This window comes from Cupriavidus sp. D384 (genome assembly GCF_001652915.1).
Taxonomy (GTDB): Bacteria; Pseudomonadota; Gammaproteobacteria; order Burkholderiales; family Burkholderiaceae; genus Cupriavidus.
In genome coordinates this window covers 1-49,374 of sequence record NZ_BBQI01000029.1, presented here as the reverse complement: position 1 = coordinate 49,374, position 49,374 = coordinate 1, and the positions used below count along the sequence as shown (strand labels likewise).

The 49,374-nt window shown below is 66.0% G+C and carries 41 protein-coding genes; 12 read left to right on the top strand and 29 right to left on the bottom strand.

Annotated elements, in window-relative coordinates; all coding sequences use genetic code 11:
• Positions 1–27: 27 nt before the first annotated feature.
• The 3 genes from A9J21_RS30865 to A9J21_RS10950 all read right to left on the bottom strand — a co-directional run bounded on the left by A9J21_RS30865 (position 28) and on the right by A9J21_RS10950 (position 2,889).
• Positions 28–633, bottom strand: coding sequence for a DUF3304 domain-containing protein (locus tag A9J21_RS30865; protein WP_231906880.1), 606 nt, complete (start codon positions 631–633; stop codon positions 28–30).
• Positions 634–931: 298 nt separating this feature from the next.
• On the bottom strand, positions 932–1,888 hold the full coding sequence (locus A9J21_RS10955) for a LysR family transcriptional regulator (RefSeq protein ID WP_066735403.1): 957 nt from the start codon (positions 1,886–1,888) through the stop codon (positions 932–934).
• Positions 1,885–2,889, bottom strand: coding sequence for an AraC family transcriptional regulator (locus A9J21_RS10950; protein ID WP_066735401.1), 1,005 nt, complete (start codon positions 2,887–2,889; stop codon positions 1,885–1,887). The genes A9J21_RS10955 and A9J21_RS10950 overlap by 4 nt, the downstream gene beginning before the upstream one ends.
• 183 nt (positions 2,890–3,072) lie before the next feature.
• Between A9J21_RS10950 and A9J21_RS10945 the strand changes: the two genes are divergently transcribed.
• Positions 3,073–3,615 carry a carboxymuconolactone decarboxylase family protein gene (locus A9J21_RS10945; protein WP_066735393.1) on the top strand — a complete coding sequence of 181 codons (543 nt, stop codon included), beginning with the start codon at positions 3,073–3,075 and terminating at the stop codon, positions 3,613–3,615.
• Positions 3,616–3,645: 30 nt separating this feature from the next.
• Here the strand turns inward: A9J21_RS10945 and A9J21_RS10940 are convergent, their stop codons facing one another.
• Together A9J21_RS10940 and A9J21_RS10935 are read right to left on the bottom strand one after the other, a co-directional pair.
• Positions 3,646–4,695 (bottom strand): BamA/TamA family outer membrane protein, encoded by a 1,050-nt coding sequence (locus A9J21_RS10940; protein WP_404851367.1) that lies wholly within the window; start codon positions 4,693–4,695, stop codon positions 3,646–3,648.
• Positions 4,696–4,850: 155 nt separating this feature from the next.
• Complete coding sequence (locus tag A9J21_RS10935; RefSeq protein ID WP_066735390.1) at positions 4,851–5,594, bottom strand: hypothetical protein; 744 nt, start codon at positions 5,592–5,594, stop codon at positions 4,851–4,853.
• A 542-nt stretch (positions 5,595–6,136) separates the two neighbouring features.
• Here A9J21_RS10935 and A9J21_RS10930 point away from each other — a divergent pair.
• Positions 6,137–6,577, top strand: coding sequence for a MarR family winged helix-turn-helix transcriptional regulator (locus A9J21_RS10930; protein WP_066735427.1), 441 nt, complete (start codon positions 6,137–6,139; stop codon positions 6,575–6,577).
• A gap of 37 nt (positions 6,578–6,614) precedes the next feature.
• Here A9J21_RS10930 and A9J21_RS10925 read toward each other — a convergent pair whose 3' ends face one another.
• From A9J21_RS10925 to A9J21_RS10890, 8 genes are all read right to left on the bottom strand, one after another.
• Positions 6,615–8,462 (bottom strand): NAD(P)/FAD-dependent oxidoreductase, encoded by a 1,848-nt coding sequence (locus A9J21_RS10925; protein WP_066735388.1) that lies wholly within the window; start codon positions 8,460–8,462, stop codon positions 6,615–6,617.
• 4 nt (positions 8,463–8,466) lie between these two features.
• Positions 8,467–9,771 carry a cytochrome c gene (locus A9J21_RS10920; protein ID WP_156545786.1) on the bottom strand — a complete coding sequence of 435 codons (1,305 nt, stop codon included), beginning with the start codon at positions 9,769–9,771 and terminating at the stop codon, positions 8,467–8,469.
• 22 nt (positions 9,772–9,793) lie between these two features.
• On the bottom strand, positions 9,794–11,317 hold the full coding sequence (locus A9J21_RS10915; protein ID WP_066735386.1) for a glycine betaine ABC transporter substrate-binding protein: 1,524 nt from the start codon (positions 11,315–11,317) through the stop codon (positions 9,794–9,796).
• 150 nt (positions 11,318–11,467) lie between these two features.
• The gene (locus A9J21_RS10910) at positions 11,468–11,824 is read right to left on the bottom strand and encodes a cupin domain-containing protein (RefSeq protein WP_066735382.1); all 357 of its coding nucleotides are present in this window, start codon (positions 11,822–11,824) and stop codon (positions 11,468–11,470) included.
• Positions 11,825–11,851: 27 nt separating this feature from the next.
• Positions 11,852–15,283: a DNA translocase FtsK gene (locus A9J21_RS10905; protein ID WP_066735376.1), complete on the bottom strand. Its 3,432-nt coding sequence runs from the start codon at positions 15,281–15,283 to the stop codon at positions 11,852–11,854.
• Between the two features lie 98 nt (positions 15,284–15,381).
• Positions 15,382–15,984 (bottom strand): DUF4136 domain-containing protein, encoded by a 603-nt coding sequence (locus A9J21_RS10900; RefSeq protein WP_066735374.1) that lies wholly within the window; start codon positions 15,982–15,984, stop codon positions 15,382–15,384.
• Between the two features lie 60 nt (positions 15,985–16,044).
• Positions 16,045–16,458 (bottom strand): DoxX family protein, encoded by a 414-nt coding sequence (locus A9J21_RS10895; RefSeq protein ID WP_066735372.1) that lies wholly within the window; start codon positions 16,456–16,458, stop codon positions 16,045–16,047.
• Positions 16,459–16,570: 112 nt separating this feature from the next.
• Positions 16,571–17,566, bottom strand: a complete 996-nt coding sequence (locus tag A9J21_RS10890) for a LysR substrate-binding domain-containing protein (protein ID WP_066735412.1) — start codon at positions 17,564–17,566, stop codon at positions 16,571–16,573.
• 114 nt (positions 17,567–17,680) lie between these two features.
• Between A9J21_RS10890 and A9J21_RS10885 the strand changes: the two genes are divergently transcribed.
• Positions 17,681–18,301, top strand: coding sequence for an FMN-dependent NADH-azoreductase (locus A9J21_RS10885; RefSeq protein ID WP_066735370.1), 621 nt, complete (start codon positions 17,681–17,683; stop codon positions 18,299–18,301).
• Positions 18,302–18,591: 290 nt separating this feature from the next.
• Positions 18,592–19,890, top strand: coding sequence for an ergothioneine biosynthesis protein EgtB (egtB, locus tag A9J21_RS10880; protein ID WP_066735368.1), 1,299 nt, complete (start codon positions 18,592–18,594; stop codon positions 19,888–19,890).
• A 36-nt stretch (positions 19,891–19,926) separates the two neighbouring features.
• On the opposite strand, the gene A9J21_RS10875 is transcribed toward egtB, so the two are convergent.
• Positions 19,927–21,075 (bottom strand): Fic family protein, encoded by a 1,149-nt coding sequence (locus tag A9J21_RS10875; protein ID WP_066735365.1) that lies wholly within the window; start codon positions 21,073–21,075, stop codon positions 19,927–19,929.
• A gap of 255 nt (positions 21,076–21,330) precedes the next feature.
• Entirely contained in the window at positions 21,331–23,271 is a 1,941-nt protein-coding gene (gene prpR / locus A9J21_RS10870) for a propionate catabolism operon regulatory protein PrpR (protein WP_066735410.1), read from the bottom strand.
• 379 nt (positions 23,272–23,650) lie between these two features.
• Here prpR and prpB point away from each other — a divergent pair, with 379 nt between their 5' ends.
• The 5 genes from prpB (at position 23,651) to A9J21_RS10845 (ending at position 31,176) form a co-directional block, all read left to right on the top strand.
• Positions 23,651–24,559 carry a methylisocitrate lyase gene (prpB, locus tag A9J21_RS10865; protein ID WP_066735362.1) on the top strand — a complete coding sequence of 303 codons (909 nt, stop codon included), beginning with the start codon at positions 23,651–23,653 and terminating at the stop codon, positions 24,557–24,559.
• 115 nt (positions 24,560–24,674) lie between these two features.
• Positions 24,675–25,832, top strand: a complete 1,158-nt coding sequence (prpC, locus tag A9J21_RS10860) for a 2-methylcitrate synthase (RefSeq protein WP_066735360.1) — start codon at positions 24,675–24,677, stop codon at positions 25,830–25,832.
• An 81-nt stretch (positions 25,833–25,913) separates the two neighbouring features.
• The gene (acnD, locus tag A9J21_RS10855; protein ID WP_066735358.1) at positions 25,914–28,511 is read left to right on the top strand and encodes a Fe/S-dependent 2-methylisocitrate dehydratase AcnD; all 2,598 of its coding nucleotides are present in this window, start codon (positions 25,914–25,916) and stop codon (positions 28,509–28,511) included.
• 21 nt (positions 28,512–28,532) lie between these two features.
• On the top strand, positions 28,533–29,726 hold the full coding sequence (prpF, locus tag A9J21_RS10850) for a 2-methylaconitate cis-trans isomerase PrpF (protein ID WP_066735356.1): 1,194 nt from the start codon (positions 28,533–28,535) through the stop codon (positions 29,724–29,726).
• A gap of 328 nt (positions 29,727–30,054) precedes the next feature.
• On the top strand, positions 30,055–31,176 hold the full coding sequence (locus A9J21_RS10845) for an asparaginase (RefSeq protein ID WP_066735354.1): 1,122 nt from the start codon (positions 30,055–30,057) through the stop codon (positions 31,174–31,176).
• Between the two features lie 60 nt (positions 31,177–31,236).
• On the opposite strand, the gene A9J21_RS10840 is transcribed toward A9J21_RS10845, so the two are convergent.
• Positions 31,237–31,671: a PaaI family thioesterase gene (locus A9J21_RS10840; protein WP_156545784.1), complete on the bottom strand. Its 435-nt coding sequence runs from the start codon at positions 31,669–31,671 to the stop codon at positions 31,237–31,239.
• A 174-nt stretch (positions 31,672–31,845) separates the two neighbouring features.
• Between A9J21_RS10840 and A9J21_RS10835 the strand changes: the two genes are divergently transcribed.
• Positions 31,846–32,100, top strand: a complete 255-nt coding sequence (locus A9J21_RS10835) for a DUF1289 domain-containing protein (protein WP_066735350.1) — start codon at positions 31,846–31,848, stop codon at positions 32,098–32,100.
• Positions 32,101–32,112: 12 nt separating this feature from the next.
• On the opposite strand, the gene A9J21_RS10830 is transcribed toward A9J21_RS10835, so the two are convergent.
• The 4 genes from A9J21_RS10830 to A9J21_RS10815 form a co-directional block, all read right to left on the bottom strand.
• A complete protein-coding gene (locus A9J21_RS10830) occupies positions 32,113–32,817 on the bottom strand; it encodes an MOSC domain-containing protein (RefSeq protein ID WP_066735407.1) in 705 nt (234 codons plus the stop codon).
• An 11-nt stretch (positions 32,818–32,828) separates the two neighbouring features.
• The gene (locus tag A9J21_RS10825) at positions 32,829–33,548 is read right to left on the bottom strand and encodes a glutamine amidotransferase (RefSeq protein WP_066735347.1); all 720 of its coding nucleotides are present in this window, start codon (positions 33,546–33,548) and stop codon (positions 32,829–32,831) included.
• Positions 33,549–33,618: 70 nt separating this feature from the next.
• Positions 33,619–36,081, bottom strand: a complete 2,463-nt coding sequence (locus A9J21_RS10820; protein ID WP_066735346.1) for a penicillin acylase family protein — start codon at positions 36,079–36,081, stop codon at positions 33,619–33,621.
• A 103-nt stretch (positions 36,082–36,184) separates the two neighbouring features.
• Complete coding sequence (locus A9J21_RS10815; RefSeq protein ID WP_066735345.1) at positions 36,185–37,615, bottom strand: aldehyde dehydrogenase family protein; 1,431 nt, start codon at positions 37,613–37,615, stop codon at positions 36,185–36,187.
• Positions 37,616–37,817: 202 nt separating this feature from the next.
• Here A9J21_RS10815 and A9J21_RS10810 point away from each other — a divergent pair, with 202 nt between their 5' ends.
• Entirely contained in the window at positions 37,818–38,480 is a 663-nt protein-coding gene (locus A9J21_RS10810; RefSeq protein ID WP_066735344.1) for a hypothetical protein, read from the top strand.
• A 303-nt stretch (positions 38,481–38,783) separates the two neighbouring features.
• Here the strand turns inward: A9J21_RS10810 and creD are convergent, their stop codons facing one another.
• The 8 genes from creD to queE form a co-directional block, all read right to left on the bottom strand.
• Positions 38,784–40,154, bottom strand: coding sequence for a cell envelope integrity protein CreD (creD, locus tag A9J21_RS10805; protein ID WP_066735342.1), 1,371 nt, complete (start codon positions 40,152–40,154; stop codon positions 38,784–38,786).
• 140 nt (positions 40,155–40,294) lie between these two features.
• The gene (creC, locus tag A9J21_RS10800; protein ID WP_066735340.1) at positions 40,295–41,734 is read right to left on the bottom strand and encodes a two-component system sensor histidine kinase CreC; all 1,440 of its coding nucleotides are present in this window, start codon (positions 41,732–41,734) and stop codon (positions 40,295–40,297) included.
• A gap of 18 nt (positions 41,735–41,752) precedes the next feature.
• Entirely contained in the window at positions 41,753–42,508 is a 756-nt protein-coding gene (gene creB / locus A9J21_RS10795) for a two-component system response regulator CreB (RefSeq protein WP_066735338.1), read from the bottom strand.
• Positions 42,509–42,827: 319 nt separating this feature from the next.
• Positions 42,828–44,450 (bottom strand): ABC-F family ATPase, encoded by a 1,623-nt coding sequence (locus A9J21_RS10790; RefSeq protein ID WP_066735336.1) that lies wholly within the window; start codon positions 44,448–44,450, stop codon positions 42,828–42,830.
• 184 nt (positions 44,451–44,634) lie between these two features.
• Entirely contained in the window at positions 44,635–45,555 is a 921-nt protein-coding gene (ldcA, locus tag A9J21_RS10785) for a muramoyltetrapeptide carboxypeptidase (RefSeq protein WP_066735334.1), read from the bottom strand.
• Positions 45,556–45,600: 45 nt separating this feature from the next.
• Positions 45,601–46,194, bottom strand: a complete 594-nt coding sequence (gene tadA / locus A9J21_RS10780; protein ID WP_066735332.1) for a tRNA adenosine(34) deaminase TadA — start codon at positions 46,192–46,194, stop codon at positions 45,601–45,603.
• A gap of 7 nt (positions 46,195–46,201) precedes the next feature.
• Positions 46,202–46,678 carry a 6-carboxytetrahydropterin synthase gene (locus A9J21_RS10775; protein ID WP_066735329.1) on the bottom strand — a complete coding sequence of 159 codons (477 nt, stop codon included), beginning with the start codon at positions 46,676–46,678 and terminating at the stop codon, positions 46,202–46,204.
• A 3-nt stretch (positions 46,679–46,681) separates the two neighbouring features.
• A complete protein-coding gene (gene queE, locus A9J21_RS10770; protein ID WP_066735324.1) occupies positions 46,682–47,317 on the bottom strand; it encodes a 7-carboxy-7-deazaguanine synthase in 636 nt (211 codons plus the stop codon).
• Positions 47,318–47,563: 246 nt separating this feature from the next.
• Here queE and A9J21_RS10765 point away from each other — a divergent pair, with 246 nt between their 5' ends.
• Positions 47,564–48,772, top strand: coding sequence for an MFS transporter (locus A9J21_RS10765; protein WP_066735322.1), 1,209 nt, complete (start codon positions 47,564–47,566; stop codon positions 48,770–48,772).
• 76 nt (positions 48,773–48,848) lie between these two features.
• Here the strand turns inward: A9J21_RS10765 and A9J21_RS10760 are convergent, their stop codons facing one another.
• On the bottom strand, positions 48,849–49,358 hold the full coding sequence (locus A9J21_RS10760) for a DUF1993 family protein (RefSeq protein ID WP_066735320.1): 510 nt from the start codon (positions 49,356–49,358) through the stop codon (positions 48,849–48,851).
• Between the last annotated feature and the right edge of the window lie 16 nt (positions 49,359–49,374).

Here is a 49,374-nt window from a genome sequence, read left to right as displayed (position 1 = left end):
GCATCAGTTCCGGCCAGCGTGCGGCATTCATTGAAGGCCTCCCTTGCGATATTTGAGATTCCACTCGTCGTCGCGCACGCCTTGGAACACATCTGGGTCATCGGCGGTGTGCGTTCGGTCAACGCTGTTGCGGCCATTGGCGTTGCCGTCCGCGATCATTAACTTGACCCGGTCACCGGGCAGGAAGATAGACCAGGCGCCCCCAGTCTGGGTGCCGTCATACTGCGGGATGCTTACGTTCTCGGCCTTGTACCAATAGCCCGGGGTCTTGCCGTCTTTCACCTTCTCTACCAGCCAGCGCACCGTGACGCGCAGCTCGGGTTGCCATTGGCGCGGATAGGTCAGGCAGCAGGATTCCTTGCCTCCACCGGAGGGGCCTTTGCCCGGTTCGGCCGGCATGACATTCGGCCCGCCGCCGCGAACTGGGTCAGGCCCTTCGATATTGATCCTGTGGATGTAATAAGGCGTGTAGTTGAGTGCCATGACGCCGCCGCTGAGGTATTTGGACGGCCGCTCGTAACCGCGTCCCACACCAGTACAACCGGCCAGTGTCACTGCCAGGCCAGTCAATATGGCAGGCACGACGCCAAATCGCCGTTTCATGAAAAAAGAGGACAGTGGACGATTGCCCATGGATGCGGTTCCAGCGAAGGTCAAGGGCCCGCGCATTCCATCCAACCATCGAGCGCGGGGTAGCGCGCAAAAGCTAGCCCGGCGAAAACCAGATTCCTATGGGAGGATTCCTAAACTCGCCAATCTTTGACAAAAGTCGACGTTCTCGACGCTGACGATTGGGGTATCTGTCCGCACAACAGGATATCGGCGCTCGACAAACCAAGCGTGGGGCCGACTCGATTGCACGGTACGGGAAGGCCGAGTTTCCGGCGGCTTCGGCTTGGAACTTTCGTGGTCCCAAGCCGGGACAAGGGTCCTAGCCGCCAATACTCCCCGAATTCTGAAGCGACCCCATGAACAGCGGGACGCTGGCATCGACCTGCTCGGCAATGAAGTTCGCCACGGCACGCACGTGGGCCGCTTTCCAGTGGTCTTCGTGTACATGCATATGGAAGGTGCGGGTCACCTCCACCTGATCCGGCAGCACCGCCACCAGCTGCGGAAACGCCGCCGCGACATAGGCCGGGATGATGCACAGGCACTGCCCCGCCAGCGTGGCATGTACCTGGGTGAGCAGGTTCGTGCTGCGCACGCGGGCGTGGTAGTCCACGCCGGTCGCCCCCGCAAAGCTCAGTTCGGGCGAGAACAGGTGTTCCTCCACGTAACCGACGAACGGATGTGCCAGCAGGTCCTGCTTTGTATGGATCTTCGCCGCGCGCTTCAGGTACGACCGGGCGGCGTAGACGTACATCCGGTAGTCGGTCAGGCGGCGTGACGCCACGCGCAGGTGATCGGCACCGGAAAGGCCGATGGCGATGTCCGCTTCGCGCCGGGTCAGGCTGAACAGTCGCGCGGCGGCAAAGATTTCCACCTCCAGCCGTGGATGCTGGGCCGTCAGCGTATGAATGCGCGGCGCCAGGAACATGCTGCCGAAGCCGTCCGGCGCACCCACCCGCACAATGCCGGCGATATCCTGCTCGCCCGCCGCAGCCGCCTTTGACGCCAGCAGCGCACTCTCGATGGCCTCCGCCGTGGCGAGCAGCCGTTCGCCGGCAGCCGTCAGCGCGTAGCCGACGTGACTCTTGTGGAACAGCCGCGTATTCAGCACCCGCTCCAGCGCCTGGATGTGTCGCGCCACCGTCGTGTGCTCGGTGCCGAGCTGCGCGGCCGCCGCCGACAGCGTGCCGCCGCGCGCCACGGCCAGGAAGTATCGATAGTCGTCCCAGTTGTCTCCGGCCCGGCCGGATGTCCTTGTGGTGCCGCCCGTGCTCATGCGGCAGCCTCCGGCGGCAGGGTAGTCGCGCGAGCGCTGCGAAGTGCGCGATGCTGGCGGCGATAGGCGCCTGGGCCTACCCCGAAGTGCTGGGTGAACACCCGGCCGAATGCGGCCTGCGATGCATAGCCGCACTGCTCGGCCACTGCCGCCGCGGACAGTCCGTCCCGACGCAGCAGCCGCGCGGCCCGCTCCATGCGCAACGTGGTCACCAGTTCCAGCGGCGTGATACCAAGCTGGGCGAAGCGCCGGGCCAGCGTGGCCCGCGACACATTGCAGACCTCGGCCAGGCTGTCCACCGTCCAGGGCCGTTCGGGATGCCGGACCACCGCGTCCACGGCGCGTGCCATGCGCGCGTCGGCCATCAGCGCCATCACGCCGTGCGACACCGCCCCCTGCGCAATCAGCGTTCGCAGCAGCACCGTGAACAGCGCTGTCGACAGGTCGGCGATGATCGCCGCACTGCCCGGCCCCGGCGCGTCGGCCTCCACATGCATCATGCCGATCAGGCCGCGCAGCCAGCCCAGCCCGGCGTCGCCGTTGCCACCAATCTCACCGGTCCCACCCGTCTTGACGCACAGCATCTCGGGCAGCGCGCGCAGCAGCACATCGGCTGCGCTGCCGAGCACAAACGTGCCGCAGAGGATATCGAGAGGTTCGGCCGCGCCCGGCACCGTGACCTCGGTCACCACGCCGTTGAAGCGGCGCGATTCCGGGCCGGCTTCCTGCCGGACGCCCGCCACGCGGGTTTTGCTGCCGCCATGCACGCCCGACAGCGTGTGCGCCGCCCCGTGCGGGAACAACAACACATCGCCGGCCGCCACGCGCAGCGGCTCGGTGCCCATCGACACATCGGCCTGCCCATCCAGGATGGCGTGATACGGCACGTGCCCCGGCGCCGCCTGCGCATTGTGGGCCGACCACGCCCCCGCCACCCGGCAATGCAGGTCGACCGTGCCCGACGGCGCCAGCAGGCGCACCAGTTCGCTAAGGCTGTCCATGGCTATATGCGGGGGCGTGAGACGATCAAGCAAAAAGTTGAGTGGATTCTAATCCATCCGGATCGCAGCCGCACCTACCATTGAGTCCAAGGCAGCGCAGCAACCCGGCCGGAAGCAAGGCCGGGGCGGCGCCCGAAACCTGACACGCAACCCAATCACCACCGCAACCCAAGGAGCCACACCATGACCACTCGCCTGCACACCATCGCCGCCCAGGACGCCACGGGCCAGACCGCCGAGCTGTTCGGCGCCATCCGCAAGGCCGTCGGCAAGGTGCCGAACGCCTACGCCACCGTTGGCAGCAATGCGCCGGCCGTGCTGGCCCAGGCGCTGCAGACCAACGCCGTGCTGAAGCAAGGCAGCCTGTCGGCCAAGGAACTGGAAGCGATCAACCTGTCTGTCAGCGAGCACAGCGGTTGCGATTACTGTCTGGCCGCCCATACGCTGACAGCAACGAAGATGGCCGGTTTCAGCGTGGAACAGACGCAGCAGTTGCGCCGGGGCAGCTTCCCGGAAGACGCGAAGATCGACGCGCTGACGCGCTTTGCCGTGGAACTGGTGGGCACCAGCGGTACCGTGCCGGCCGCCAGCGTCGAGGCCGTACGCGCCGCGGGCTACAGCGACGCGCAGATCGTGGAAGCCATCCAGGCCATCAGTGCGATCCTGTTCACCAACATGATCAACCGCGTCAACGACACCACGCTGGACTTCCCGGCCGTGGTCTGACGCGGCCATGCACTGAAGGGACGGCGGCGCCTAGTGCCAGGCGCTGCCCACCTGGAGGTAGAACGCGTTCTGGTTCTTGCTGTGGGCCACGTCGATCCCCATCGACAGGCCCAGCTTGCGCGCGATCATGTAGCGGAAGCCGCCGCCGACGCTGACGACGGTGGAGGCGTCCGAGAAGTCGTTCCAGCGGCCATAGGCCTTGCCGGTGCCCGAAAACGCCAGCACCGACCAGCGCGGCGTCACGTCCCAGCGTAATTCGACCTCGGCCACCAGCGCATTGCGGTCCTGGTAGCGGCCCTTCTGCACGCCGCGCAGGTCCACGTACGGCTGCGCGTAGAACGGCACATCTCCCGACGAGAATTTCGTATCGGCCCGCAGACCCAGGATCCACGTGCGCGCCAGCGGCAGCCAGGTGAAGCCGCGCGCGTTGAACATGTTGAAGTCCTGCGTACTGCCCAGGCCGCCACGCGCGAACTGGGCCTCGAATTCCGCGTAGCTGCCCTTGTTGGGAAAGAAGATGTTGTCGCGCGAATCGTAGTCGATGACCAGGCCGCCCTTGCCGATGCGCTGGCTCTTGTCGATCGGACCCAGTTCGTTGGCCGAAGCGCCAAACTTGAAGCTGGCCGTGGTATCCGCATAGACGTAGCGCGGCCCGATATACCAATGGGAATCGGCCACGCGGAACAGCAGTTGCTGCACAATTGCAAAGCCATCGAGCGAGTAGGCCCGCGGCTGGTTCTGCAAGCCGAAGTATTCAAGGTTGGCGTTGACCTTTCCGATCGCGCCAAGATAGCGGATGCGGTCGCCGCCCCATGTGTGGAAGTGCGCGGCGCCAGCCGCCCAGGTGCCGTTTTCGGTATATGCGCCACCAACGACGGTGATGTTCGGTGGCGCCGGCCCCTTGCCCGACGCCCTTGCCTCCTCCGCGGCTTCGGCCATCGACTGCGAGAAGAACGCCAGCGCCAGCCCGAAGCCATAGCCCACCGCCGGCTCGGTGATGATGGTCGGCACAGGCAGCGCGCCCTTGTGGTGGAGCAGGAAATCGCTCATGTCGAACATCCCGTCCTCGGGATCGAACATCGACAGCTTCGGTTTGGATGCGGCGGCCTTGTCAGCCGGGGCCGGGGCTGGCGATGACGCCACACCTCCCGGCGGATCGGGCTCGGCGCGCACCGGTGCCGGCGCGCCGGCTAGCCACGCCGATGCCATCACCGCGAGCACTGCGCAGGCGCGTTTCATTTGCCGAAGGTCATGTTGAGACCGGCGAATATCGTCCATTGCGGAACCCCGCTGCCGTCATGCAGCACCGAATACTGCGGTTCGACAAACGCGTTGAGAATGGTGTGACCCTCTTTCCACGCCTTGCCTGCACCCAGGCCAATCGGCACGTAGTACGTGCCGCGCTGCAGATCGAAAGTCCAGGTGCCGGTGGACCGCACATACCACCCGTGCGGCAGGTTGAAGATCATGAACGGCTGGGCCGTCAGCGACTGCACGTCCGGGCGGCTGCTCTGCCCGGCAAACGAATGCTGCCACTGCACCAGCATGCCCAGCAGCCGCGCCGGGGTCGGGTCCACCACCACGGCGGCCACCCCGGCCTGCCACTTGCCCGTGCCCAGGCTGGGGTCGGTGGCGGTCGGCATCGTCAGCAATGGCCCGGCGCCAATCTGCATCCCTTCGCTACGCAACAGGAAGATATCAAACAGGTTGATATCGCCCAGGCCGGTTTCGTACGATCCATCGCCCTTCGGGCGCGTACTGACCGGTACGGTGCCGCGAAATATCTGCGGCACGCCGATCAGGCTGCCCGGCGCCACGGGAATGGTCGGCCGCAATAGCAGGTCGTTGGTGTGGGCATTGCTGCCGTACAGGCGCGGCGAATAGAAATTCTGGATATTGAACGACGGCGCCAGATTCAGCGGGTTGTTGCTCTTGTTAGCCAGTTCGGCGCTCGATTGCGCGCTGGCGGTACCGGACAAGGCGCCAGACGCAAGGCAGAGACTCCCGAGGAAAAACCGGCCTACGAACTTCCGTAGGCATTTCGGCGCGGATTTTCTTCCAAATGGCACTCGCATCGAGTGGACTCCGGAGGCAACGTTCGACATGGGCTGATGTGGCATATCAAGCCCCTGCCGGGCAATGTACCGGAGCGTCCCGTCAGATGCGCGTCGCGCCGTGATGAACTTTCTTGTATCCCGCCTTAAGTACTTTCGGGAAACTGGCCCGCAATATTGCAGCTGCACCATTACCGGCATCACACATTGCCATAATGTCGAGTCACTCTATAACCCGTACGGGGGATTATTCAATTCCCCCAAACTGCATCGCCGAAAATCTCGACGATGCAGTTTCGCGCATTCCATTTCGTCTAATTCGAGACACAATAAAATTGAATTCCCATATCGCAGCGATTTTGCCAGACTACGATCCGGCGAATGCCTGCCAGCCAGCATTCGCCAGAGGCGTGGATCGGTTGCTGACCGATCAACTTTCGATCAGTGCAACGCAAAAGGAAACCGTCGTGAAGCACTACACACCTGACAATTTCCAGCTGACGCAAAGCATTGGCTTCCACCTGAACAAGGCCCGCAACAGCCTGCTGATGGAAATGGACTCGGCACTGCGTCCGCTGGACATCAACGGCCAGCAAATGGGCATCCTGCTTTCGCTCAACCGGGGGATGGCCAGCACGCCATTCGAGATCAGCAAACTGCTTGGCATCGATAGCGGCCTGATGACCCGCATGCTCGACAAACTCGAGGAGAAAGGCCTGCTCGAACGGAGTCGCAGCATCGACGACCGGCGCGTGGTGAATTTGACCCTGACGCCGAAAGGCAGGAGTATCGCCTCTGAAATTCCGACTATTGCACCGGAAGTATTGAATCAACGGCTGCAGGGATTTTCCGTTGAGGAATTCGATGAATTCCGCCGACTTCTGCAGAAATTCGTCACTGGCGGCTGAATAACGGTATCGATGGCGGCCGCCCGGTGCGCCTGGCTCAAGTGTCCGCCCGCAATGACAGCACCGCACGCTGCGCCTGGTCAATGGCGGCGGTAACGGACGGGCTTCCGGCCACATCGGCCCCGGCAATGCGGATATTGCCGATGCCCAGCCCTGCCTGCTCCAGCGCCGCCTGCAGACCCGCATCGTCGGGTACCAGCGAGGACGGCATATAGCTGTACCCGTGAGCCCAGCGATTGACCGTGATGCCCCGGATATCCCGCTCGGCGCGGAAACTGCCTGGCGCCAGCATGCGATCCAGTTGTGCGCGTATGTCGCGCTCAAGCACGTCGAACGGTGTGCCCAGCAGGAACGCCCGCCCCGCACGGAAGCGCTCGCGCGCCTGCATGCCGCTATCCGGCACCGTGGGTACATACAGCATGTGCAGCACTACCGGATCGTCGGGCCCTCCGGCGGCAGGCTCCAGCCAGAGATCGGAATAGGCCATTGTCGGCGCATGGATGCGCCATGCCTTCAAGGTGTCGAAGGCCCGCCAGTTGTCCAGCGCCACCTTCGTGTAGACCAGCGGCGCCTTGACATCGGAACGCAGCGCCGTTTTTGCCGCTGCCGGAAGGGTCGGCACGATGAACGGCACCATCATGCCGTATCCGGCGACGATCACGTGCTGCGCCTCCACACGCTGCAGGTTTCCCTGCCAGCCGTAGGTGACACGCGTGATGCGCACATCGGGCTCGACCGAAATGGCGGTGCTGTTCAGCCGGATGCGCACACTGCTGCCGTCCTGGTCAAGCTTGCCATAGTCGATACGGGCGTCTCCGACAGCCTTGGCACCCGCCGGCAGCACCGGGGGCACCAGCTGCGCCACCAGCGCCCGGGCCAGCGTGGCGTTGCCGTCCGCAAACCATTGGCGCGATCCCGGCGACTTGCCCAGCCTGCCGTCCACGACGGGATCGGGCATGCCCGCCCCAGCCGGCAGCCCGATGGCAATGGCCTGCGCAACCGATATCCCGTCGGCATCCAGCGCATATGCATCCTGGCTGCGGCTGCGCAGGAAGCGCAGGCCAGCCAGCCCGACGCCCGCCTTGTCGCGCAGGAACGCCGCGTATCGCGTGGATTGCAGATAGATGCGCCGGGTCTCGGCCGGCATGCCGGCAAGGAAGTCGGTCGCGCCTTGCGCCAGCCGGAGCAGCGCATCGCGGTCGGCAGCCGGTAATGGCGCTTTCGCCAGAAATCCGCGCAATGTGTCGGCGGCTTCGGTCGACACCACCGCGCCGCGCACGCGTGTATCGACAACGGCGGCATACGGATCGCCGGCCAGCCACTGATCGCGGCCGAAATGACCGGCATCGAAGAACACGGCGCGCCCCAGGCCTCGCCGTTCATAATCTTCGCCCGGCAAGGCACGCGCCTGCGCGGTAGGCGCCAGCCCCAGCCCAGCCAGCAAGGTTCGCACGGCGGCATTGTCGTTAGCCGAGGGCGGCATGTCTGCGCTGCCGCCGTAGGTGACCAGCCTGCGGCCACGCACGGTGAACTCGTTGCGCTTGGCATGGCCGCCGAAATCGTCATGATTGTCGAGGATCAGGATACGCCGCGACGCGCCAAACCTGCGCTGATAGAACCACGCCGCCGCCAGCCCGCTGATGCCGCCGCCCACCACCACCAGGTCATACGCCTCCCGCGCCAGCACGCCGGGATACGTGGCGCCTTCGCGCGCCAGGCTGTGCGCCAGCGTATAGGTGCCGGCATGATTGCCGCGCAGCCCCGTCAACGCGGGCGGGTAGCTGCCCGTGGCCGAACCGGGGGCCGCCAGCAACCGGCCCGGCGCCAGCCCCGCCGCCACGGTCAGCGCAGTGCCGTTCAGGAAGTCTCTGCGGGTAATGGTCATGGCGTCATGGAGTCTCTGGGGCGCGCACGCCCATCGCGCGGCGGCGCTCGGCCACGGCATCGGGGGACACGGGCGCGGCGCGGTTGCCCCAGCTGCCCCGGATAAACGTCAGGAGATTGGCCAGTTCCTGATCGTCCAGGGTCCAGCCATAGCCGGGCATGTGGTAGTCGGTTGGCGCCGTATCGACGCGCGCCGTCACGGCTCCGTCGAGCAGCAGGTTGACCAGCGATGCCGGATTGGGGTCCACAACGGTCGGGTTGCCGGCCAGCGGCGGAAACACCCGCGCAAAGCCCTTGCCGGTGCTCTGGTGGCAAGGCATGCAGAACGTGGCGTACTGGCGCGCGCCCGGTGTGTCGAAGCGGCCCTGCTCCAGTTGCCTGGCGGCCGATGCGTCGTAGCGGAACGGCTGCGTTTCGCCCCGCACGCCGGCAATCGACTTCAGATAGGTGGCTACCGCGTCGAGATCGGTGGCGCTCATGTATTGCGTGGAAGTGGCGATGACGGTGGACATGGGGCCGAACGACGTGGCATGCGCATTGCGGCCCGTGTGCAGGTACTCCACCAGATCCGCTTTCGACCAGGCCCCCAGGCCGGTCAAGGCATCACCGGTGAGATTGGTGGCCGACCAGCCCTCGACCATCGCACCGGACAGGAAATGGCGGCTGCGTTCGTCGATGCCCTTCTCGCCGTACAGCACGCCGCGCGGCGTATGGCAGGCGCCGCAATGGGCCACGGCCTGGACGATATAGGCGCCGCGTTGCCACGTGTCGCCCTGCTTCGCGTCGGCCCGCACCGGATCGCCACGCAGGTTCAGCCAGTTCCACGGCACCAGCAGCCAGCGCATGCTGTAGGGCCACTGCAGTCCGGTTTCGCGATTCGCCTGGCGCACGGGCTTTACTTCGCTGCGCAGCCACGCATAGAGCGCCGCCACGTCGTCGCGCGTCATCTTCGCGTATGACGTGTACGGCATGGCCGGATACAGCCGCTTGCCGTCGCGCGCCTGCCCATGGCGCACGGCCCGGTCGAAATCGTCCAGCGAATAGCGCCCCAGCCCGGTCTCGGCATCGGGCGTGATATTGGTCGAGTACACCGTGCCGACGCCGGTCTGCAATGGCAGGCCGCCAGCCATGGGGGCGCCGCCTTCGGCCGTGTGACATGCCACGCAATTGGCGATGCGGGCCAGGTAGCGCCCGCGCGCAACCTGATCGGCGGAGGCTGCCGGGGCTGGCCCAGCGCCCGGCGCGGCGCCGGCCGTCGATGCCAGCGTCATCGCCAGCAGCCAGTATCGGAACATCTTCAGTCCACGCATGGGGATCACAGACAGGTTGGCCTCAGGACGCGCGCCGGCGGCGCGTCCACCATTCCACGCCACCAAACGCCCCCTGCACCAGCAGCGCCAGCAGCGCGGCGGGAATGGCGCCAGCCAGCAGCAGCGTCGAATCATTGAGCGCAAGGCCGGTGACGATGCGCTCGCCGTAGCCGCCGGCCCCCACGAAGGCGGCAATCGTCGCCGTGCCGACGCTGATGATGGCAGCGGTCTTCACCCCGGCCAGCACCACCGGCATGGCGAGTGGAATCTCCACGTAGCGCAGCACCTGCATGGGCCGGAAACCGAGCGCGCGCGCCGCATCGCGCATGCCCTGCGAGATTTCCTGAAGACCCGTGCAGGCATTGCGCACGATCGGCAGCAGCGCATACAGGAACAGCGCGATCATCGCCGGCCAGACGCCAATACGGCCCAGCAGCGGAATCAGCATCGCCAGCAGCGCCAGCGACGGCACCGTCTGCAGCATGCCCACCAGCGCCAGCAGCACCTGCCCAAGCCGGCGACGCCGTGCCGCCACGATGCCCAGCGGCACCCCCACCAGCGTGGCCGCGCCCACCGCGCCGCCCACCAGTGCCAGATGGCGCACCGTCAGACGCCAGGTATCCGCGCCAGCCAGCACGCCGAACAGGCGCCGGCCGCCGCCGCCAGCCTGCGCACTGCCTGCACTGGCCGCACTGGCACCCTTGACCGGACGCCCCGACAGAAACCGCCGCGCGATGGCCGCGAACGATTCCCCGCCGATCTCTGCCGCAGCGTTCATGTCGATCATGTCCGCCACGGTGATGCGCCCCGCCAGTTGCCCCAGCGCCTGCCAGGCGGCCGGAAAGCGTTGTGGCACGTCCAGCCGGTAGACGACCACGGCCTCATAGCCCGGAAACACGTGGAGGTTGTCTTCCAGCACGCGCAGGTGAAACCTGTGGATCTTGGCGTCGGTCGAGTAGATGTCGGTGCCGTCGATCTGGCCGTCGCGCAGGGCCTCGTAGGCGATGCCGTGATCGATGCCAACCGGCTTCTGCGGCAGGCCATAGGCCCGCACCAGCGCCGGCCAGCCGTCGGCGCGGCCCATGAATTCGTGGGACAACCCGAGCCGGAGGCCGGGCTGGCGCGCCAGGTCAGCCAGCGTACGCAGGCTGCCCGCGCGGGCATCGGATACCGCGATGGCGTAGGTATTCTCGAAACCAAGGGGAATCGCCGCGCCCAGCCCCATTGGCGCCAGCGCAGCGTTGATCTGCGCCAGCGTGGCGTGGCCGGGCAGCTTCAGGATTTCGCTGGCGAGCGTGCCGGTGTAGTCGGGATAGGCATCGATGTTGCCGGCCTTGAGCGCCTCGAACACGATGGCCGTATTGCCCAGTCCTGGCAGGTGACGCGCCCCGGCATGGGGCGCCGCGGCCTGCGTCAGGATTTCGCCAAGGATGTACGACTCGGTGAAGCGCTTGGACCCAATGCGCAGGGCGTCCGGCTGGGCAGCATGGGCGGCCGGACCGAGCAGGCAGGCAAGCGAAAACCAGACGACGAGCAGCCGGGGCATGGGGGACAAGCCGGAGTCTCCGGGTGAGTTGTCCCGACATCATAAAGCCATACGAGCGCCATACAAGATGGGCTGTACGAAGCCTGCCCCCAGACGTTGGCACCGCCCCAGCCAGGCTATGCTCCCGCTCCCGCCCAGGGGAAAGGAAAGCTAGGAAGCCTGCGGCGGATCGGGACTCACGTGGACAGCCAGCCAGACCGTCGGCTGCGCCGCATCGGTCCAGGCCACCCGATGACGGCAATGGGCGGGCAGCTGGAGCCAGTCTCCGGCGCCCAGCATATGGCTCGTGCCATCGTCGATTTCCACGCTGGCGCTGCCGCTGATGACCAGCACCCACTCGTCGTCGGCGCTGTCGTACCAGAAATCAGCCGGGCTGGCCTGGCCGTTGGAGACGATCCGCTCGATCCGGACCCGGCCCGTGGCCTGCCAGGACAGCAGGTCCGTGAAGACCTCGCCGTCGGCGTGGACCGGGACGTCGTGCAGCAGATTGCCCTGGATGGCGCGCATGTCGATGGCCTCTTCCGACGCGTTGGATCAGTCGCCCGGGCCGCCGGGCGCGATGACTTCGCGCGTGCCGTTGCGGCCCATCGGCGACACCAGCCCGGCCGCCTCCATCTGCTCGATCAGGCGCGCCGCCCGGTTGTAGCCGATGCGCAGCTGCCGCTGCACGGCGGAAATCGATGCCCGGCGCGACGTCAGCACGAATTGCGCGGCCTCGTCGTAGAGCGGATCGGCCTCGCCATCGCCCCCGCCTTCGCCGAACAGGTCGGCAGCGCCTTCGGGTGCGTCGCCGGCGAGGATGGCTTCGTCATAGTCCGGCTCGCCGAACTGCTTCCAGTGCTCCACCACGCGGTGCACTTCCTCGTCGGCCACGAACGCGCCATGCACGCGCTGCGGATAGCCGGTGCCCGGCGGCAGGAACAGCATGTCGCCCTGCCCCAGCAGGCTTTCGGCGCCCATCTGGTCCAGGATCGTGCGCGAATCGATCTTGGAAGAGACCTGGAACGCCACGCGCGTCGGGATATTGGCCTTGATGAGACCGGTGATCACGTCCACCGACGGCCGCTGCGTGGCCAGGATCAGGTGGATACCGGCCGCACGCGCCTTCTGCGCCAGGCGGGCGATCAGTTCCTCGATCTTCTTGCCCGCCACCATCATCAGGTCGGCCAGTTCGTCGATCACCACCACGATCAGCGGCAGCGTGGACAGCGGCTCCGGTGCGTCGGGCGTCAGCGAGAACGGATTCGGCACCTTCTGTTCGGCCGCTTCGGCCGCGCGGATCTTCTGGTTGTAGCCGGCCAGGTTGCGCACGCCCAGCGCCGACATCAGCCGGTAGCGCTTTTCCATCTCGCCCACGCACCAGTTCAGCGCGTGCGCGGCCTGCTTCATATCGGTCACCACCGGCGCCAGCAGGTGCGGAATGCCCTCGTAGACCGACAGCTCCAGCATCTTCGGGTCGATCATGATCATGCGCACGTCTTCCGGCGTGGCCTTGTACAGCATCGACAGGATCATGGCATTGACCGCCACCGACTTGCCCGAGCCGGTCGTGCCAGCCACCAGCAGGTGCGGCGCGCGGGCCAGGTCGGTCACCACCGGGTTGCCCGTGATGTCCTTGCCCATCGCCAGCACCAGCTTCGACGCGTGGGCATCGAACGCGCTGCCGCTGACGATCTCCGACAATCGGATCATCTGCCGCTTGGCATTGGGCAGTTCCAGCCCCATGCAGGTCTTGCCCGGAATGGTTTCGACCACGCGGATCGATGTCACGCCCAGCGCGCGCGCCAGATCCTTCATCAGCCCGACCACCTGCGCGCCGCGCACGCCCACGGCCGGGTCGACCTCGAAACGGGTGATGACCGGACCCGCGCTGGCACCCACCACGGACACCGGCACCTTGAACTCGGCCAGCCGCTGCGCGATCAGTTCGCTGGTCTGCTGCAGGCGTTCCTCGGAAATCTGTTCGGCACTCTCGCCACTCTCGGCTGCGGCTTCGAGCAGATCCGTACCGGGCAGGCGGTAATCAACGACCACGCGGGGGACCGGCGGCGTCGGAAGTGGCGCAGGCGCCACCGAAAATGAAGGCTGAGCGGTAGCGGGCTGCACCGGGGCAAGCGGCACGGTGTTGCCCACCACGGCCTGCAGCACGATGCGCGGCTTTGGCGTGGGCTGGACGAAGACGTTCGCATCCTCCACCGGCGCCGGGTCTTCCGCCGTCACGGCCTCGGAGGGCTCCGCCCCTTCCGTTGCCTGGACGGGTTCGGTGGCATCGATGGGGTCTTGCGGATCCGCTGCCGTATGTGCTGCCGTAACCTCTGCTGCCGTAACCTGTGCTGCAACGGTTTCGCGTTCTGCTTCGGCGGCCCGTTCGATGTCAGCTTCGGCCTCGGCCTCCGAAATCGACGCGGCGACGGCAGCTTCGATGGCCTCCGAGGCCGACTGCACCGGGGCTGCTGGCGCTTCGGGTTGCGGCTCGATGGTCCCGATGGACTCGACCGGTGCGATGGCGTCGACAGGCTCGGCAGGCTCGATAGACTCGATGGGCGGTTCGGCGGCGAGCAACGCTGCAGCAGGTTCCACCGCCGTTTCTGCGGTCTGATCCCACGCCACCGCCTCCACGGCAGCCATCGGCTCGACCGTCTCCTGAATCGGCGCCGTTTCCACCGTTGCTGCCAGCGGTTCGGCTTCCGCCTGCACCGGAACGTCGGACGCCTCGCTTGGCTTGCCGGCCAGCGCGCGCAGTTCGGCCAGCAGCGTCATCGCTTCATCGCGAATCGACGCCAGCGTGACTGGCTCGCCGGCTTGCGCCGGTGCCGCATCGTCGGCCACATCGGCAGCCGCCGCGATCATGGCGATATCGGCCGCGATCTCGGTGGCACGCGACACGGCTTGCGTATCGGCCAACGATTCCGCCAGCGCATCGGCCAGGACCGGCGCTTCGGCAACCGCCACATCCGAGTCGGCGGACGCCGCCACAACTGCAGCGGCGCTGGCCGCCGCAGCGGGCTTTGCCATGGCTTCGGGCAGCGTCGTGATCGCCGAGCGCAAGCCAAGCTGCGGATTGCGGAACGGGCTGCTGACCACGGTGGCCTGGGGCGCAGCGGGCCTGCTTTCCGGCTTCGGTTGCAGTTTCGGTTGAGGTTGAGGTTGCGGCTGCGGCTGCGGTTTGGGCTGAGTCTGCTGCTGCGCTTTCTGCTGAGACGCCAGCGGCGTGGCCGTCTCGGGCCTCGATGCCGCGCGGGCCGAAGCGGCCACCGGCTCGGTCTTCACAGCGCCGGGAGCCCCAGCCTGATGCAGCCAGATCTCGCCCGGTTGCGGGGGCGACTCACGCGTGCGCGGCGGCGGTTGCCAGGCCGGCTGGCGGCGGGCGGATACCGCTTCGATGCCCTTGTGGCGCGGCGCCTGCCGGTTCTGGCCCGGCATCGACGTCGTTTCCCAGCGGTCGACGGATTCGCGCGACGCCGCCTGCGAGGACGCGGTCTCGGCGCGCGCATCGTTGCGGAACTCGGAGCGGAAATCCGTGCGGAAGTCGGAGCGCGAATCCACGCGTGACTCCTGGCGCGACTCGGTGCGCGACTCCTGGCGCGCGGGCGACGGGGCCGGTGCCTCGTCGGCATCCATGCGCGGCCGGCGCAACAGGAACAGGCTGCGCCAGGTTTCGCCGAACACCATCGGTGCGGCCAGGCCCAGCACGGCCAGCATCATCAGCAGCGCGCCGGTCCAGCCAAGCATGCCGGACACCATGCCGGCCAGCGCATGCCCCACGGCACCACCGGCCGTGGCGCCTTCGCCGCCAGTCAGCGCTTCCAGCGTGGCACTGGCGCCCAGCACCAGCACCGTACCCATCCATATACGCAGCGAGCCACGGCCGAACAGGCGGCGATCGCCGGCAAGCACACGGCCCACCGTTCGCCAGACAAGCGGCAACAGCCAGAAGGTCGACAATCCGAACCAGCCCAGACCCATTTTTGATATGACACGTTCAAAACCACGGGCAGCGATTGTAGCGGGTCTGGCTGGGCGGGACCGACCCGGCGCGGAAAAACTTACGACTTTGGCACGCCTTATTGACTCGGCGCCCCGATGCCGGCCCGGAACGGGTACCGGGCGAAGATCTGCCCCACCACCTGTTCGATCATCAGCTGGCTGGTCTGCCGCTCCGGCTCGCTGGCATCGCCCTGGGCCACCCCTTCCCACACGAGCTGGTTCTTCCTGGCGTCGACCAGGTCGATGTTCAGCGTGCCTTCGGTATAGGTGTAGGTGTCACTGTAGAAGCCATAGCCGGGCCACGGCGCATAGAGCCCGCCCCGATAGGCGTAGTAGCCCATGTAGCCCGGCGGCGGCATCGGCGCCGGGCTGCTGACCACCTTCTGCTGGAACTGCATGTTGAAGTTGACCATCAGGTCGGGCTGGCGCGGCGCGTATTCATAACCGCGCGCGGTCATCTCCTTGTGGACGGCGTCCTTCAGATATTGCGTCGTCAGGCTTTCATACCCCTGGCGGTCAGTGCCCAGGCGCGGCAGGAAGGCAAAGGTGCGGTATTGGGAAAAGTCGGTGCTGTGGTTGTAGTCGGTACGGATGTCGGGCCCGGTGGCGCAGCCCGCCAGCGCGGCCGCCAGCACCGCACCGACGGCTGCCGGTACGCGAGTCATCATCAGGCCAGCCATGGCGGTCTCCCTGGTTCCGGGTTGTCAGTTGCCGTTGTCAGTCGCCGTACCCGTACGTCCCTAATTCCATTTGCCGTCGATACCGCCCACGCTGAACCGCCCCGCCCCCAGCAGGGCCACCGCCAGCGCCGCGGCCAGGTACATCGCCTGGAGTTCCAGCGCCCAGCCCCCTGTGGGGGCCATCTCGCCGAGCTGCTTCGTATGCACCAGCCCGAACGCGAACAGCATGTTGACGACCACGATCAGCCCGGCCAGGCGCGACCAGAGGCCAATGATCAGCAGGATGGGCGCAACGATCTCGCCGATATAGACACCATAGGCCAGCGCGGCAGGCAGGCCTGCCTGCGTCACCACCTGCGTGACAAAGCCAGGGCCCGCCATCAGCTTCGAAATGCCATGCAACAGGATCAGCACGCCCAGCACGATGCGGAGAATGGCCTTGCCTAGGTCCTGTGTTCCTTGCGTACGACTCATCGCGTTGGCTCCTTGCGGTTTGATGCAGGCGCATGTGACCTGCACAACTACCTTAGATCGTGCCAGCGTGAAGGTAAAGGCGCAGCGTCGCGGCGCATGCGCCGGTTTCGTATCAGTCGGCGTCGGGCTTCCGGGTACTGGATCGCGACGGCGGCTCGGTGGGCGGCGCAGCATGCATGGGCACGCCGGGCATCGTCATCATGCCCACTTTGCGCGCATGCTCCGGCAGGACTTCGGCCAGGAAATCGAGAAAGCGGCGCAACGCCGGCGTAACGCCCTGCCGGGACGGAAACACCGCGTGCAACACGCCCATCGGCAGATCCCACTGGGGCAGCACCACTTCCAGGTCGCCACGCTCGATATCGTCGCGGCAATACATGCGCGGCAGCATGGCGACGCCCACGCCGGCAATGGCGGCCTCGCGCAAGATCGCGAATTCGTCCGACACCAGGCGCGGATCGTAGCCGATATTGACGGGCTCGCCGGCCTTGTCGAACAGCGTCCAGACATGGCGGCCCTCGTGCGGCTTCTGCCCTACCCCCGGCATGCCTTCCAGGGCCTGCGGCGTGCGCGGCCGGCCGATGCTGTCCAGTAGCGCGGGGCTGGCTACCAGCTTCAGGTCGCTCTTGCCAAAGGTGCGCACGGCCAGGCTGGAATCGTCCAGCACATTGCGCACGCGCAGGGCCAGGTCATAACCCTCGCCAATCACGTCGACGCGGCGGTTGGTGGCATCGATTTCCAGCTGGATACCCGGATTGGCGCGCATGAAATGGCCGATATTCGGCGCCAGCAGTATCTGCACGATCGCCACCGGACAACTGATCCGCAGGCATCCGCCCGGCTGTTCGCGCGACTGCTCGATCACTTCGCGTGCCGCTTCGGCGGCCTGGAGCATGTCGCGACAATGGGCGTAATACGACTCTCCAAGCGGCGTCACGCGCACCTGACGCGTGGTCCGGCGCAGCAGTTGCACCCCCAGGTCGCGCTCCAGCTGGGCGATTCGCCGCGACAGGCGCGACTTCGGCACCCCGCTGGCACGGCTGGCTGCCGAAAAGCTGCCGTGCTGCACCACCTGGGCAAACAGCGACAAATCGTTGAGATCCTGCATGGTCAGCGCTCCGTTGCATCCATAGAACAATCATTTGCATTTTGCCTCACTACCGGCATCAATGGCCAGCCTATATCTTTCAGCCATCCCAACCGAACTTAGTGGAGCCAGACAATGAACATCCTGCAGATCGATTCGAGCGTACTGGGCGACAACTCCGTCTCGCGCAACCTGACCGCCAGCATCGTGGCTGACCTGGTCGCCAAGAACCCCAGCGCCAAGGTCACCGTGCGCGACCTGGACCGCGAAGCCCCGGCCCACCTCGGCAACCACCTGCTGCCCGTGCTGGGCGGCCCGAAGGACGGCCTGAATGCCGCCCAGCAGGCCGAACTGGACATCACCGAGGCATACCTGGCCGAATTCCTGGCCGCCGACGTGCTCGTGATTGGCGCGCCGCAGTACAACTTCGGCATCCCGAGCCAGCTCAAGGCCTGGATCGACCGCATCGCACAAGCCGGCCGCACGTTCCGCTATACCGAGAACGGCCCGGAAGGCCTGGCGAAGGGCAAGAAAGCCATCGTGGTGTCGTCGCGTGGCGGCGTGCGCCAGGACGGCGCGGCGCTGGATCTGCATGAAGTGACCGTCGACGTGGTGCTGCGCTTCCTGGGCATCACCGATATCTCGTTCGTCCGTGCCCACGGCCTGGCAATGGGCGCGGAAGCCCGCGAAGCCGGCCTGACCACGGCCAAGACCGAGATCGCCGCGCTGAACGACGCCCTGCGCGCCGCCGCCTGAACCGGCAGTCGAACTGGTTTTCGACTGGAGCCGTAACCCCGCCTCCGTGAAGTACCGGCGCTGAACCCTTGGCGCCGGTTGCTGCCTGAGACAGGTATCCCCACCCGGGGTACCTGTCTTTTTTTGTTTTTTTTGCCTGTACTGTTGACCGGCCCCGGCCCCTGTAGGCGTTGGCCTACAAGGATCGCGGAAGGCACCCGGCTCGCCCCCCGGCGCGGATGGGTCTATGATGATTCGACCGTCTGGACAACCTGCCAGACCCCTGCGTCCGCCGCCATCCGGGAGCCTGCATGACCGCCGCCGCCTCAGCCCTGCTGCCTGCCACCGCCAGTCATCCGCCGCACGAACCCGCCCTGTTGAGCCAGTATCGCCATGTCCGCGCGGCCACCGAGGCACTGGTCGCTGACCTGTCCGATGCCGACGCCACCGTGCAGTCGATGGACGATGCCAGCCCCGCCAAGTGGCATCTGGCCCATACCACGTGGTTCTTCGAGGAATTCGTGCTCGGCGCGCGCATCCCCGACTATGAGCCGGTGGATCCGCAGTATCGGTACCTGTTCAATTCCTATTACGAAGCGGTCGGCGCACGCCATCCCCGGCCGCGGCGCGGGCTGCTGACCCGGCCGTCGCTGGACGAGGTGCTGGCCTATCGCGAGGCAGTGGACGACAGCATGCTGACACTGCTGATGTCCGCCCAGACCGACGACGAAGCCGCGCTGATCACGCTGGGCCTGCATCACGAACAGCAGCACCAGGAACTGCTGTTGACTGACATCCTGCACCTGTTCGCCCAGAATCCGCTGCGCCCGGCCTACGTGCCGGCGATGACGGTGCCGGTGGTGGCCGACCCGCGCCCCGCGCCCGATTGGATCGCCATGCCCGGTGGCATCGTCACCATCGGCCATGGCGACGACGGCTTTGCCTTCGACTGTGAAACGCCGCGCCATCAGGTGCTGCTGCAACCGTATGCGCTGTGCTCGCACCCGGTAAACAACCGCCAGTGGTTCGAGTTCATCGAGGATGGTGGTTACCAGACCGCCGGACTGTGGCTGTCCGATGGCTGGCGCTGGGTCTGTGACAATCGCATCGAGGCGCCGCTGTACTGGGAGGACCGCGAAGGTACCTGGTGGCACATGACGCTGCGCGGCATGCAGCCCGTGGACCCGGAAAGCCCGGTCACCCATGTGAGTTTCTTCGAAGCCGACGCGTTCGCGCGCTGGGCCGAGCGTCGCCTGCCGACCGAGGCGGAATGGGAACACGCAGCCCGCAACCTGCCGGCGACCGGCAATTTCATCGAAGGCCGCACGCTGCGGCCGCTGCCAGACCGGCAGAACACGTCGGGCGCGCTGCGGCAGATGTTCGGCGATGTCTGGGAATGGACGGCCAGCGCCTTCCTGCCCTACCCGGGCTTCCGGCCAAGCGCCGGCGCGGTGGGCGAATACAACGGCAAGTTCATGAGCAGCCAGATGGTGCTGCGCGGCGGGTCGTGCGTCACGCCCGAATCCCATATCCGCGCCACGTACCGCAACTTCTTCTATCCGCACCAGCGCTGGCAGTTCACCGGCGTACGGCTGGCCGATGACGTCTGAGGGCTGGCGGGGCCTTGGCCGGCCAGCCCCTCAAATTCAATCGATTTCGCGGCCGTTGGTGCCGTGCGGCGCGTCGTTCAACGCGTAGCTCGTGCTTCGTCCGCCACCAGGCGACTTGCGCAGCGCACCGCGCTCCACCAGGTCGTTGATGTCGCGCAGCGCCGTATCTGCGGAGCATTTGGCAATGGCCGCCCACTTGCTGCTGGTGAGCTTGCCTTCGAAGCCGTCCAGCAGCCGGTTCAAGACCTTGACCTGCCGGGCGTTGAGTGCCTGCATGCCCCAATGGCGCCAGAATCGCGCCTTGCCCAGTACGTCGTCGAGCGTGGCGTGGGCCTGTTGCACCGCGCGCAGCAGCGTATCGAAGAACCATGCCAGCCATGGCGTGACATCCATGGAATTCTTCTGCGTCCGTTCGAGGATGTCGTAATAGGCATTGCGCTCGCGCTGGATCTGGGCTGACAGGCTGTAGAAGCGCTGCGAACTGCCATCGGCGCGGGCCAGCATCAGATCGCCTATCGCACGCGCGATACGTCCATTGCCGTCGTCGAACGGGTGCAGCGTCACGAACCACAAATGCGCCAATCCCGCCCGGATCAGCGGCGGCTCGGCAGGTGTGGCATTGACCCAATCAAGGAATCGTCCTGTCTCCGCCGGCAGGCGCCCGGCCGGCGGCGCTTCGAAGTGGACGCGTTGCCGGTGAAGCGGCCCCGAGACGACCTGCATCGGGCCCGCCGCGTCGTCTCGCCATTGGGCAACGTTGATCGACGACAGGCCCGAGTAGCCCGTAGGGAACAGGGCTGCGTGCCAGCCAAACAGGCGCGCCTGGGTAACCGGGGCCTGGCTGTTGGCGGTGGCATCGAGCACCAGTTCGACGATGCCCTCGACGTGGCGGTCCACCGGCGCCAGCGCGCCGATGTCGACGCCAAGCCTTCGCGCGATCGACGAGCGAACCGAATGCACGCTGAGATGCTCGCCCTCGATTTCACTCGTCTTGACCACGTCATCGGTCAGCGCGGCAAGGCAGACCTGGTCGCGCTGACCCATGCCGAGATCGGACAGCCGTCCCAGCAGCAGGCCCTGCGCGTGGCTCACTTCAGCCAAAGGCGTCGCCAACGCACTGAGGTCGTATCGCCAAGCGGGCCAGTCGGGCGCCTGCCAGATGTAGGTGTATTCGCCGCGATTCATGCGGAGATTATGGCGGCTATTCACCGCAAGGACAATCCAATCTCCGTAAAATTTGCGGTGAATAGCCGTTCTATTCACCGCAAGTGCCTTATAAAAGATAATTTTTCGGTTCGTTCACACCACTTGCCGTGCTGGACCCCTACGGATGAGCGTGGTGGCCTTGGCCGGAACGGCCCTCGCAGTTAGCCGCATTTCTTGGCCGTTAATTGCGTTATAGATCATCGACAAGCCCGAAGGCGTAAGCCACGCCAGCCTTCACCTCTCCCGCAGCCGCCGCCAGAGCGTGGTGGCACTGATACCCAGTTGCGCGCAGGCGGCGGCGCGATTGCCGCCGCATTCGGCCAGCACGCGGCGGATATGCTCGGCCTGGCTTGCCTTGGCTACCCCGGCAAGAGACTGGGCAACAACCACACCGGGCAGCCCTGCTCCGCCGGGCTCAGGGATTTCCACGGCGGCTGGCGGCAGGACGGCCATGTCGTGTCCGGAAAACAGCTCCGGCACGGCCGCCTGCAATTCGCGCTGCAGGGCCGCCGGGGCCAGGTCTGTTCCGGCGACGAGCACGGCAATGCGTTCTGTCACGTTTTCCAGTTCGCGGATATTGCCGGGCCAGACGTAGCGCGCCAGGCGTCCGCGCACCACATCGGGCAATGGCTGCGGCGCGTCGATGCCAAGCCGTTCCTGGGCGCGCCGGTACAGCAGCGTGGCAAGCGCTGCCAGGTCGGCCGCGCGCTCGCGCAGTGGCGGCATTTCGATGCGAAGGATATTGAGCCGGTAGTACAGGTCCTGGCGGAACGTCCCTTCGCGCACCAGGGCGGCCAGGTCCCGGTGCGTGGCGGCGATCACGCGGACGTTGACCGGCACTGCTTCCAGCCCGCCAATCGGCAGCACCTGCTTTTCCTGCAACACGCGCAGCAGCCGCGTTTGCAGGGCTGGCGGCATGTCACCCACTTCATCCAGGAACAGCGTGCCGTTGTGGGCCGATTCGAACAGGCCGGCCTTGCCGCCACGCCGGGCGCCCGTGAACGCGCCTTCCTCGTAGCCGAACAGTTCGGATTCGAGCAGCGCCTCCGGAAACGCCGCGCAGTTGACGGCGACAAACGGGAACGCGCGGCGCGGGCTGGCATCGTGCATGCCCTGCGCCAGCACCTCCTTGCCGGTGCCGCTTTCACCGCTGACCAGTACGGTGGAATCCACCAGCGCGTAGCGGCGCGCCAGCGCACGCAGGTCGCTCATGGCCGGGGAATCGCCAGCCAGGTCGTCCAGGCTGTAGCGCACGCCTGCCGCACGCGCCCGCGTGCGCGAGCGCAGGTTGCGGTCGGCGCGATGAATGGCATTGGCATCCTGGATCGTCAGCACTGCGCCGGACGTGCCAGCCTCGCCGACGATCGGGATGCGGTTCACCACCACCATCCGGTCGCCCAGCCGGTGGATCGCCTCCAGTTCGCGTGCCCCGCTCTGCATCACGCCATCCAGCGACAGGCCCGGCGCCAGCGTCGACAGCTTGCGCCCCACGGCCGCGCCGGCCGGCGTGCCCAGAAATCGCTCCATGGCCGGATTGAACGCCTGGACCCGCCCCTCGGCGTCGACAGCCGCCACCCCTTCGTTCAGGTGGGCCAGGATTGCGTTGACGTAGTCGCGCCGCGTGGATTCGATACGGCGCAGCCGCGCGGCCTCGATCGCATCTTCCAGCGCCAGGCGCACGGCATTGCCCGAATACAGGAACACCCCCATCAGCCCGTACTTGTCGGCCAGATCGGTCACCATGCCGGGCCCCACCACCACGCGGATGCCTTCCTCCTTGAGCGCCCGCACACGCGCCGTGGCGTCGTCTTCGGTCAGGTAGGTATAGCGCGGGATATCGAGCCCGAACGCGCCCACGAACTCATCCACCTCGGCATAGGTGGAGGCATGCGTGACCAGCGCCACCTTGGGCGAAATACGGCGCGCCGTCGCCAGCGCGCTCATGACGTCGAAGCCGGTGACCTTGACCAGCACCACCGGCACGTCCACATGCTGGCGCAGGTAGGCACCGTTGGAGCCGCCGGCCACCACCACGTCGACACGATTCTCGCGGGCCTCGCGATTGATGGCGCTGGCCGCCGACTCGAACGCCCGGCCGACGATGCGGAATTCCGCGCGGGCCGCGTAAGCCGGAATCAGGTCGGCAAAGGCGCGTGACAGGCGGCTGATACCCATCGCCCAGATGCGCGGGCGGGCGCCGGGAACGGCCGGGGAAGCCGGGTTGAGCGGGATCGGGGTGGGCAGCGATGACATGGCGGCGGGCACGATGAAGCGATCTGCCGATTGTGCGCGCACGGCCGATGCATTTCAACTTTGAAATGCACGCATTTCACGGCTGCAACCCATTTCATCCGTTTTGTGATGCCGGATGCTTGCCGCGTGGATGCCGAATGTGCGTCGGCATCACCTAACCCACTGAGCCATAAGGGTTTCTGCCTACCGGAATGGCGTGCGCGCTACGCCCGGGCCCGGTTCAGGCCCGCTGGCACACCCCTTGCGCTATAGAGCCGCCCCTGCCCCCGAAGCAGGATTGAACCAACAAGAGATTCCAGCCATGACTTTTTCCGCCAACGAACTTGCCCGCTCCGCGGGTGCCCGCTTCCGCCAGGCCCTGATCGACGAGACCCCGCTGCAGATCCCGGGCACGATCAACGCCAACCATGCGCTGCTGGCAAAGCGCGCCGGGTATCGCGCGATCTATCTGTCGGGTGGCGGCGTGGCCGCAGGCTCGCTGGGCCTGCCCGACCTGGGCATCTCGAACCTTGACGATGTGCTGACCGATATCCGCCGCATTACCGATGTCTGCGACACGCCACTGCTGGTGGACGTTGACACCGGGTTCGGCTCGTCGGCCTTCAACGTGGCACGCACCACGCGCTCGCTGATCAAGTTTGGCGCCGCCGCCATGCATATCGAGGACCAGGTTGGCGCCAAGCGCTGCGGCCATCGCCCGAACAAGGAAATCGTCGGCCGCGACGAGATGGTGGACCGCATCAAGGCCGCCGTCGACGCGCGTACCGACGAGAACTTCGTCATCATGGCCCGCACCGATGCGCTGGCCGTCGAAGGCCTGGACGCCGCCATCGAGCGCGCCGTGGCCTGCGCCGAAGCCGGCGCCGACGCCATCTTCCCGGAAGCCATGACCGACCTGAACATGTATGCCAAGTTCGTCGACGCCGTGAAGGTGCCGGTGCTGGCCAACCTGACCGAGTTTGGCGCCACCCCGTATTTCACGCTCGACGACCTGCGCAGCGTGGGCGTTGCCATGGCGCTGTACCCGCTGTCGGCCTTCCGTGCCGCCAACAAGGCCGCCGAAAACGTCTTTGCGGCCATCCGCCGCGACGGTACGCAGAAAAACGTGGTGGACACCATGCAAACGCGTGCCGAACTCTACGAGCGGATCGACTACCATGCCTACGAGCAGAAGCTCGACGCGCTGTTCGCGCAAGGCAAGGCCCGGTAACGATCACGCACACGTTCGCGCTATTCTTTGCGATGCGGTCTGTTGCGCTGCAATAGGACACCCCACCATGGCTGCTCGCACCCCAAACACTCGAAATCGAATCAAGGAGACCCAGATGTCCGAAGCTCAACCGCTGGCCACGCCGAAGCCCAAGAAGTCCGTTGCCCTGTCGGGCGTTGCCGCCGGCAACACCGCCCTGTGCACCGTTGGCCGTAGCGGGAACGATCTCCACTATCGCGGCTACGACATCCTCGACATCGCCGACACGTGCGAATTCGAGGAAATCGCCCACCTGCTGGTGCACGGCAAGCTGCCGAACAAGGCCGAACTGGCCGCCTACAAGATCAAGCTGAAGGCCCTGCGCGGCCTGCCGGCCAACGTCAAGGCCGCCCTGGAATGGGTGCCGGCCAGCGCCCACCCGATGGACGTGATGCGCACCGGCGTCTCCGTGCTGGGCACGGTGCTGCCCGAGAAGGACGACCACAACACCCCGGGCGCGCGCGATATCGCCGACCGCCTGATGGCGAGCCTGGGTTCGATGCTGCTGTACTGGTACCACTACAGCCACAACGGCCGCCGCATCGAGGTGGAAACCGACGACGAATCGATTGCCGCGCACTTCCTGCACCTGCTGCACGGCGAAGCCCCCAGCAAGCTGTGGGAGCGCGCGATGCAGACGTCGCTGATCCTGTACGCAGAGCACGAATTCAACGCGTCGACGTTTGCCTGCCGCGTGGTGGCCGGCACGGGTTCGGACATGTACTCGGCCATCTGCGGCGGCATCGGCGCGCTGCGCGGCCCGAAGCACGGCGGTGCCAATGAAGTGGCGTTCGAGATCCAGAAGCGCTACGACACCCCGGACGAGGCCGAGGCCGACATCCGCCGTCGCGTGGAAAACAAGGAAGTGGTGATCGGTTTCGGCCACCCGGTGTACACGATCTCCGACCCGCGCAACGTGGTGATCAAGGAAGTGGCCCGCAAGCTGTCGAAGGACGCCGGTTCGATGAAGATGTTCAACATCGCCGAGCGCCTGGAAACGGTCATGGCCGACGCCAAGAAGATGTTCCCGAACCTGGACTGGTTCAGCGCCGTGAGCTACCACATGATGGGCGTGCCCACCGCGATGTTCACGCCGCTGTTCGTGATCGCCCGCACGTCGGGCTGGGCCGCGCATGTGATCGAGCAACGGATCGACAACAAGATCATCCGTCCGACGGCCAACTACACCGGCCCGGAGAACCTGAAGTTCGTGCCGATCGAAAAGCGCGCCTGATTTACCGCAACAACAACAGTGCCGCCACCCGGCCCGGCCATCCGCCGGGCGGTGGCAGGCACGCAAAGTCCTCACGTCGCCATGAATACTGCCTTCCGCAAGCCGCTGCCCGGGACCAGGCTCGATTACTTCGACGCCCGCGCCGCCGTCAATGACATCTCCCCGGGCGCCTGGGACAAACTGCCGTACACGTCGCGCGTGCTGGCCGAAAACCTGGTGCGCCGCTGTGACCCCGCCACGCTGACCGATTCGCTCAAGCAGCTTGTCGAGCGCAAGCGTGACCTCGATTTCCCGTGGTTCCCGGCCCGGGTGGTCTGCCACGACATCCTGGGCCAGACCGCGCTGGTGGATCTGGCCGGCCTGCGCGACGCCATCGCCGACCAGGGCGGCGACCCCGCCAAGGTCAATCCGGTGGTGCCGGTGCAGCTGATCGTCGACCACTCGCTGGCCGTGGAATGTGGCGGCTTTGATCCCGACGCGTTCAAGAAGAACCGCGCCATCGAGGATCGCCGCAACGAAGACCGCTTCGATTTCATCAACTGGACCAAGAAGGCGTTCCGCAACGTCGACGTGATCCCGCCGGGCAACGGCATCATGCACCAGATCAATCTGGAGAAGATGTCGCCCGTGATCCATGCCGACCATGGCGTGGCCTACCCCGACACCTGCGTGGGCACCGACAGCCACACGCCGCACGTTGACGCGCTAGGCGTGATCGCCATCGGCGTGGGCGGCCTGGAAGCCGAGAACGTGATGCTGGGCCGCGCGTCGTGGATGCGCCTGCCGGACATCGTCGGCGTGGAACTGACCGGCCGCCGCCAGCCCGGCATCACGGCCACCGACATCGTGCTGGCCCTGACCGAATTCCTGCGCAAGGAAAAGGTCGTTGGCGCCTATCTGGAATTCCGCGGCGAAGGCGCGTCGAGCCTGACGCTGGGCGACCGCGCCACGATCTCGAACATGGCCCCCGAGTACGGCGCCACGGCCGCGATGTTCTTCATCGACGAGCAGACCACCGAATACCTGCGCCTGACCGGCCGCGACGAAGCCCAGGTGCAACTGGTGGAAACGTACGCGAAGACCGCCGGCCTGTGGGCCGATGCGCTGAAGACGGCCGAATACGAGCGCGTGCTGTCGTTCGACCTGTCGTCGGTGGTCCGCAACATGGCCGGCCCGTCGAACCCGCACAAGCGTCTGCCCACGTCGGACCTGGCCGCGCGCGGCATTGCCGGCAAGTGGGAGGAAACGCCGGGCCAGATGCCCGACGGCGCGGTCATCATCGCCGCCATCACAAGCTGCACCAACACCAGCAACCCGCGCAACGTGATTGCCGCCGCGCTGCTGGCCCGCAATGCCAACGCACGCGGCCTGACGCGCAAGCCGTGGGTCAAGTCGTCGCTGGCGCCGGGATCGAAGGCCGTGGAGCTGTACCTGGAAGAAGCCAACCTGCTGCCCGACCTGGAAAAGCTCGGTTTCGGTATCGTGGCGTTCGCCTGCACGACCTGCAACGGCATGTCGGGCGCACTGGACCCGAAGATCCAGCAGGAGATCATCGACCGCGACCTGTACGCGACGGCCGTGCTGTCCGGCAACCGCAACTTCGACGGCCGGATCCACCCGTACGCCAAGCAGGCGTTCCTGGCATCGCCCCCGCTGGTGGTGGCCTACGCCATCGCCGGCACCATCCGCTTCGATATCGAGCAGGACGTGCTGGGCACGGACGCCAGCGGCAAGCCGGTGTACCTGAAGGACATCTGGCCGAGCGACGAGGAAATCGACGCGATCGTCAGGCAGAGCGTGAAGCCCGAGCAGTTCCGCAAGGTCTACGAGCCGATGTTCGCGGTGCACGCCGAGAACGATACGTCGATCGACCCGCTGTACGACTGGCGCCCGCAGAGCACGTATATCCGCCGTCCGCCGTACTGGGAAGGCGCGCTGGCCGGCGAGCGCACGCTGCGCGGCATGCGCGCGCTGGCGGTGCTGGGTGACAACATCACCACCGACCACCTGTCGCCGTCGAACGCCATCCTGCGCAACAGCGCGGCGGGCGAGTACCTGGCGAAGATGGGCCTGCCCGAGGAAGACTTCAACTCGTACGCCACGCACCGCGGCGACCACCTGACCGCCCAGCGGGCCACGTTCGCCAATCCGACGCTGATCAACGAGATGGCCGTGGTCGACGGCGCGGTGAAGAAGGGTTCGCTGGCGCGCATCGAGCCGGAAGGCAAGGTCGTGCGCATGTGGGAAGCCATCGAGACCTACATGGACCGCAAGCAGCCGCTGATCGTGGTGGCCGGGGCCGACTATGGTCAGGGCTCGTCGCGCGACTGGGCCGCCAAGGGCGTGCGCCTGGCCGGCGTGGAAGCCATCGTGGCCGAAGGCTTCGAGCGCATCCACCGCACCAACCTGATCGGCATGGGCGTGCTGCCGGTGGAGTTCCTCCCCGGCACCAACCGCCTGACGCTGGGCATCGACGGCACCGAGACGTTCGACGTGGTCGGCGAGCGCCGCCCGCGCGCCGAACTGACGCTGGTCATCCACCGCAAGAACGGCGACAAGGTGGAAGTGCCGGTGCTGTGCCGCCTGGACAGCGACGAGGAAGTGTCGATCTATGAGGCCGGCGGCGTGCTGCAACGCTTTGCCCAGGATTTCCTGGAATCGTCGCGCGCGGCAGCCTGACCGCTGATTAGGAAAAATACGATGGCTCACGTACCTCAAATCAAGATTCCCGCCACGTACCTGCGGGGCGGCACCAGCAAGGGTGTGTTTTTCCGGCTGCAGGACCTGCCCGAATCGGCGCAGAAGCCCGGCGACGCGCGCGACCGCCTGCTGATGCGCGTGATCGGCAGCCCCGATCCGTACGGCAAGCAGATCGACGGCATGGGCGCCGCTACGTCGAGCACCAGCAAGACGGTGATCATCTCGAAAAGCTCGCGCCCTGACCACGACGTGGACTATCTGTTCGGCCAGGTATCGATCGACCAGCCGTTCGTTGACTGGAGCGGCAACTGCGGCAACCTGTCGGCGGCCGTGGGCCCGTTCGCGGTCAGCAACGGCTTTATCGAGGCATCGCGGATTCCTGAAAACGGTACCGTGACCGTGAAGATCTGGCAGGCCAATATCGGCAAGACGATCATCGCGCACGTGCCGATCACCAACGGTGCGGTGCAGGAAACCGGTGATTTCGAACTGGATGGCGTGACCTTCCCGGCCGCCGAGGTGCAGCTTGAATTCATGGACCCTGCCGCCGAGGAAGGCGACGATGGCGGTGGCGCGATGTTCCCGACCGGCAACCTCATCGACGACCTGGAAGTACCGGGCGTGGGCACGCTCAAGGCGACCATGATCAATGCCGGCATTCCGACGATCTTTGTCGAGGCCGAGGCCATCGGCTACACCGGCACCGAACTGCAGGAGGCCATCAACGGCGATCCGAAGGCACTGGCGATGTTCGAGACGATCCGGGCCTACGGCGCCAGGCGCATGGGCCTGATCCAGGATATCGACGAGGCGAAGAAGCGCCAGCACACGCCCAAGGTGGCGTTCGTGGCCAGGCCCGCCACCTACACCGCGTCGAGCGGCAAGACCGTGGAGGCTGGCGGCGTGGACCTGCTGGTACGCGCGCTGTCGATGGGCAAGCTGCACCACGCGATGATGGGTACGGCGGCGGTGGCCATTGGCACGGCAGCCGCGGTGCCGGGCACGCTGGTGAACCTGGCGGCCGGTGGCGGCGAGCGTGAAGCCGTGCGCTTCGGGCATCCGTCGGGCACGTTGCGCGTGGGTGCCCAGGCCGCGCTGGTCGACGGCCAGTGGACCGTGCAGAAGGCCATCATGAGCCGCAGCGCGCGCGTGCTGATGGAAGGCTGGGTGCGCGTGCCAGGAGACGCGTTCTGACCGGCCGCGCTGCTGTCAGACCTGTCTGAGGGCCCGTTGGGGTCGCCTTGTGGTCGCCTTGGGGCGGCCTTGGGTTGCGCTCAGACTTCTCTTGAATTGTCGTCACCGGGCGGCATTCTTCCTTGCTGAAGAATGCCGCTTTGTCTTATCTGGCATACGTTTCCGGGTTGCAAGGATTCTGTTGTAGTTGTCGACGCAACATCGACGCGTGGTTATAGTTCTCGCTCCGTTGGCGAACCATTGCGGCTCGCGGCGGCTCGACGAACCAATCAAAAGCGGCCCATGCTGTTTCCACAAGAATCAGCACCGTGCCGACAAGAGGAGAATCATGCAACGACCTGCCAGGCTCACCACCCTTGCCACCCTGCTGCTGTCCGCAGCACTGCTGACCGGCACCGCGCACGCGCAACTGGCCCCTTCGGCCAGCGCCACCGCACCCGCCGGCACCACGGCTGAAGCGCGCAAGGCCAATATCGTCATCATCGGCACCGGCGGCACCATCGCTGGCGCGGGTGCATCGGCCACCAACACCGCGGCCTACCAGTCCGCCGTGGTGCCGGTCGACAAGATCATTGCCTCGGTGCCCGAAATCTCGAAGGTCGCCAACGTCAAGGGCGAACAGATCTTCCAGATCGGCTCCGAGAGCTTCAACAACGAGCGCCTGCTGAAGCTGGGCAAGCGCGTGTCGGAACTGCTCAAGCAGCCCGACGTGGACGGCATCGTCATCACCCATGGCACCGACACGATCGAGGAAACCGCGTACTTCCTGAACCTGACACTCAAGAGCGACAAGCCCGTGGTGGTGGTTGGCTCGATGCGTCCGGGCACGGCGCTGGGCGCCGACGGCGCGCTGAACCTGTACGACGCCGTGCTGGTGGCATCGAACCCGGACTCGAAGGGCAAGGGCACGCTGGTGGTGCTCAACGATGAAATCCACACCGGGCGCGACGTGACCAAGAGCAACACGTTCAAGACCGAGACGTTCCGCTCGCCGTTCGGCCCGCTGGGCTACGTGGTGGAAGGCCGCACGCTGTACTACCGCACGGTGGCCCGCCCGCACACGCTGCAGACCGAGTTCGATATCGACAAGATCGACAAGCTGCCCGAAGTGGCCGTGGTCTACGCCTACGGTAACGTGAATCCGGCCAGCATCGACGCGGCCGTGAAGAACGGCGCCAAGGCCATCGTGTACGCCGCCACCGGCAACGGCAGCGTGGGCGACTACATGGTCGAACCGCTCAAGGCCGCGCAGGCCAGGGGCGTGCAGGTGGTGCGCGCCTCGCGCACCGGCAGCGGCATCGTGGTGCGCAACGCCGAGCAGCCGGACGACAAGTACAACTGGATCGTCACGGACGACCAGTTGCCGCAGAAGGCACGCATCCTGACGGCGCTGGCACTGACCAGGACCAACGACCCGAAGGCACTGCAGCAGATCTTCTGGAAGTATTGATATTGGCCGGTTGATGCAATTGATGCAGGCCCCGGCACCTCCGCGGCCTGCATCAACCGCCTACAGCAAGGCCGTGCTCATCAGCGCCTTGGCGGCGAGCACGGCTTCCCCCTGGCTTTCGGCAAAGACCGACACCTCGGTCACCACCTGGCGCTTGCCCCGGCGCACCACGTCCGCCACGGCACGCAGCGCCGCCGACTTGGCCGGCGCCAGATACTGGATCGACAGCGATCCGGTCGCCCCGCCCTTCACCACCTCCAGATCCACCGCGCTGAACGCCGCCGCCGCGCCAGCCACATCGATCAGCGTGGCAATGACCCCGCCGTGGACCATGTCGCCCACCGTGATGTTGTTCATGCTGAATGGCAGCAGCAACTCCACGTGATCGGGCTCCACCACATCGAAGCGAATCCCCAGCGCACGCGCAACGGGCGACCCGCCCAGCACCGATTCGAGCATGGCGGCATTACGGGGATCGACAGACTTCGTGGACATGGACGGCCTCCCTGGCATTGGCTGGACTGGAATCATGACCCGTCAAGGGTAGATGCCAGGCAAGGGGTCCACAATGACTTCAGGGGTAATTCCCAAGTGCCGAAAGCGCCCGTGGCGGGCGTTTATAATGTGCGGCCAGCCGACAAGTCGGCGCTTTTCCGCAGCCCCCGCTTCATGTCCGCCAACACCCCCGATTCGCTCACTTCGCCTGCCAACTCCGCCGGGGACGAGGCCCAGACGCGCCTGAGCGACCGTCCGGACAGCCCTTGTATCGGCATCTGCTCCACGCTGTTCGACGAGGTTTGCCAGGGCTGCGGCCGTACCGCCGCCGAAGTCAGCAACTGGGTGTTCTATAGCGAGGAAGAAAAGCAGGTGATCTGGGCGCGCATCACGCGCGAAGCCACGGCGTGGCGATTCCGCCAGGAATAGCGTGCGGGCGCCTCAGCCTCCGGCCAGGCGCCTTTCCATATCCTCGACGACATGGTTCGCCAGGCGCTGGCGGGCCAGCTTGCGCCAGCTTTCCGCCAGGACGGGCAGTTCGGCCATGTCGGCCAGCGCGTCCATATTGAGCCGGTCCACGTAGAGCACGTGCAGCAGCCGCTGCAGGCTCCAGTTCGGATAAGGGCGGGCCACCAGCACCAGGTGATCGCCGGCAGCGACCTCGCCTTCCTCGATCACGCGGTAATACCAGCCCGTGCGGCCACTGCCCTGCACGGCGCGCGACATGCCCGCAAACCCGAAGCGGTGATTCAGTTTCCAGCAAGGCTGGCGTGCCTGCGACACTTCCACCAGTGCCGTGCCCATCTGGAAACGGTCGCCGATGCACACATCGGCTTCCGTCAAACCCGTAGTGCTCAGGTTTTCGCCAAATGCGCCCGCATGGTCAAGCGCGCCCGGAGGGCCGCCCTGCTCGACCAGTTCACTGCGCCAGCCGGCATAGTGGTCGCGCGGATAGTGGTGGATTGCCTTTTCGGGGCCGCCATGGTGTTTCGGGTCGCCCTGTTCGTCGATGTCGAGTCCGACGGTGGTGACACGCACCGGCCCGTCAACCGCCGTCTTGTCGATCCCGCTCGGCACACCCTTGGGCCCGAATGGGCGGACCCGGCCCGCCAGCAGCGTATCGATCCGCACGTCGACGTGGGGCATCCCATTGGCGTTCACAGTCCCGCTTCCTCCATCCATCGCGCAAACATCAGCTCGCCGGCACTGGCGACGGTGGCGCCAATCTCGGCCGTGCGGCGGCGAATCGTGCGGGGGTCGATGCCGGCCTTGGCCAGTTCCACGGTATGTCCGATCAGCCAGGTCTCGATGTCGCCAGGTTTCACTTCCGGGTGGAATTGCAGCGCCAGTACGTGCTTGCCGATGGCGTAGGCCTGGTTCGGCGTGGCCGCCGTGGAGGCCAGCAGTTCGGCGCCTTCGGGCAGGTCGAAAGTATCGCCGTGCCAGTGCAGGACTTCCCAGTCAGCATTGGCGAGCACCGCCAGCGGCGAGCGCCGGCCGGCGTCGGTCGCCTGGATCTGTCCCCAGCCGATTTCCCGCGTGCCCGGATAGACGCGCGCCCCCGATGCCGCGGCAATCAGCTGGGCGCCCAGGCAGGCACCAATCATCGGAAGCTCGTCGTCCAGACGCTGGCGGATCACGCCGATCTCTGCCTCCAGCCACGGATAGGACTCGGTCTCGTAGACGCCAATGGGGCCGCCCAGCACCACCAGCAGGTCGGCCGGGTCGGTCTGCACCAGCGTCAGGTCGTCCACGCCAGCCTGATAAATGCGGATGTCATGGCCGCGATCGCGCGCCACATCGGCAATCACGCCCGCATGCTCGAAGGCAACGTGCTGGATGACATCGGTCCGAAACTGGCGCCTGGGCTCGCTCATCGACTGACACTCCTGCTGGAAAATGTGGCTCGGATTTGAATTCGGCCCCATACGATACCGCACTGCATCATTACTTGTCTTTCGCGGGCTGCAGGACCAGCGTGTCGAAGGTGTCGCCACCCGGGTTGCGCCGGTGCGCGCCAATCGTGATGTACTGCACGGCCGCCCATTTGTCGGTCCAGTCGCGGTAGTGCGACGACAGCGCAATGCCAGATTGCCCGGTCGACGACATGAAGCGCGAATCGGACAGGTCGGACAGGTCGTAGATCGCACGCAGGCTGGCCGCATGGGTGCTCTCGAACGGCGCCGCCTCGTCGCGCAGGTTATGCCGGCCAACGTCCACGGTGTAGGTATCGCCGCCGGTACGCACGCGAATGTTGAACAGGTTGGCCAGGTACGGCACCTTGCCGAACGGCTTGTGCTCGGAGCGCGCTGCATGGGCCTTGCCCCAGCGCCATTTGGCCGGATCGTCTCCGTAGCGCTGGTCCAGATCGGCAATGGCACGCTGCCAGGCCAGGCCGATGGTGACCGCGCAGGTTTCGCGCGCGGTGGTACGCGCGTTGTCGCACCAGAACGCCCCGAGCCCCTTCGGATCGCGCATCGCATTGAGCATCGGCAGCTGCACGTTACGTTGATCCCAGAGGCTGTTGAACATCGGATCGCCGACCTTGTCCTCGAACAGCAGACGCGACAGTTCGCGCAGCCAGGCCGTCACCACCAGCGGCTCGGCGCGGTCGGCAGCCATGGTGCCGTCCCACTTGCGCAGCGCGTCGAACAGCCGGCGTTCGCGCTCGGGGCGCGCGGCATCGCTGGCCACGGGCGCGGCCAGCAGCAGCGGCAAGGCGTCGCGCACGGCCAGCGACACCACGTCCTTCTGGATGGTGCCGAAAGTTTCCGGCGTATGGCGCGGTTCGGCTTCCAGCAGCGTCTGGATGCGCTGGGCGCGATACGGCACGCTCCATTCGCTGGTGATATAGAACGGATAGTCGTTGTCGACGATCTTCTGGTTCGCCGTGACGATCATCCCCGACGGCGGATTGAAGCGTTGCGGCAGCTGGTCGAAGGGGATGAAGCCCTGCCAGTCGTAGCGCGCGTCCCAGCCCGGCGCGGGGGCCAGCCCCATCAGGTCGTTGTCGGCCCGGCGAATCGGCACCAGCCCCGGCGCGATATAGCCGATATTGCCATCCACATCGGCGTAGACCATGTTCTGCTGCGGGGAATGGAATTCCCGCAACGCGGCGACAAAGCTCTTCCAGTCGGTAGCCATGCCCATCTTCAGGCTGGCCTGGAAGGTCCGGTCGTCCGGCCGCAACGCCGTCCACTGGAGCGACACCACGTACTGCGCGCCCAGCGGCCTGGCCGCCGCGCTGATCGGCTCGGCCACGTCCGACATGACCGGCCCATGTCGCGTTGTCCGGACATTGAGCGTCAGGTCGTCCTGCCCCTTGATCCTGATGACTTCCTTGCGCGTCTCGAATTCGGCCCAGCCATCCGGGGTCTGGTAGCGGTTGGGGTTCGCAGGATCGATCCGTTCGATATACAGGTCCTGCACATCGGGTGCCGTATTGGTAAAGCCCCACGCGATACGCTTGTTATGGCCCAGCACAACCAGCGGCGCGCCGGGCAGCGTGGCCCCGGTCAGATCCAGCCCCGGTGCCTGCAGGTGCGCGAAATACCAGAGCCCGGGCGCCTGCAGCCCCAGGTGCGGATCGTTGGCCAGCAACGGCTTGCCGCTGCGCGTGTGCGCGCCCGACACCACCCAGTTGTTCGATCCCATCCCGTCGACATACCCGGCCGGCGCGCGCTCCGACACCTGCGCCATGGCGGTCGCCACGGGGGCCAGCTTGCGATAGAAGCTGGCGTAGTCCATCGTCCGCAGCGGCTTGTCACCGGGATACGGTGCCAGGATCTCGGCGATACGCGCCGTGGGCAGTTGCTGGGCCAGCCCCATGCGCAGCACTTCCTGCCGCCAGTTGCCGCCCAGGTCCCAGGCCATCATGGTCTGCCAGCCCAGCGTGTCGGCCGGTTCCCAGTGTTCGGGCTTCGTGCCGAGGATCAGGAATTCGGGGGGCAGCGCCGCCTTGCGGGTGTCGATATAGGCGTTGACGCCGTCGGCATAGGCCTGCAGCACGGCGCGCGTCTCCGGCGGGGTCTGCGCCAGCACGGCTTCAGCGTTGCGGCGCACGCCCATCGTGCGCAGGAAGCGGTCGGTATCGAGCGCGCTCGGCCCCAGTATTTCGGCCAGCCGGCCGGCCACGATGCGCTTGTTCATCTGCATCTGCCAGAGCCGGTCCTGCGCGTGGACATAGCCCAGCGCATAGTAGGCATCCAGCGCGTTGGTGGCCTGGATATGGGGCACGGCATTGCGGTCGCGCACCACCACCACACGATCGCGCAGCGCGGGCAGGTGCATCGTGCCGGCCGTATCGGGCTGCGAGGCCTGGCGATACCAGATATAGCCGCCGATGGCGCCTGTCAGTCCGATCACCAGGACGCCGGACAGTATCCAGCCCAGCCGTTTGAACCAGCGCATTCGACGTTTCTCCCCGTGGAAAGACGCAAGCATCGCAGATTTCCGCGCAAACAAGAATGCCCGGGCTCGCCGGGCATTGCAGTTGCGTCGGTCGGAAGGCCCGTCAGGCGGGCTTCTTCAGTTGCAGAGACTTGTATTCGAGGAATTCCTCCAGCCCGAACTTGCCGCCTTCACGGCCGTTGCCGGACTGCTTGAAGCCCCCGAACGGGGCGTTCATGTTGAACGGGCCGCCGTTGATATCCACCTGTCCGGTACGGATGCGCCGCGCCACCTTGATGGCGCGGGCTTCGTCGCCAGACCAGACGCCACCGCCCAGGCCATAGATACTGTCGTTGGCGATACGGATGGCGTCGTCCTCGGTGTCATAGCAGATCACCGACAGCACCGGGCCAAAAATCTCTTCCTGGGCGACGGTCGCCTTCGGGTCGACATTGCCCAGCACGGTCGGCTTGACGAAGAAGCCACGGTCGAAACCGGCCGGGTTGTCGGGGCCGCCCGCCACCAGCTCCGCACCCTCTTCCATCCCGCGACGGATGTAGCCGGTCACGCGCTCCTTCTGCACGGCGGAAATCAGCGGTCCCAGGCGCGTGGTATCGGCCAGCGGGTCGCCAACGGTAAAGCCTTCCACCACCTTGGCGGCGATGGCCTTGACCTCGTCATAGCGGCTGCGCGGCACCAGCATGCGGGTGTGCGCCGAGCAGGTCTGGCCCGAATTCAGGAAGCAGGCGCTGATGGTGCCCTTGACGGCCACCGGCAGGTCCGCATCGTCCAGGATCACCGACGCCGACTTGCCGCCCAGTTCCAGCGCCACGCGCTTCACCGTGTGCGCGGCCAGTTCGGACACCCGCTTGCCGGCCCGGGTGGAACCGGTAAACGACACCATGTCGACGTCCCGATGGCTTGCCAGGACCTCGCCCACCACGGGGCCGAAGCCGGTCACCAGGTTGAAGACGCCCGGCGGCAGGCCGGCGGCCTCGATCACCTCGGCCAGCACAAAGGCATTGAGCGGCGCCACTTCCGACGGCTTGAGCACCACGGTGCAGCCGGCCGCCAGCGCCGGCGCCACCTTCAGGGTGATCTGGTTCAATGGGTAGTTCCACGGGGTGATTGCCGCCACCACGCCCACGGGCTCACGCACCACCAGCGAATTGCCCACCTGCTCTTCAAAGGTGAAGCCTTCCAGCAGCGCGGCAGCCTGGCCCCAGTTGTATACCGGCCCCCCCACCTGGATGGCGCGCGCAAGCTTGATCGGCATGCCCACTTCGCCGGCAATCATCTGCGCCAGCTCTTCGGCACGGTCCTTCAGGCCTTCGGCAATCTTGCGGATATAGCGGGCGCGCTCGGCCGGCGGCGTGGCGGCCCAGCCATCGAATGCGGCACGGGCGGCCGCGATGGCATCCTCGGCGTCGCGGGCGTGTCCTTCAGGAATCTTGCCCATGACCGCCTCGGTGGCGGAATGGATCACTTCAATACTGCCGGTGCCGTGGGGAGCCACCCACTTGCCGTTGATAAACAGTTTGTCTCGTTGTTGCATGGCCACAGCCCTCATCAGGTGGATCGGCGATTGCAAAATTTTTGTTACTTTTATGGAGCACCACATTGTAGGCCGGTTTGCGGATTCGAATTTTCATCGCCGCAGGCCGGTCCGGACAACAAGATGGCGATAATCGGCCGCGCAGACACTCGATCCGAGGGCTCTCGCCGCGGGCGGCCGATCCATAACAAAGGAGCGAGACATGGTCGACCCGATCTATCACAAGACGGAGGCTGGTCAGGAGGAAATCCGCACGCGCGCACGCAAGCTGGACCAGAAACTGCGAGCGCTATTGCTGATCGTGAACGGAGAACGCGCCAAATCAGAGCTGTTGGCGCAAGTTGGCGGCATGGGTGTGGCCGAGGAGGCATTCGATACCTTGCTGGCGCTGGGCCTGATCGAACCGGTATCCGCGCCCGCTGTCCAGGCATCGGCACCCGCCCCGCGCCCCGCCAGGCAGTCGGCGCCGCGCAAACCCGCCGACACCAATCTGTTCGCCGCGTATTCGGGCTTCAATACCCCAGACGGCAAGGGCATCGACGACCGCGTGGACGACCGCGACGTACTGGCCGACACCACCATCGCACCGGCCATGGCGCCGGTAGCTGCCGGTGCGCCGGCCGGCGCCGACGGCTACAAGCGCCTCTACCACTTCTATACCGACGTGATCGGCAACCACCTGGGCCTGCGCGGCTACGTGCTGCAGGTGAAGGTGGAAAAGGCCGCCACGGTGGTGGAACTGGCGGCGCTGCGCGACACGCTGGGCACGGCGCTGCAGAAGTCCAAGGGCGAGATCACCGCGCACGCGATCATCGACCAGCTCGACGACCTGCTCGCCGAGATGGGGGTGGCGCCAGCGCGGTAGGCTTCCCCGGGACACGAGCCATGCAGACACCGGACAGGCCAGCGTCACGCACGCGATGGGTCCGGTGCCTGCTGCCCTGCCTTGGCGCCATTGCCCGTTGCGCGATGGCCCAGGAACTGGAACCCCGCGCCTATTCCGCCGCGCCGACCGGCACGCATTTCGTGCTTGCCACGTATGCCCGGCTGGCTGGCGACGTACTCACCGACCCATCCCTGCCCATTACGGACGTCAAGGCGAAGATCGCTGACCGTGCAATACCGCTGGACGGATTGAGCGGCCCCACAAGACGCGGCGGTGCCCCGGCTACGCGCCGCCCTCCTGACTGGATGCCGGCGCCGGGTTACCCACCGAATACCAGTCCACCTTGCGCGTGATCGCCATGATGCCGGCGAGCATCACGAACAGCAGCAGCGAGCCCAGCACCAGCGCGTTGTCTTCGGACACCAGCAGCCCGTACAACGCGCCATACAGCGCGGTCAGCAGCCCCGCAAATCCCGCGCCGCGCTGCCAGCTGCGCAGCACGAAAGTGAGATAGAAGCCCAGCAGTCCGATGCAGGCCGCGCTGGCCGACAGATAGGCCACCAGGAACGGCGCATGCTCCGACAGGCTGACCAGCAGCAGGAAGAACATTGCCAGCGCCAGCCCGGCCAGCAGGTACTGGATCGGATGGATGCGCAGCGCCTTGACCAGCTCGAACATGTACAGTCCCGCAAAGGTCAGCAGCACGAACAACAGCCCGTACTTCACGGCCCGCTCGGCCTTGACGTAGATATTGACCGGCTCCATCAGCGTGACGGACGCGGCCTGCAGCGACATCGGATTATTCGCCCCCGGAATGCCGGCCAGCTGGTCGCGCATATGGGTATTGAAGGCCGTGACGGACCATTCCGCGTTGAATCCATCGTCGGTCACAGTGCGCTGGCGCGGCAGGAAATCGCCGTCAAAGCTCGGATGCGGCCACGGGGAGCGCATCGTGAACTGGTTGTGATCGGCCACGGGTACCAGCGCCATCGAGCGCGCGCCCAGCACCGACAGCTTCAGGTTGAACGGTACGGTGCGGGCGTCGAGCGACTTGCCAGCCGCGCCACCCGCATCGATCCGTGCATGCAAACCCTGCGGCAGGCTTTCCAGCCGGGCACCCTGCTGGAACCGGACGGGCTTGCCGTCGAATTGCAGCACCGGCTCCGCCATGAGCCCGCGCATATCGCCGACCCCCAGCACCACATAAGGCTGGCCCATCTCGAAACGGACATGGCCCACGGACTTCGGCAAGTCTTCGTCGGACGTCAGGTCTGGCAGCACGATCGTGCCGTCCCATTGGGTGGCGGTCTCATGGACGATGGTCTTGTGGATGCCGCGATAGCGCTCGCCGGGCGTCACGTCGGCGCGTACCTGCAGCGTCTTCGGAAACACCAGCAGCCGCCGGCTTTCCTCGCGATTCTGCAGCGGTATGGTTCCGGGCACCGCCACGGCCACCACCTCCTTGTAGGGCACCACGAGGATCGGACCCGTCAGGGTCTGGGGACCGGCGTAGCTCTGCCAGATGCTTTGCTCGGCGGCGTCGCGGTACTGGCTGCGCTCGCGCACGACGCCAAGCACCATCTGCAGCGCGATCCACAACAGCAGGATCACGCCGGCAATAATCGCGATGCGGTAAAACAGGGCCTTGTTCATGGGAGTCTTGCGAGTGGAGATGCCGCAAGACTAGCCAGTGCCTGTGGGCGCAAGATGTGGCCGGCGGGGGGCCGGCGTGAAGCGTGTGAAGTCAGGCGGTTGCCTGCAGCGCCGGCGCATGCCGCTGGCCGGCTGGCGCGTCAGTCCGCCACTGGCAGCACCAGCTCGGCACGTGCCCCGCCGCCCTCGCGGTTGGTGACGGCGACCGCCCCCTGATGCAGCAGCGCCACCTCGCGCACCAGGCATAGCCCCAGGCCGGTGCCGCGCTCGCGGCCATCCGGGCGCGGCAGCGAATAGAAGCGTTCGAACAGCCGGTCCATCGCATAGTCGGGGATGCCGGGCCCGCGATCGTCGATCCTGAGCACGATCTGGTCCGGCCTGGCCGACTGCAACAGCGATACATCGATGGCGGTTCCCGCCGGCGCAAAATCAAGCGCATTCTCAAGCAGATTGACGATGGCCTGCCGCAGCAGGAACACATCGCCATTGACCACCGGCTCGGTGTCGGGCGCCTGCCAGCGCAGCTGCACGGCCCGCTGGCGCGCCCTGGGCTCCAGCGACTGTACGATCTGGCCGATTTCCTGTGCCAGGCACACTGGCTCGCGCTTTTCCAGATGCTGCCGCTGTTCGACTTCGGCCAGCTTCAGCAGCTTGCGGATCAGCAGATCCAGCCGTTGCGCCTGGCCGCGGATATTGCCGACAAAGCGCTGGCGGTCGGCGGCCGGCATGTCTTCCTGCAGCAGTTCGGCCGCGCCGCCGATGGCCGCGAGCGGGCTCTTCATTTCGTGCGTGAGCGTGTGAATGTAGTGCTCCACATACTGCTTGTCTTCCAGCCGCAAGCGCATGGTTTCCACAGCCCGGCCCAGTTCGGCAAGCTCGCTCGCGCCCCGCAACGGCATCTCGGCACGCTCGCCGGCGGCCACCGCCCGGGCGTAGCGCTGCAGCTTGCGCAGGCCGAACACAAGCCAGAGCGTACACAGCACGCCAATCGCCGCCGCCCCGCCGATCAGCAGCAGGCCATAGGTCAGGATCACACCCTGGCTGCGCGCGATAAACGGCGCCACGGCCCGGTTCGGCTTTGCCACGGTCAGCGCGCCGATGATGCGCGTGCCGTCGCGGATCGGCGCCGCCACATACATCACCGAACTGCTTTCGTCGGCGGGATCCGACCGGGTACTGCGCGCGCCATACTTGCCCTGCAGGGTCAGGTAAACGTCATTCCAGCGCGAATAGTCAGCACCCATCGCCTGGCCCGCCGTATCGAAGCGGACGATGCCGTGTTCATCGGTGATGTAGATGCGGTAGCCCACCGCGTCCTTGTGCATGCCCCAGACGCTGGCGTCCACGGGCTGCTCGCGCAGTTGCGCCAGGCGCCGGGCAAAGGCGCCATCGGCAATCTGGCCGGCCTTGAGATCGTCGGCCGCCAGCACCGCCAGCACATGCGCGGTGTCCACCAGCGTGTCTTCCATGGCCTGGCGCACCCCCGGCTTGACCTCCTGCACGAACACCCGCAGCGTCAGGAACGTCGCCAGGCCAACCACCAGGAAGAAGCCGAAGAAGATACGCAGGCCGATGTGCATGGGCGGATCAGAGTCGATTCAGGCTTCGAGCACTTCGAGCGAATAGCCCATGCCACGATGGGTGCGGATCGGGTCGCCGGCCGGGTCCACCTCGCGCAGCTTGGCGCGCAGGGTCTTGATGTGGGTATCGACGGTGCGGTCGACCGTGTCGATCGCGTCGTGCCAGACCAGGTCCATCAACTGGGCGCGAGCATAGATGCGCCCCGGATGCTGCAGCAGGACGGCCAGCAACCCGTATTCGTAACGCGTGAGATCCAGCCACTGGCCCCGGTAGGACACCCGCGCGCCTTCGGCGTCGTGCTGGAAGCCTGTCTGGCGCGCAGTGGGGGCCGGCGTGGCAGTCGTCGCGGCCGTCGCTACCGTGGTCTGCGTGGCCGCGCTGGCGGGTGCCGCCCCCTCCGCCTGCGGCCGGGCACGCCGCAGGATCACGCGCACCCTGGCCGCCAGTTCGCGGGGCGAGAACGGCTTGACCACGTAGTCGTCGGCGCCAATCTCCAGCCCGACGATACGGTCGATTTCCTCATGGCGCGCCGTCAGGAAGATCACCGGCACATCGGAAAACGTGCGCAACGTGCGGCAGACCTCGAAACCGTTGATATCGGGCAGGCCGATATCGAGCACCACCAGATCGGGCCGCTGCGTGCGCAACCGGGCCAGCGCGTCGCCGCCCAGCACGCAATGGTCGGCCTGCATGCCGTCCGTACGCAGTGCGTACAGGATGGTATCGGCGATGGCGGATTCGTCTTCCACCACCAGAATGGACGGTTGTTTCATGGGCGGGCGCGGCAAGGAGAGCGGTGCGTATTATCCGCCATCCCGCGAAGCAACGGTCGAGCGCTCCGGCACACCCAGCAACTGGCGGAGCCTGCCAAGGAAAGCGGGGACATCGATCTGGCGGCGGCGGTGCATGGCGGGCTCCGGTGGGGATTGGAGCGGCCAGTGTCGTGGCGGCAGGTGAAGGGACAGTGAGGCGGGGGTGAAGTGGAAGGCGGCAAATCGACGTGGGCCGTCTGGGACAAATTGAAAAAAGCCGGCACACCTGATGGCGGGCCGGCTTTTCTGGCGAGATGACGAAGCGGCAATGCCGCCGAATTTACGCCTCGATGCCTTGCGACTGCAGGTACTCGTCGTACGTACCCAGGTAGTCGGTGATCGTGCCGTCGGGGCGGACCTCGATCACGCGCGTGGCCAGGCCGTTGATCAGTTCGCGGTCGTGCGACACGAAGATCAGCGTGCCCGTGAACTTGTCCAGCGCGATCTGCAGCGATTCGATCGACTCCATGTCCATGTGGTTGGTCGGCTCGTCCATCGCCAGCACGTTGTGGCGGCCCAGCATCAGCTTGCCCCAGATCATGCGGCCCTTCTCGCCACCGGACAGCACCTTGACGTTCTTCTTGATGTCGTCGGCCGAGAACAGCAGGCGGCCCAGCGTGCCGCGCAGCGACTGGTCATCGTCGCCGGCCTGGGTCCACTGGCTCATCCAGTCCATCACGTTCACGTCGTTCGGGAATTCCTCGTACGTGTCCTGCGGCATGTAGCCCACATTGGCGTTCTCGGCCCACTTGACCGTGCCGCGGTCCACTTCCACGCCGCGCTGCACGCCGGTTTCCACCACGCTGTTCAGCAGGCTGCGCAGCAGTGTGGTCTTGCCCGCGCCGTTCTCGCCGATGATGGCAACCCGCTCGCCAGCCTGGACTGCCATCGACAGGTTGTTGATGATCTTGCGGTCGTACGTCTTGGTGATGTCCTCGACTTCCACGGCCAGGTTGTGCAGCTTCTTTTCGAATTCGAAGCGCACGAACGGGTTCTGGCGCGACGACGGCTTGATGTCCTCGACCTTGATCTTTTCGATCTGCTTGGCGCGCGACGTGGCCTGGCGGGCCTTCGACTTGTTGGCCGAGAAGCGGCGCACGAAGTCCTGCAGTTCGGTGATGCGTTCCTTGGCGCGGGCATTGGCCGCCACCTGGCGCTCGCGCGCCTGCATCGACGCCTGCATGTAGTCGTCGTAGTTGCCCGGGTAGACCTTCAGCGTGCCGTAGTCCATGTCGGCCATGTGCGTGCACACCGAGTTCAGGAAGTGGCGATCGTGCGAAATGATGATCATGGTGGAGTTGCGCTCGTTGAGCACGTCTTCCAGCCAGCGGATCGTGTTGATGTCCAGGTTGTTGGTCGGTTCGTCGAGCAGCAGGACGTCCGGATTCGAGAACAGCGCCTGGGCCAGCAGCACGCGCAGCTTCCAGCCCGGGGCGATGTCGCTCATCGGGCCCTGGTGCTGGTCGGTGGGGATGCCCACGCCCAGCAGCAGTTCGCCGGCACGCGCCTCGGCCGTGTAGCCGTCGTATTCGGCGTACTTGGCCTCCAGTTCGGCGGCGCGCATGTAGTCTTCGTCGGTGGCCTCGGGGTTGGCGTAGATCGCGTCGCGCTCGCTGGCGGCGGCCCACATTTCCACGTGGCCCATCATCACCACGTCGAGCACGCGGTTGTCTTCATAGGCAAACTGGTCCTGACGCAGCTTGCCCAGGCGGATGCCCGGTTCCAGCATCACGGTGCCCGCCGACTGTTCCAGGTCGGCGCCCAGGATCTTCATGAAGGTGGACTTGCCGCAACCGTTCGCGCCAATCAGGCCGTAGCGGTTGCCCTCGCCGAACTTGACCGAGATGTTCTCGAACAACGGCTTGGGGCCGAACTGCATGGTGATGTTTGCGGTAGAAAGCACGTCTGAACCTTGTCTGGATGTGGGTATGCCCCGTGGGCGCTACCTGCTGGCAACCGGTTTCTGACGGCACGCACCCGATTGGCGTGCCCGGCGCAGCGAAAATGAGGAAATAACCGGTGATTTTACCACTTCCGGGGGGCATTCGTCAGCCATTCGCCACGGGCCCGACGCCGGCTGGCCGCGCTTACAGCGTCGGGTATCCCGTCAGGGCCAGGGTGAAGCCGTCGCCACTGGCTTCCAGCCGCGCATGGGCGCCCACGGGCAGCGTGAGCTTGCGGGGGCAGTGGCCGAACGGCAGGCCGGTCAGCACCGGGATATCGAGCTGTTCGCGCACGTAGTCGAACACGGCGTCCATGTTGTAGCCGTTGTCGTAGTCGGTGGTGCGGTAGTTGGAAAAGTCGCCCATCACGATGGCGCGCTGCGTGCCGAGCACCCCCGCCTGCAGCAGTTGCAGCAGCATGCGCTCCACGCGGTACGGCGGTTCGTTGATGTCTTCCAGGAACAGGATGCCGCCCGGCACCGTCGGCATGTAGGGCGTGCCCAGCAGGCTGCACAGCATGGCGAGGTTGCCACCCCACAGCGTGCCTTCCACGGTACCGGCCGCTGCCACCTGCGGGGCGGCCACCTCGATCCGGTAGGCCGGGTCACGCAGGATGGCCTCGAAGTGCGTCCACATGAACGGATCGACGTGCTCCTCGCCAAAATCGGCCAGCAGCATCGGGCCGGCAAACGTGACGCCCCCGGTGGCTGCCAGGTAGGCAAGCTGGAAGGCCGTGAAGTCGCTGTGACCAACGATCGGCGTGCCGCTGGCGCGGGCCTGTTCCGCAATACGCGCGAAATCGATCCTTGCCAGCAGCCGCGCCAGGCCATAGCCACCGCGCACCGCCAGGGTCAGTTCACCTGGCGCACCGGTGCCGATGGCATGCAGGTCGGCCAGCCGTTCGGCGTCCGTGCCGCCAAATCGCAGGTAGCGGCGCGCAAGGATATCGGGATTGTTGACGTGGTACCCGTGGTGCTTGAGCCAGGCGCAGCCGCGCGCGGCAATGGCCACGTCGTGCGGGTAGCCGGAAGATGCGATCAGTCGGACTTCGATGGATTGGCTCATGCTTCGGATGTTGACGGTACGACGCTCGGAAGCAGGAATTTTCGCCTAATCGGCCGCCAATGGCGAGGGTGGCGAGGGTGGCGAGGGTGGCGTGGCCTGCCCTTGGTCCGCCGGCCCAGCCTCGCCGGCCCGCGCGGCCAGTTGCGCCGCCTTCTGCGCGCGGCGCCGGGCGCCAAAGAAATCGCGCAACATCTGGCTGCACTCGTCGGCCATCACACCGCGCGCCAGCGTGGTCTGGTGGTTCAGGGTGGCCTGCGCGAACAGGTCGACAACACTGCCGGCCGCGCCCGTCTTCGGATCGGTGGCGCCAAACACCACGTGCTTGAGCCGCGCATGGAGAATGGCGCCGCTGCACATCGCGCATGGCTCCAGCGTCACGTACAGCTCGCACTCGGGCATGCGGTAGTTGCCCAGCACCTTGGCGGCGGCACGCAGCGCCTGCATTTCGGCGTGGGCCGATGGGTCCACCGACCGGATCGGCAGGTTATGGCCGCGCGCGATGATCTGGTCGTTCCACACCACCACGGCGCCCACCGGCACCTCGCCGGCCGCCTCGGCCAGACGCGCCTCTTCCAGCGCCGCCGTCATGTAGAAGCGGTCGCGCGCGGCGTCGTCCTGGAACTGGGGCGCACCGGACATGGACGGATCAGTCCTGCGCCGGCAGCGTGAACGGCGCGCTGACTTCAGCCCAACAGTTCGGCGTCTCGAACAGCACCAGCTTGGTCAGCTGCAGATGGTGACCAAAGCAGTCCTTGAACACCGGGGCCAGGATGTCGAATGCTTCCTGCGCCAGGTTTTCTACGGTCGGAATGCTGTCGATCACCACGGTCTTGTGGTTGTCCATCGACTGCAGGAAGTTCAGCAGCGCGGTGTCGCCACGATAGATCAGGAACGCATGGTCCCATTTCGACACCAGGTGCTCGTTGGCAAGCGTCTTGATATCGCCGAAGTCCAGGATCATGCCGTCGTCGGACGCGCCTTCCTGGCGAAGCACTTCGCCGGACAGCGTCAGGTCCAGCCGATAGCGATGGCCGTGGATGTTGCGGCACTGGCCGCCGTGGCTCGGGATGCGGTGGCCGGCGTCGAATTCGAGCCGGCGTGTGATGGAAACTTGTTTGCTCATGTGTCAGCGAATGCCCAGCAGCTTGTGGGTCTGCAGCGACAGGCGCCAGCGAGGATGACGCTGGCAGAAGTCGACCGCGGCGGCCGTATTCTGCCGGGCCAGCGGGCCATCCATGGCCTGCACCAGGAAATAGCGGAAATCCAGTTGCTCGTATGCCGCGAAGTCCTGACCCGCCTGCGGCATCACCACCTTGAGTTCGTCGCCCTTCTTCACCACCAGTTCCGAACCCATCTTCGGGCTGACGCAGACCCAGTCGATGCCCTCGGGCACTTCGATCGTGCCATTGGTCTCGATGGCGATCTCGAAGCCTTGCGCGTGCAGCGCGGCGATCAACGGCGCATCAAGCTGCAGCAGCGGCTCGCCGCCCGTGCACACCACCAGCGGCGTGCCGCCGGCGCCTTGCGGCCATTCCGATGCCACCACGGCCGCCAATTCCTCTGCCGTCTTGTACTTGCCGCCGCGCGTGCCGTCGGTGCCCACGAAATCGGTATCGCAAAACTGGCATACGGCGCGGGCGCGATCTTCCTCGCGGCCGGTCCACAGGTTGCAACCCGAGAAGCGGCAGAACACTGCCGCACGGCCGGCGTTGGCGCCCTCGCCCTGCAGCGTATAGAAGATTTCCTTGACGGCGTATGTCATGCGTATGCGTCGGTTGTAGTGCGTGGGGAGTTCCTGCTCAAAAATTAGGCAAAAGCCGAGGCGCGAGCAACCGGTGATTGTATCAAGAACATAGGGTTTCTGCTAAGTCCATCGTAAATCGCCGCGTTGGCCCGGTTCGGCGCCACTTTATTGATTTCAGATCAAATATCTTCTGCGGATCGACGGCTTTTTCTGCAACAAACGCGCTGGCACACTGCGCTCCAACCTTGAATCCCGGAGCTTGCCATGCCCATTGCCCTGCTGGCGCTGACAATCAGCGCCTTTGCCATCGGAACCACCGAATTCGTGATTGTCGGCCTGATTCCCACCATCGCCGCCGACCTGCATATCAGCGTGCCGTCGGCGGGCCTGCTGGTCAGCCTTTATGCGCTGGGCGTGGCCGTGGGTGCCCCGGTGCTGACCGCGCTGACCGGGCGCCTGCCGCGCAAGGCGCTGCTGCTGTCGTTGATGGCGCTGTTCACCGCCGGCAACCTGCTGGCCTGGCGGGCGCCAAGCTACGAATCGCTGGTGGCCGCCCGCGTGCTGACCGGCCTGGCGCACGGCGTGTTCTTTTCGATCGGATCGACCATTGCCACCAGCCTGGTACCCCGCGAGAAGGCCGCCAGCGCCATTGCCATCATGTTTACCGGCCTGACGGTCGCGCTGGTTACCGGCGTGCCGCTGGGTACGTTCATCGGCCAGCATTTCGGGTGGCGCGAGACATTCCTGGCGGTCTCCGCGCTCGGCGTGATCGCGTTTGTGGGCAGCCTGCTGTTCGTGCCTTCAACGATTCGCCATGCCGCGCCGGCATCGCTGCTGCAGCAGGCGCGCGTGCTCGCCGAACCACGCCTGCTGCTGGTCTATGCCAAGACTGCCATCGGCTACGGCGGATCGTTTATCCCTTTCACGTTCCTGGCGTCGATCCTGCAGGATGTGTCGGGATTCAGCGCCGGCGCCGTGGGCCTGGTCATGCTGGTGTACGGCGTATCAGTCGCCATCGGCAATATCTGGGGCGGCCGCCTGGCCGACCGCCACGGCCCGATTGCGGCGCTGCGCATCGTATTCCTGCTACTCGCCGCCGTGCTGTTCGTACTGACCTTTACCGCGCCGCACCGCTGGCTGGTGTTGGCCACGGTACTGGCCTGGGGCGCCGTTGCCTTCGGCAATGTGCCGGGGCTGCAGGTCTATGTGGTCAAGCAGGCGGAACACCACACGCCGCAGGCGGTGGACGTGGCGTCGGGACTCAACATCGCCGCGTTCAACCTGGGCATTGCTGGTGCGGCATGGGCGGGCGGCCTGGTCGTCGAGCATTTTGGCCTGATGCATACGCCGTGGATCGGCGCGCTGGTGGTGCTGGTAGCCTGGGCCCTGACTGAAGTCAGCGGGCGGCTCGACCGCGCGGCAGGCATCGACGTGCGCACCGGCGGCATGCCTGCCAGTGCCCTGCAGCACTGAGACAGAACGTCGAACGCTCTATGCGCGCACCAAAAAAACGGGCCACGCAGGCCCGTTTTTTTCATGGCAATCCGGATCAGCGCGGCGCGCCCAGGAAATCCATCTTGCCGATCTGCACGCCCTTGTGGCGCAGCAGATCGTACGCCGTGGTCACATGGAAGTAGAAGTTCGGCAGCGCAAACCCGAGCGTGTAGCTCTTGCCATCGAAGGTCACCGGGCCGCCGCGCAGCTTCAGTTCGACCACACGCGTTTCGCTGCCTTCGAGCTGCTCCGGACGGATCGACTTCAGGAAACCCACCGTCTTGGCGATGCGCTCCTGCAGTTCAGGGAACGTGACCTCGTTGTCCGGATACGACGGAATCTCGATGCCTGCCAGCCGTGCCGCGCAGCCCTTGGCCGAATCGCTGGCCCGTTGCACCTGCGCCGGCAGCGCGTCCATGTCGGCAATCAGACGCGTCTGAATCAGTTCGGCCGCGTCCATGCCCTGCGCCTGCGCATGGGCGGCGCCTTTTTCGAGGATGGCGGACAGGTTCGTCAGGGCCCGGATAAACACCGGGATCGATACGTCGTACATCGAGAGGGCCATGGGGGCTCCTTGGATG

Bases quoted from the DNA above. Each gene is read 5' to 3' on its own strand.
- A9J21_RS30865 (WP_231906880.1), bottom strand. From the start codon at position 633: ATGGGCAATCGTCCACTGTCCTCTTTTTTCATGAAACGGCGATTTGGC.
- A9J21_RS10955 (WP_066735403.1), bottom strand. From the start codon at position 1,888: ATGAGCACGGGCGGCACCACAAGGACATCCGGCCGGGCCGGAGACAAC.
- A9J21_RS10950 (WP_066735401.1), bottom strand. From the start codon at position 2,889: ATGGACAGCCTTAGCGAACTGGTGCGCCTGCTGGCGCCGTCGGGCACG.
- A9J21_RS10945 (WP_066735393.1), top strand. From the start codon at position 3,073: ATGACCACTCGCCTGCACACCATCGCCGCCCAGGACGCCACGGGCCAG.
- A9J21_RS10940 (WP_404851367.1), bottom strand. From the start codon at position 4,695: ATGTTCGATCCCGAGGACGGGATGTTCGACATGAGCGATTTCCTGCTC.
- A9J21_RS10925 (WP_066735388.1), bottom strand. From the start codon at position 8,462: ATGACCATTACCCGCAGAGACTTCCTGAACGGCACTGCGCTGACCGTG.
- A9J21_RS10920 (WP_156545786.1), bottom strand. From the start codon at position 9,771: ATGCGTGGACTGAAGATGTTCCGATACTGGCTGCTGGCGATGACGCTG.
- A9J21_RS10915 (WP_066735386.1), bottom strand. From the start codon at position 11,317: ATGCCCCGGCTGCTCGTCGTCTGGTTTTCGCTTGCCTGCCTGCTCGGT.
- A9J21_RS10910 (WP_066735382.1), bottom strand. From the start codon at position 11,824: ATGCGCGCCATCCAGGGCAATCTGCTGCACGACGTCCCGGTCCACGCC.
- A9J21_RS10905 (WP_066735376.1), bottom strand. From the start codon at position 15,283: ATGGGTCTGGGCTGGTTCGGATTGTCGACCTTCTGGCTGTTGCCGCTT.
- A9J21_RS10900 (WP_066735374.1), bottom strand. From the start codon at position 15,984: ATGGCTGGCCTGATGATGACTCGCGTACCGGCAGCCGTCGGTGCGGTG.
- A9J21_RS10895 (WP_066735372.1), bottom strand. From the start codon at position 16,458: ATGAGTCGTACGCAAGGAACACAGGACCTAGGCAAGGCCATTCTCCGC.
- A9J21_RS10890 (WP_066735412.1), bottom strand. From the start codon at position 17,566: ATGCAGGATCTCAACGATTTGTCGCTGTTTGCCCAGGTGGTGCAGCAC.
- A9J21_RS10885 (WP_066735370.1), top strand. From the start codon at position 17,681: ATGAACATCCTGCAGATCGATTCGAGCGTACTGGGCGACAACTCCGTC.
- egtB (WP_066735368.1), top strand. From the start codon at position 18,592: ATGACCGCCGCCGCCTCAGCCCTGCTGCCTGCCACCGCCAGTCATCCG.
- A9J21_RS10875 (WP_066735365.1), bottom strand. From the start codon at position 21,075: ATGAATCGCGGCGAATACACCTACATCTGGCAGGCGCCCGACTGGCCC.
- prpR (WP_066735410.1), bottom strand. From the start codon at position 23,271: ATGGGTATCAGCCGCCTGTCACGCGCCTTTGCCGACCTGATTCCGGCT.
- prpB (WP_066735362.1), top strand. From the start codon at position 23,651: ATGACTTTTTCCGCCAACGAACTTGCCCGCTCCGCGGGTGCCCGCTTC.
- prpC (WP_066735360.1), top strand. From the start codon at position 24,675: ATGTCCGAAGCTCAACCGCTGGCCACGCCGAAGCCCAAGAAGTCCGTT.
- acnD (WP_066735358.1), top strand. From the start codon at position 25,914: ATGAATACTGCCTTCCGCAAGCCGCTGCCCGGGACCAGGCTCGATTAC.
- prpF (WP_066735356.1), top strand. From the start codon at position 28,533: ATGGCTCACGTACCTCAAATCAAGATTCCCGCCACGTACCTGCGGGGC.
- A9J21_RS10845 (WP_066735354.1), top strand. From the start codon at position 30,055: ATGCAACGACCTGCCAGGCTCACCACCCTTGCCACCCTGCTGCTGTCC.
- A9J21_RS10840 (WP_156545784.1), bottom strand. From the start codon at position 31,671: ATGTCCACGAAGTCTGTCGATCCCCGTAATGCCGCCATGCTCGAATCG.
- A9J21_RS10835 (WP_066735350.1), top strand. From the start codon at position 31,846: ATGTCCGCCAACACCCCCGATTCGCTCACTTCGCCTGCCAACTCCGCC.
- A9J21_RS10830 (WP_066735407.1), bottom strand. From the start codon at position 32,817: ATGCCCCACGTCGACGTGCGGATCGATACGCTGCTGGCGGGCCGGGTC.
- A9J21_RS10825 (WP_066735347.1), bottom strand. From the start codon at position 33,548: ATGAGCGAGCCCAGGCGCCAGTTTCGGACCGATGTCATCCAGCACGTT.
- A9J21_RS10820 (WP_066735346.1), bottom strand. From the start codon at position 36,081: ATGCGCTGGTTCAAACGGCTGGGCTGGATACTGTCCGGCGTCCTGGTG.
- A9J21_RS10815 (WP_066735345.1), bottom strand. From the start codon at position 37,615: ATGCAACAACGAGACAAACTGTTTATCAACGGCAAGTGGGTGGCTCCC.
- A9J21_RS10810 (WP_066735344.1), top strand. From the start codon at position 37,818: ATGGTCGACCCGATCTATCACAAGACGGAGGCTGGTCAGGAGGAAATC.
- creD (WP_066735342.1), bottom strand. From the start codon at position 40,154: ATGAACAAGGCCCTGTTTTACCGCATCGCGATTATTGCCGGCGTGATC.
- creC (WP_066735340.1), bottom strand. From the start codon at position 41,734: ATGCACATCGGCCTGCGTATCTTCTTCGGCTTCTTCCTGGTGGTTGGC.
- creB (WP_066735338.1), bottom strand. From the start codon at position 42,508: ATGAAACAACCGTCCATTCTGGTGGTGGAAGACGAATCCGCCATCGCC.
- ldcA (WP_066735334.1), bottom strand. From the start codon at position 45,555: ATGAGCCAATCCATCGAAGTCCGACTGATCGCATCTTCCGGCTACCCG.
- tadA (WP_066735332.1), bottom strand. From the start codon at position 46,194: ATGTCCGGTGCGCCCCAGTTCCAGGACGACGCCGCGCGCGACCGCTTC.
- A9J21_RS10775 (WP_066735329.1), bottom strand. From the start codon at position 46,678: ATGAGCAAACAAGTTTCCATCACACGCCGGCTCGAATTCGACGCCGGC.
- queE (WP_066735324.1), bottom strand. From the start codon at position 47,317: ATGACATACGCCGTCAAGGAAATCTTCTATACGCTGCAGGGCGAGGGC.
- A9J21_RS10765 (WP_066735322.1), top strand. From the start codon at position 47,564: ATGCCCATTGCCCTGCTGGCGCTGACAATCAGCGCCTTTGCCATCGGA.
- A9J21_RS10760 (WP_066735320.1), bottom strand. From the start codon at position 49,358: ATGGCCCTCTCGATGTACGACGTATCGATCCCGGTGTTTATCCGGGCC.